The following is a 57,671-nucleotide window of genomic DNA, read 5'->3' as shown; positions in this document are numbered from 1 at the left end:
TCCACGACGCGCGGGTTGAGGCACAAAAAGCACAGGCTGAAGGCGACATACAGAAGTGCATCAGCCTCACCAATAAAGCGCTGCAGGATGTTGTGAATTCACAAAAAGGTCAGTAACTGAGGTGATCGGACGGCCATGCTGCCAAGGTCGCTGGCCGTTCACGCTTTTCGGGTGAAAACCGGAAAATCAAGCGCCTGAGTCTGCGCTGTATCGCTGTTTCAGCTCGTCTGAAATCACTTTAAGCCGAGCGACGTCTTCGTAAAGCTTCGTGATCAGCTTGAGGACCTCTATCAGTTCTGCGCCTTGATATTCCTTCACTTGGCCAAGGGCATCATCAGCGGCCTGCTCAAGTTTGGCGCCTATTATTTCGAGCTTGCGACTAAGCTCCTGATTGTGCTCGATGCGTCTCATGAGCTCTCCTGAGAATCTGTCTTACGGCAGGTCATTCTGCCGGGTTATGACCGACTCCACCGAAGTTAGTCTCTCAGTGTACAGAAGGGTTCTCGGTTCGAAGACACAACTCCGCCTCCAGAACCTGCACGCGAGTCAGGATGTGTCTCTCCTTTAACGCTGAGTGTTCTTGCATTTCCTCAGGCGTGGCGTTTCTCACTGGATCGCTCAGGGCCAGGTAGCGCTCTGACTCTTCATGGGTGAGTCCCACCAAGACCTCCCTGTCGCTCAGGTCGGTGGAGAGTGAGTATATTTTTTTCAAAAACGTTCGATTGCTATCGGTAAGGTCAAGCACGCAGATGTTCACACACAGTATTGATTGAAGTCTGACCGGGCCCTTGTTTAAAAAGTTCAGAGCCCTGGCGCCAGCACGCCCTTGGGTGATTCGCGGCGCCCGGGCAGCTCAACAGGGCGGTATCCGAAGGTATCTACCGGGTTGCTTCAGGCCCTGTCGAGGCTCTGGCGAGCTCGAAAGCCGCAGTAATGGCAGCCCGGGCCTGAGGGCTGTTTTTCCAGCAAGTCGATCCTGTTGCTGCAGATGCCTGGGCCAGAATGTCACACACACTCGCCTTGCTGAGTTCAGTCAGGGACCCGATGCCCATTTGTTCAAGTCGCGTGATGACGGTGGGTCCAACGCCCTTGAGCGCTAACAAGGCGGTTCTTTCTTCCAGTGAAAATGACATCCGTAAAGTCCTTTTTGGTCAGTTCTATCCATTGCCATGGACGGTTTTGTAACAGCTGAAAAGCTCAGCGCCCGGCTCACTTCAGGGCGTAATCTCGAATTGTGAAACTCAGGCAGGGCTGCATCAAGCACTCATTGCGCTAACGCCGGATCTAAGTAGCAGAAGTTCCCCGTACAAGCTGGGGAGCCGGTCAACTCATGGGCGCCATGCTCAAGCTTCATGGCGCCCGCACGTCTGATCAGAAGCTGACTTCCCCGGTCAGGCGCAGTGTGCGTCCTTCTCCCCAGCTGACTCGCCGGGTGTTGCCACCCGACGCCACGAAGTAGCTGCGATCGGTCAGGTTGCCGGCATTGAGTTGCAGCGAGGTTTCCTTGCCCAGCAGATGGCTGGATTTCCAGGACACGAAAGCGTCTACCGTGGTGTAGTCAGGCAGCTCGAAAGAGTTGCTGATATCGCCCGCGCGCTTGCCCACATAGCGAGCACCGGAGCCCAGACGCAAACGTCCCGAGAAAATATCGGCCGGGACTTCGTAGGTGAGGTAGGCACCGCCTACATGACGTGCCACGTTGAACAGGCGATTGCCTTCGGTTTGCTCGGTGTCCTTCTTGATCCGGGCATCGGTGTAGGCGTAGTTGGCTATCACGCTCCACTGCGCGCTCAGGCGTCCGGTCATGCTCCATTCCAGGCCACGGGACTGCACTTCACCCGCCAGGCGCTGCACCATGTTGCCGAATTCGTCCAGCTCGCCGGTGTTCTGCTGCACGTTCTTTTTCAGGATGTCGTACAGCGCCAGCTGGCTGGTCCAGTCACAGTTGTCATACTTGAGCCCCACCTCGTACTGGCGCCCGGTCTCCGCCTTGTAAGTGCCTTCGAAGGTGGTGCCTGATTCCATCTCATTGGGTGCGAACGACTGGCTGTAGTTGGCATAGACAGAGAGGTCATCGCGCATCTGATACACCAGCCCCAGAAAGGGCAGGAGCCTGGACTCGCCCTCGTCGGTGGTTTGCTTGAAGTCCAGGCCCGCGCCCGAGTCTATCGAGTAGTGCTGATAGCGCAGGCCCGGCGCCAGAATCCATTTTTCCCCCAGGTGAACCGTGTCTTTGACGTACAGCGACTGGCCCTTGATATGGTTTTTGCCGTTGGTGTTCGACGGGTTGACGGTGCCTGTCGGGGGCAGCAAGCCATACTGCGGGTCGGCCGGGTAGAAGCCGCCGACGTTTCGACTCTGCAGGAAATCCCCGTTGGCTTCGCGACGTGTTTCATAGTCGACACCCGTGACCAGGTCATGGTCGATACCGTACCAGGTCCTGCTGCCGATCCAGTCCAGGGACAGGTAAGCGTTCTCCCGGTTGGCGCCCACATTGCGCCGAAAACGCCGGGTCAGTTCGCCAGTGGCGGGGCGATATTCGCTGGGGTCGGCCTGGTAATCGTTGTAGTGGTCATACACCCAGCCCGTTGTCAGGCGTACCCGTGAAGCGGGATCCAGACGGTACTCGGTGGTGGTGTTGAACGACTGGCGCTGGCCTTGGGCACGGGTCCATTTTTCATCCAGACGCTTGTCGCGGCTGCCCACGTGATGGCCGTTGTAAAACACGGCGCCCCGGTCCAGGGTGTTGCTGTAGTCGTTGTATTCATAGGCGGCGAGAAATGACAGATCGTCAGACTCGTAGGCGAGTGAGGGCGCGACCAGCCTGGACGTGTTCTGGCCAAAGTTGCGCCAGTAATTTTCGTCCCGGTTTTGCCCGATCAGTCGAAATGCAAACCCGGTATCACCCAGCGGCCCGGTCACATCGAACCAGCCATCGCCACCGCCCTGATCGCTCAGGGTGCCGCCCAGTGTGCTGTTCCACTGGTATTGCGGCTTTTTGGTGATCACGTTGATCACGCCGCCCGGTTCCTGCATGCCGTAGAGCAATGACGCCGGGCCCTTGAGCATCTCGACGCGCTCGGTGGTGACGCGCTGGAAATTGCGCCCAATGGGCATGCGCACCCCGTCGCGCAGCACGCCGCCATCGTCGGAGTTGCCGAAACCGCGCTTGATGAAACTGTCCTGCGTGCCACCGAAATTATTACTGACCACGACCCCCGGCATAAACTTGATCACGTCTTCGAGGGTTTGAGGCGCTTGATCCTTGAGCTGTTGCGGGGTCACCGTGTCCACGGTCTGTGATTGCTGCAGGAAGGCCGTTTCAGTCTTGTCTGCCGTCGAGCTGTAGCCTGCACGGTAGTCCGTGTCGTCTGCGCTGGATTGCACACCGTCGACCTGAGTACTGGGCAGTTGCAGGGGGGCGACTTCGCTCGCCAGCACTGTGCAACTGATCACCAGGCTGGTACACACACCCAGCGGCACAATGCCTGCCCGTTTGAATCCATGCTTCCTTTGCAACATCCGTAACACTCCACACCATTGACGGCAGATAACTGAATTCGCTGTCGAGCACCGGACACACGCTGGACAAGGTTCCAGGTACTCCGGGTGAAACGTCTATTACGGGCGTTTCAGACTCGTCAGTAGGGCTGAATCGTATCAGCTGGCGGGAATGTTTATCATTAACTTTTGGGTGCGGCGCACAAAAGTCGTGGGGCAGGGCAACGTGCCCGCGCATCACTCCTTGAGCGCTTGTTGCCCAAACGGCAGTAACTCGCTCATCAAGTTGAACACGGTGCTTTTGACGGCGCTGTTCAGATCCGTCCATGCCAGCCCTGTGGTTGCACGGTAGCTTCCCAGCTCCAGGGGCCTGGAAATGACGTTGGCGGGTAATGCGCGTCCGGCATTGGCGGGCAGCAAGCCAACGCCCAGCCCGGCCGACACCAGCGCGAGCATGGTGGTGAACTCGCCCAGCTCCGCCGCAATTTGCAACTGCCCGCCCTGGCGTGTGACCGCTTGCATCAGCTCATCGTAAAAGCCGGGGGCGTAACGTCTGGCCAGGATAAACACGGGCAGTTGGTCGAGGTCCGTCGGGTGCAGGGTGTCGCAGGCAACCAGCGGGTGATCGCCGGGCAGGGCAACAATAAAGGTTTCCTGCAGCACTTCGCGGGTCTGGATACCGGGGATGGCGGCTGGCAAGCGCATCAGGCCGAAATCGAGCTGGCCGTTCTTGAGTGCCACCGCCTGATCCGGGCCGGGCATGTCCTTGAGTTCCAGTTCAATACGCGGGAATCGTGCATGCAACGAGCGGATCAGTGAGGGCAGCAGCTCAGGCAGGACCGATGACACAAACCCCAAGCGTACGCGCCCGATTTCTCCGCGCCCGCAAGCCCTGGCCACATCCGCCGCATGGGCAGACTGATACAGCGTGGCCCGGGCTTCGGGCAGGAAGAGGGTGCCCACTTCTGTCAGCGTAACCGAGTGCCGGTTACGCTCGAACAGGCGTACCCCCAGCTCTTCTTCGAGCATCTTTATCTGCATGCTCAGGGCCGGTTGCACGATGGATAACCGTTGTGCAGCGCGGCCGAAGTGCAGCTCCTCCGCCAGGGTCACAAATGATCGCAGGTGTTTGATTTCCACTGAGCACTCCAGGCTACGTAACGACGTCTTGGCGAGGCTCATGGTAATGGATCACAGGATAATGGGTGACGCCTGATCGCAGGTTTAATCAGAAGGTTTTGCTGGCGCTGGCCACCAGCGTTGCACCGCACACATCGTCATAGTCGGTGAAGCTGGTGCACTCGGCCTTCGACAGGTCGGTATCGATATAGCTCAGCGCCCAGTCAATACCGATCAGCTGGCGGCTGAGCTTGACCTCCCAGTCGTAGTAATCACCCCGTCCTTTGCCGCTGTTGCTGAAAAATACGTCGTCCTTGTAGTCGACGTATTCATAGCGCAGGGCCAAGCCGATCTCGGCGGGCAGCACGGTGTGATAGCCGATAAAGACCGTGGATAAATCCTCGTCTTTTTTGCCCTCGTGGAACTCGCCGTTGTCATCCTCGTAGTCCGGGCCTTTCATGTTGTTGACGTACTTGCCCCCGAGCAACACGCCGTACAGGTCGAGGGTGGTCTGAATATCGCTCTGATTGTACCCGCTTTCACGGGGGAACTCGTAGCGGGTGTAGAAAGTGTCCAGGCTGATGTTGTCGTTGATTTGCCAGAAGTAACCGGCGAAGTATTCGATCTCCTGTCGGGCTTTGGAGTCATGGCCAAAGTCGACATTGGAGGTCCACAGGCCAGCATACAGACCGCTGACATGGTTGAGGGTGATCGCCAGCTGGGCGGCGGGGTCGCCCAGGGTTTGCGACAGGCCGTTGGCCCGGTAGTCGCTGATCAGTGTGGGGGTGATCGCCAATTGGAAATCATCGTTGAGCTCCAGCGCCCGGGCGCTGAGCAAGGGGGCCAGGGCCAGGCCCGTGAGCATGCAGACAGACAATGCATTCATATCGATTCTCTTGTTTTTATAAGGCGCCATGGGCCATGCGGGTCAATCAGGCGTCAGGTGCGTACACCTGCTTACCGGCGAAGAAGGTCTTCAGGACTTTGGTGTCCGAAAGGGCCTCGTCATCGACGCTGAACACATCACGGTCGAGGATGATCAGGTCAGCCTGCTTGCCGGGTACCAGAGAGCCGATTTGGGCATCCAGGCCCAGGGTTTTGGCGGCATTGCTGGTGTAGGCATAAAACATGCTCTGGCGATCAAGGCTTTCCTTGGCATTGAGCACACCCAGAGGGCCTTTGCGGGTGGCTGCCTGGGCGATGGCGTTCCACGGGTTCGGGCTGGAAACCGGCCAGTCGCTGGCGCCGGCGATCATGGCCCCGGCATCTTTCAGGGATTTGGCCGGGTACTGATAGCCATAGGCAAATGCACTGATGTAAGGCTTCACCAGGTCGACGGTGTAGCTTTCTTCCGTCGCCCACAGCAGTTGCATGGATGCCACTACCCCCAGTTGCGCAAACCGCGGGAACTCCTTGGGGTTGACCAGTTGCAAGTGGCTGATGCTGTGGGTCACCGATGCGGGGCTCTGCGTGCGCGCATATTCAAAACCGTTCAGGGACTCACGCACCGCACGGTCGCCGACCGCATGCATGTGTACGATCCAGCCGCGCTTTTCGGCGGCCACCACCAGCTCGCCAAAGTGCGCAGGGTCAATCAGCAGTTCGCCGTTTTTATTATTGTTCTTGTACGGCACGATGACTGCCGCCGTTTGCCCCGGGTATTCCAGAACACCGTCGGCAAACACCTTGATGCCGGGGAAGGTCAGGTTGGGTACGCCTTCGAACTGTTTCATCACCGTGGCCAGCACTTCAAGGTCGGCGGGTTTGCTTTTGGAATTGGTCAGCATCAGAGCCGCGACGTGGGCAGAAAGCTCTCCGTTCTCTGCCAATTGACGATACAGCGGTAATACGCCCACGCTCTGTTCAGTGGCGGTGAAATCAAACAGCGAGTCGGAATGCCCTGCGTTCGAGGCCGCGTCCATCCAGCCCGTAACCCCATACTGGTTATTTATTCTTACGGCTTCACGGGCAGCCTTGAGCATCACCTGCGCGCTTGGCGGCGGGACCTGGCCGCGTACCTGATCCCACATGGACTCGGCAACAAAACCGGTCGGGGTGAAGTCTGCCCCGTGACCGATATAACCGCGCTCTTTGCTCGGCAGGTTCTTTATAAAGGCGGCATCAATGTTGGCGTGCTTGAGCATGGCGTTGTTGGCCCAGCCGGTATGCCCGTCGATGCCGTTCAATACCAGCGGTTTGTCAGCCCAGCGGCCCTGATTGAAACGCTTGCCCAACTCGCTGCTTTGTTCCCAATAGGCCGAACTGACGCCCGCAATATTGACGATGGCGCCGTCCCCGGTATTGCCTGCCTGCTCCTGCTCGATGATCCATTGTTCGAGTTCGGGCAGGGGTTTTTCTTCATCCAGCAGGTTCGCCCCCAGGCTGGCCAAACCGGCGAGTACCGGATGGCTATGGGTGTCGATCATGCCGGGCATCAGTACCTTGCCTGCCAGGTCAATGCGCCGGGTTTTGGCATCGACCAAGGCGTTGACCTCGTCATCGCTGCCCACTTTCATGATCTTGCCGTTTTCGACGGCCACGGCGTTTACCAGCGCCTGGCCGGGCACGCCGGTAAACACTTTGCCGTTGGTGAAGACCAGGTCGGCAGCGGCCATGGCCTGCAGCGAGGGCAGGGTAAACAATGCTGCAAGCACACACGGGGTAAAACGCTTCATGTGAACGTCCTTTTTATTGTTGTTGGCTTGTTTCAAAGTGTTGGAAATAACGGATAAACCGCGGCGCCTGCCTCGCGAGCAAGCCCGCTCCCACAGCCCCAATTCCTGTGGGAGCGGGCTTGCTCGCGATACTCGCGGCGCGGTGTATCTGCATGACCACAGTGCTGCATCTCGTATTAGCGGGCAGCGATTTCCTTGAGTCGGTACCAGAGCATGCCCAGCGCCAACAGTGGCGAGCGCAGGTGCTTGCCCCCGGGGAATGTCAGGTGCGGTACGCGGGAGAACAGGTCAAAACCCTGGCTGTGTTCAAGGCTGATGGCCTGTGCAACCAGCCGCGCTGCCATATGGGTGGTGTTGATGCCATGCCCGGCATAGGCCTGGGCATAAAACACGTTGGGATGGGCCTGCAGGCGGCCAATCTGTGGCAGCCGGTTGGCGCCAATGCCGATCATGCCGCTCCACTGAAAGTCGATGGTTTTGCCTGCCAGCTGCGGAAACACTTCAAGCATTTTGGGGCGCATATACCCCGCAATATCCTTGAGCGTTCGCCCGGAGTAGTGACACGCGCCGCCAAACAGCAAGCGCCGGTCGGCCGACAGACGATAGTAATCAAGCCCCACACGTTGATCGCACAGGGCCCGGTTTTCAGGGATCAGGGTGTGCGCCAGATCCTCGCTCAAGGGCTCAGTGGCAATCACGTAGCTGCCAGCGGCCAACACTTTGCCGCTGAGCGCAGGCTCCAGATCACCCAGATGGGCATTGCCCGCGAGCACCAGGGTTTTGGCATGAACCACGCCGTTGGCCGTGTGCACGCGAACTTGACTGCCGTATCCGATACGGGTCGCGGCGCTGTTTTCGTAAATCCTGACCCCCAGTTGTTGCGCGACGGCGGCTTCGCCCAAGGCCAGGTTGAGCGGGTGCAAATGCCCCGAGCCTTCATCGATCAACCCGCCGAGGTAGCGGTCCGACGCGACCACGCGGTGCATGTCTGCGCGCGCTACCAGCTCGACCTTGTGCCGATAGCCCAGCCGTTGCAGGGATGCCTGCTCGGCGACAAGGTTTTCAACATGGCGCGGGGTGTTGGCCAACTCGCAAAAGCCCCAGCGCAAATCACAGTCGATGCCGTGTTTTTCTACGCGCTGACGCACCAGATCCACCGCGTCCAGGCCCAGTCGTTCGAGTACCGTGACGCCTTCACGGCCGATGGTTTTTTCGTGGGCGTCCAGGTCGTGACCCACCCCGCGAATCAGTTGGCCGCCGTTGCGCCCGGTGGCCCCCCAGGCGATGTGCTGCGCCTCAAGCACAATCACCGAGTGACCACGTTCCGCCAGCTCAATGGCGGTGTTCAAGCCGGTAAAGCCTGCGCCAATAATGCAGACGTCCGCCTGCACATGACCCTCAAGGGGCGGGCAGTTGAGCGTCTGGTTGCGCGTGGCGCTGTAATAGGTGTGCGGTAAAGACATCATGGACGTCATAAAAAACTGCCTACTGAGTTGCCGGGCATCCATTGATGCCCGGCACAGGATTAACGACCGGACTTGAACTTGTTCCACGAACGGGTCATCCAGCGCATCAGGTCTGGCGGCAGCTCCGATGACACATAGAGCTTGGCCTGCACTGACTCGGGCGGATAAATCGACGGGTTGTGGGTGATTTCGTCTTCCATCAAGGCCGTGGCCGCGGTGTTGGCGTTGGCGTAACCCACGTACTCGCTGATACCGGCAATCACTTCAGGTTTGAGCATGTAGTTGATAAAGGCATGGGCCTGCTCGGGGTTCTTGGCGTCTGCCGGGATGGTCAGCATGTCGAACCACAGGTTGCCGCCTTCCTTGGGCACCACGTAGGCAACATTCACCCCGTTCCCGGCCTCTTGCGCGCGATGGATCGCCTGATACACATCACCCGAATAACCGAAGGCAATACAGATGTCGCCGTTGGCCAGGTCCGTCACGTACTTGGAGGAATGGAAGTAGCTGATATAGGGGCGCAGGGGCTCCAGTTTTTTCTCGGCTGCCTTGTAGTCCTTGAGTTCCAGGCTGCGGGGGTTGAGCCCCATATAGTTGAGCATCGAGGGCATTATTTCGTCCGCAGAGTCCATAAAGGCAACGCCGCAGCTTTTCAGCTTTTTGAGGTTTTCCGGTTCGAACAGCACGCTCCAGGAATCGATGGTGTCGATGCCCAGCACCTGCTTGACCTTGTCGACGTTGTAGCCAATGCCGTTGGTGCCCCACAGGTAGGGCACGGCGTACTCATTGCCCGGGTCGTTGGCCTGCAGTCTGGCCAATAAGGTGGGGTCCAGATTCTTCCAGTTGGGGATCTGCGACTTGTCGAGCTTCTGGAATACCCCGGCCTTGATCTGTCGCCCCAAAAAGTGGTTGCTGGGCACAACCACGTCATAGCCGGTCCGTCCGGCAAGCAACTTGCCCTCAAGGGTTTCGTTGGAATCAAACACGTCATAAATCGGCTTGATGCCGGTGTCGCGCTGGAAGTTGGCCAGGGTGTCTTCGGCGATGTAGTCCGTCCAGTTATAGATATTGACCGTGTCTTGCGCCGAGGCCTGGCCGGCGAGGGCGAACAGGCTCATGAACATCAGTTTTCTGGCTATAGGTTTCATCCACATGTCCTTTCTGTGAGTCCATTTTGGAAGGCGTTGAGTGCTACACGCTAAACAGCAGGAACTCCCGCTCCCACGAGCTGATGACCTGCTTGTAGTTCTCGTGCTCGACCCGTTTGACGGCCACAAAGCCTTTGGTGAAGCGCTCGCCAAGGTACTTCTTGGCCATATCCGACTGTTCCATGCACTCCAGCGCGGCCTCCAGGGTCAGGGGCAGGCGCAGGTTGCGACGTTCATAGCCACGGCCAACGACCGCCGCGCTCGGTTCAATGCCTTCGACCATCCCGGCGTAACCGCAGAGCAGGCTGGCGGCCAGGGCCAGGTAAGGGTTGGCATCGGCACCGGCCAGTCGGTTTTCAACACGACGGTTTTGCGGATCCGAGTCCGGTACGCGCAGGCCCACGGTGCGGTTTTCTTCGCCCCACTCGACGTTGACCGGGGCCGAGGTGTCGGGAAGGAAACGGCGGAACGAATTCACGTTAGGGGCGAACAGCGGCAGGGTTTCGGGGATGTACTTTTGCAGGCCGCCGATGTGGTGCATAAACAGCTCGCTCATGCTGCCATCGGGGTTGGAGAACACCGACTCGCCTGTCTCCAGGTCCACCACGCTCTGGTGCACGTGCATCGCGCTGCCTGGCTCGCCGGTCATGGGCTTGGCCATGAAGGTTGCGCTCACGTCATGCTTGAGCGCCGCTTCGCGCATGGTGCGCTTGAAAATAATGATCTGGTCAGCCAGGGACAGCGCCGCGCCGTGACGGAAGTTGATCTCCATCTGCGCCGTGCCTTCTTCGTGGATCAGGGTGTCCAGATCCAGCCCCTGGGCTTCGCTCCAGTCGTACATGTCTTCAAACAACGGGTCGAATTCGTTGGTGGCTTCAATCGAATACGACTGGCGCCCGGTTTCCTGGCGGCCGGAGCGCCCCACCGGTGGTTTCAGCGGATAGTCAGGGTCGGGGCTGCGCTGAGTCAGGTAGAACTCCATTTCGGGGGCGACAATCGGTTTCCAGCCGCGCGCCGTGTACAGGCTCAAGACCTTTTTCAGCAGGTTGCGCGGCGACAGTTCAATCGCATTGCCCTGTTTGTCATAGGTGTCGTGAATGACCTGTGCCGTGGGTTCGGTTGCCCAGGGCACGATGAACACTGCGTCCTGATCCGGGCGGCAGTGCATGTCGATATCCGCCGCGTCCAGCAGTTCGTAGTAGATATCGTCTTCTACGTAATCGCCGGTCACTGTCTGCAACAAGACACTCTCTGGCAGGCGCATGCCTTGCTCGTTGAGAAACTTGTTGGTGGGAGAGATTTTGCCCCGGGCGATGCCGCTCAGATCAGAGATCAGGCACTCGACTTCAGTGATTTTGTTTTCTTTGAGCCAATGGCTCAGTCGATCCAGATTGCCTTTCATAACGCCTCTTGCAGGGAAATGCCTGAGCGCCCCCTGGCTGCTCAGTTCCGTGTTGCGAGGTGATAGTGCAATCGTGGGACGGCAGGCTTCTATCCGATTTGCGTTTTAATTCATGCCCTGTTTTGGTGCGCTAGCGGAGGCGCAACAGGGTGCTGCTGGGCAGTTCGCCGAACAGTGTGCGGTAGGTTTCCGAGAACCGGCCCAGGTGCCAGAACGACCAGCGCATGGCGATTTCTGCCACGGTGGTTTGGGCGGGGCAAAGGCGCAGCAAGTCGCGGCGGGCAAAATTCAGTCGGCGCAAACGTTGCCACTGGCTGGGCGAGACGCCGGTAAAGGACGTGAAACTGTGTTGCAACTGGCGCACGGACACCCCGGCGGCATTGGCCAGTTGCAGCACGTTGAAGTGTTCTTGCGGGGCGGTCATGACCAGGTCGAATACGCGCTGGATCAGGCGGCGGTCATGGGCCAGGTGTTTTTGCTGGCTGTGATCGAGGGTCTGGCGCGGGCAGTCGAGGATATACAGGCAGTCGTCGACCAGTTGCTGGGCCAGGCTTTCGTCGGGCAGCGGCGAATCATCGACGGCCAGTTGCTGCAAGGTGCTGCTTAACCAGCGGCCAAAAATGCGGCTTTGCTGGGACACCAGCGGCGTGAGGAACAGGCCGTCGAGGTTGCTCAGGTTTTCCAGTTGCCTGAGGTAGCGGGGGCCGATGACGACCGAGACTTCCTTGTAGTTTTCCGGGGTGATCCAGGTGTTCTGGGTTTCTTCGTTGAGCAGATAGAGCGAGCCGTTTTGCGTGTCAAAACTGAACACCAGCGAGGCGGCGGGTGCATGGAAATGCTGCTCGATGCGAGTGTTCATCTGCTCCTCAAACACCTCGATGCCGTTGAGTTGCAGGTGCACCACCTTGCCCTGGAAATACCCGGCCGACATTTGTTGGTAGTGTTCCTGCCAGCCTGCAATCACCAGTTGCTGATCCACGTCCGCCGTGTTGTGGGATTGAATCTGCATGGCTTGCTTCCTCGTGTTCCTGCTTGGGCAGGTATTGTCAGCAGACCCTATCAGCGGAAAAAAGGCCGCGCAAGACACGGATGGAGCAGGTCTCAGTGCTTAGGCATGTTGTCGTATAACTGCTTGAGCTATGATGGCGGTTCATTCGCCAGCAGAAGTAAAGGCACTTGATGGACAACCCGAACGTCCAACCCCGAGCTCGCCAAAAGCATCGCAGCCTGGCCGAGGATCTGGTTACTGAGCTTTCCCGGCGGATTCGAGAGGGTGAGTTGGCACGTGCTGCAAAACTGCCGACCGAGTCGCAGGTCATGCAGGAACACGGTGTCAGCCGTACAGTGGTGCGCGAGGCTATTTCCCGATTGCAGGCCAGCGGGCTGGTAGAAACCCGGCATGGCATTGGCACCTTTGTGCGGGACATCCCGAGCGCCAGCGGTTTTTATATCGACCCCGACAGCATTGTGACGCTGCACGACGTGCTGGCTGTGCTTGAGTTGCGCATCAGCCTGGAAGTGGAGGCTGCAGGCCTGGCGTGCTCGCGGCGAACGGATCAACAGCTGCAACTGATGCGCGATTCGCTGGATGCCCTGAATTCACCGGCAGTCAGTGTCGATTACGCCGTGTCTGCGGACTTCCAGTTTCACCAGCAGATCGCGTTGGCCACGGGTAATCGTTACTTCACCGACATCATGTTGCACCTGGGGCTCAGCATCATCCCGCGCACCCGGCTGCACTCAACGCGCCATACCAGTGATGCGGGCCCGTATCTGGAGCGGTTGAGCCGCGAGCATGAGGATATTTACAAGGCCATTGTCCGCCGCGACTCCGATGCGGCCCGTGCGGCGATGCGTCTGCACCTCTCCAACAGCCGTGAGCGTATGCGCAAGGCGTATGAGTCAAGCCTGAAGGGATGAGTGCTGGCGCTTCACTCGCCGAAAGGCCCGGCGACCGCAAAGGCCCCGCCCTGATACAGCCGGTTTGGGTCATCAGCCGCCAGTTCGGGCTGTTGTTCGAACTGTGGGCGAAACGGTTCTGAAGTGTCCTGCGGCGCAAAGCCCAGGTGCGAGGCATGGCGGTTGCTCCACCACACATCCCTGTTGTCGGAAACACCGTAGACCACACTGTGGCCGACGTCGTGTGCCAGCAAGGCGCGCTCTACCAGGTGTTCAAGGTCGGAGTAGCTGAGCCAGGTCGACAGCATTCGGGTATTGCGGGGCGCGGTAAACGAAGAACCAATACGCAGGCTCACCGTCTCGATGCCATACCGGTGCAAGTAGAAGGTTGCCATGTCTTCGCCGTAAGACTTGGACAGCGCGTAATAGCCGTCGGGACGGCGTTGGGAGTGGGCATCCAGCGGCGTGTCCTGGGGATAGAAACCCGTCACGTGGTTGGAGCTGGCAAAGACGATCCGCTTGATCCCGTGGATGCGTGCGGCCTCGTAAATGTGAAAGGTGCCGCGAATATTGGCCTCGAGAATTTCTTCAAAGGGGCGTTCGACTGAAATCCCGCCCAAATGAACAATCGTGTCGACATCCTTGGCAAGCGCCGTAATGGCGGCCTTGTCGGCCAGGTTGCAGGTGATGACTTCCTCATGTTCACCACGGCTAGGCGCCATTGGGCTGATGTCCGAGAGGCGAACGGTGGTGGCGTGGGCCTGCAAGGTGTCCCTGAGTATCTGGCCCAGGCCACCCGCGGCACCGGTCAGCAAAATACGGTTGAAGGGTTTATTCGAAGCAAGCGGTGTTGTCATGGTCAGGTCATCCATCGATGGGTATTCAGGTCTGGGTAACAGGGGCTTGCCTGGCGCACGATGCGCGAACGCCAGGCCTGCCTGGCATTACATGAAGTTGTATTGGACCCCAAGACGCCAGCGCGCCTGACGGTCGTCGGAAGTTGAGCTGACCTTGACGTCACCCACCTCCATGAACGGCGCCCACTGCTTGTTGATCTTGTATTTGACGATCAGGTTCTGCTCGTAATCGCTCTTCTCGTTGTCGTAGCGGATGTAGTTGGTCTTGAAGTAGATGGCCTGGTACTCAAGCGCCCACTTGCTGGCCGGGGTGTAGCCCAGCCAGCCTTCGATACGGTGGGTGTCCTGGTTGTCCTTGAGGTTGTCGGGCATGTCGCTGTTGACCTGATCACGGTCCAGTTTCTTCATGTCGATGCGATAGCGCGTCGCGACGTAGAAGGTGTCGTTGATTTTGTAGTTGTACTTGAGGCCGAACTTGTAAGAGGTCGAGTCCTTCGAACTGTCCATCTGGAAAGCCGGTGTCAGCGTCGATTGCGGGCTCAACTTGTAGTTGTAGCTGACGGTGAACTCATGGCCGTTGTTGACCATGTTGTCGTAGGCGACGTCTTTGCGATCGCCAGCCGTGCGGTATTTCATTTCTGCTTCAAAGCCCAGACCACTGTCCATGCGGTAGCCCAGCTTGATTCTGTCGGCGTGGGCGCTGTCTTCCTCAGTCATCTGGTGCCGGTAATTGATGCTGGCGGAATCGGCACTGACGTAGAAGGGCAGGCACAGGGTCGCGACGGTAACGAGCGTACGTAGAGGGTTGTTCATACGGCCTTCTTTTATTGTTTTTTTTGGGGTTCGTTTGAAACGGCTACTACCAATCAGTTGCTACGGCTGGATCAAATTTTGCGCGCCGACATACGTTATCGTACGACATGTAACGAGTCTATGGCTTATAGGTGCTTTGGTAACATCTTGTTACATATGTCGGCGTTTTACGCAGCCTTCATGCTGGATGAGTTATCTCGATGTTGTCCTTTAAGCCCCAGCAAATTGGGGCTTTCGTGCGATTTTCAGGGGCGGCGTGCATTTTTAAAGGATGTTTATCAGTGTCTTTTCAATCGTTATACGATGACTTATGATCATTTCGACAGGCGATTGCTCTGATACACACCAAATAAAAAGGCGAACCACGTCCATGAGAATTACCGCAGTCAACATCCAGGTTTTTTCCTATCCCACTCGCCGCGCTGTGGACAGCGCCGGCCATGCCCATCCCGGTGATGTCGCCCAGGCCCAAATGGCGCTGCTGCGGATCCAGACCGAAGACGGCAACGAGGGGTATGCCTTCGGTGCTCCCGAATTGATCAGGCCGTATGTGCTCGATGGCTTTGTGCGCAAAGTGCTGGTGGGGCAAAACGCATTTGATCGCGAAAAGATCTGGCATGAGCTGGCGCACTGGCAACGTGGCAGCGCCAGCCAGTTGACCGACCGCGCACTGGCACTGGTCGAGCAGGCGTTGTGGGATTGGGCAGGCCGCAAGCTGGGCGTGCCGGTGCACAAACTCATTGGTGGTTTCCGCGACAAGGTGCCTGCGTATGGCTCAACCATGTGCGGTGATGAATTACCGGGTGGTCTGGCGACGCCAGAAGATTACGGCCGGTTTGCCCAGACGCTGGTCGAGCGTGGCTACAAGGCGATCAAGCTGCACACCTGGATGCCGCCGGTGTCCTTCGCCCCGAGCCCGAGTATGGATGTCAAAGCCTGCGCCGCCGTGCGTGAGGCAGTGGGGCCGGACATCGCCCTGATGCTCGATGGTTATCACTGGTACAGCCGCACTGACGCGCTGTACATCGGCCGCGAACTGGAAAAACTGAATTTCGCCTGGTTTGAAGAACCCATGATGGAAGACTCGGCAGAGTCCTACGCCTGGTTGGCGGGGCAATTGGATATTCCGGTGCTGGGCCCGGAAAGCCTGGGCGGCAAGCACCTGAGTCGTGCCAGTTGGGTCAAGAACGACGTGTGCGATATTTTGCGCGCAGGCGTGGCCGGGGTCGGTGGTATTGCGCCGTGCCTGAAGGTTGCGCACATGGCGGAGTCGTTCGGCATGGATTGCGAGATCCACGGCAACGGTGCCGCCAACCTGGCGGTGGTCGGGGCCATCAAGAACTGCACCTGGTATGAGCGCGGGTTGCTGCACCCGTACCTGGATTACGACGAAGTGCCCGCGTATCTCAAGCGCCTGGTGGATCCGATGGACAGCGATGGCTTTGTTCATCTCTCCGATTTGCCAGGGCTGGGCGAAGAAATCGATTTCGATTTCATCGAGACCCACACGCTCAAAAGCTTCTGATGTGTACCCGGCTAACCCGGTGAAAACCGGGTTGTCCGAGCGCCCTATAACTATAAGAAAGGCACTCTCACCATGAGCATTTCCCCTTTGCTTTGGGCGCGGGTATTGGCGATGGCCCTGGCGGTCACTGCAGTACCTGTGACTTATGCCAAGACCCCGGCCGACCAGCTGATTGTCGGCATGAGCATGATCAACCTGTTGTCCCTGGATCCGGCGGCAGCCACTGGCCTGGATGTGTCGGAGATCAATGCCAATCTCTACGACATGCTGCTGGTGCAGGACGTGGCACAGCCCGATCGCCTGTTGCCCGCGCTGGCGGAACGCTGGCAGGTCAGCGATGACCGCAAGACCCTGACCTTTAACCTGCGCCCCGATGTGAAGTTCCAGTCGGGCAATCCTTTAAGCAGCGAGGATGTTGTGTGGTCGCTGCAGCGGGTACTCAAACTCAATCTGGCCCTGGCCTCGACCTGGAAGGCATACGGTTTCAGTGCCGACAACGTTGACCGCCTGATCCGCGCCACTGACCCCAACACCGTTGTGATTGAACTGGCGCGGCCTACCGACCCGATGCTGGTGCTCAACACGCTGGCGACGTCTCCCAGCGCCTTTATCCTGGACCGTAAAAAAGTCCTGGAGCACGAAAAGAACAATGATATGGGCGCCGCCTGGCTGGTGACCCACGCAGCTGGCAGCGGAGCCTTCGTGCTCAACGACTGGCGCGCCAATGACGTGATTCTGATGACCCGTTTCGATGGCTATTGGGGTGGCCCGGCCAAGCTCAAGCGTATCGTCATGCGCAACATGACCGAGTCGCAGTCCTTGCGGCTGATGATCGAGCGCGGTGATCTGGATATCGCCAAAGGCATGTCTGCCCCGGATATCCAGGCCCTGCAAAAAAACCCCAATATTCGTACCCAGAGCCTGCAGCGCGGCACGCTTTACTACGTGGCCTTGAGCGTGAAGCAGCCGATGTTTGCCGATGCCCGGGTTCGCCAGGCCGTGCGTTCGCTGATCGATTATCAGGGCATCAACCAGACCGTGATGCCGCACTACGGCGTGATCAATCAGCGGCCTTTGCCCTTGGGGCTTCCCGCACGGCTGCCCGATCCGGGCTACCGGTTGAACGTCGAGCAAGCCAGGAAACTCTTGGCCGAAGCGGGCTATCCCAACGGCTTCAAGACCTCTATCCGGGTACTGACCGAGCCGCCGTTTATCAACATCGCCTCCAGCCTTCAATCGACACTGGCCCAGGCCGGGATCGAGGCCAGCATCATCACCGGCACCGGCAACCAGGTTTATGGCGCCATGCGCGACAGGTCCTTTGACATCATCGTCGGCCGTGGCGGCGGCGGTGCTGAACGCCATCCCCATTCCAGCCTGCGCACGCTGGTCTACAACCCCGACAACCGCGATGAAGCCAAGCTCAGCAACTTCCAGGGCTGGCGTACATCGTTCTACAGCCCTGAACTGAACACCCTGATCGAAAGCGCCGAAGTGGAGCCCGATGCCGCCAGGCAACTGGCTCAGTACCGCGAGATTCAGGAGCAGCTCGACCAGCAGGTCGGCGCCATCCTGCCTGTCTCGCAGATGACTGACACGGTGCTGGTGTACGGCGATGTGGTTGATTTCCAGGGCCATACGGCGGCGACCACGCGCTACAAAGACGTCTACAAAAATCGCTGAAAGTGGCGCGGGTAAACGCCCGCGTCCTTGGTGCACCGGTGCCCGATAGATCAGGAGTTCACTATGTTTGTTTCGACAGCCTCTGTGTTGGGAGCACGTACTTCCAACGCCGCCCGGCGGGTCAGCACGGTCCTGGTGACCTTGCTCGGCCTGCTGGCTCTGACGTTCGTCATTGGCCGGGTCATGCCGCTGGACCCGGTCCTGGCGGTGGTCGGGCCGGACGCGGACAGTTCCACCTATGACCAGGTCTACCGGGCAATGGGCCTGGACAAGCCGATCTGGACCCAGTTCGGCCTGTACCTCAATGACCTGCTGCACGGCAATTTCGGTAACGCGCTGTTAACCGGTCATCCGGTGCTTGAAGACATCCTGCGGGTCTTCCCGGCAACCATCGAACTGGCAACGCTGGCGATCCTGTTCGGGGTCCTGATCGGGTTGCCGCTGGGGGTCTGCGCTGCCAGTAACCAGGGGCGCATGGGGGACCATATTGCCCGGGTCATCACACTGTTCGGTTACTCCACGCCGATCTTCTGGCTGGGCATGATGGGCCTCCTGGTGTTCTACGCCTGGCTTGGATGGGCGGGTGGGGCAGGGCGCATCGACCTGGCCTACGACGGCATGGTGCCTGAAGTGACCGGGCTGTTGCTGATCGACACCAGCCTGGCCCGGGACTGGGATGCGTTTGCCAGCGCCATGCGCCACATCCTGTTGCCTGCACTGATCCTGGGCCTCAACTCGGTGGCCTACATCAGCCGCATGACACGCAGCTTCATGCTCGAACAGCTCTCCCAGGAATACATCATTACGGCGCGGGTCAAGGGTCTGTCCCGGCGCCAGGTGGTCTGGGGGCATGCCTTTCGCAACATCCTGGTGCAACTGCTGACGGTCGTGGCCCTGGCTTACGGCTCGCTGCTTGAAGGCGCGGTATTGATCGAGATGGTGTTTGCCTGGCCCGGTTTCGGCCAGTACCTGACCAGCAGCCTGATGCTCGGCGACATGAATGCCGTGATGGGATGTGTACTGGTGATCGGCTTGATCTTCGTCGCGCTCAACCTGATCAGTGATGCCTTGTACAAGGTGTTTGATCCGCGCACCCGCTAATCCGACGTCAGCCCCTTAATAACTATAAGAAGAAGGAATTTTGAATGAAGACTGCATTTTCGACAGTGCATATGAGTCTGCTGGCGGCTGTTCTGGCGTTGGGCGCGACGGGCGCGGTCAATGCCAAAACCCCGGCCGACCAGCTGATTGTGGGCATGAGCATGGTCAATCTGTTCTCCATCGATCCGGCCAATGCGCCCGGCCTTGACGCCTCGGGCGTCAATGCCAACCTCTACGACACCCTGATCAAGCGTGACCAGGGCAACCCCGAGCGTCACGTGCCGCAATTGGCCGAGCGCTGGGAGGTCAGTGAAGATGGCAAGCAGGTGACCTTTCATTTGCGTCAGGACGTGAAGTTCCACTCCGGCAATCCCCTGACCGCCGAAGATGTGGCCTGGTCGCTGTACCGGGTGATGAAACTCAACTTTGGCCTGGCCACGACCTGGAAGGCTTACGGCTACAACGTCGACAACATCCAGTCGCTGATCCGTGCCACGGATGCCCACACCCTGGTCATTGATCTGCCGCAGGTCATGGACCCGCAACTGCTGGTGGACTCCCTGGCGATCTCGCCCAGTGCCGTGGTGGTGGACCGCGTGACTGCCCTGGCCCATGAAAAGAACGGTGATCTGGGCGCAGGCTGGCTGGTGACCAACGAAGCGGGCAGCGGGCCTTTCGTGCTGACCAAGTGGAGCGCCAATGACTCCCTGTTGTTGACCCGCTTCGATGGTTACTGGGGTGGCGCGGCCAAGCTCAAGCGTGTGGTGGTGCGGCACATGACCGAGTCCCAGTCCTTGCGCCTGATGCTTGAGCGTGGGGATCTGGACCTGGCCTACGGCATGGCGGCGCCGGACATTCGCGCCATCGACGGTTCACCGAAGCTTCAGGTGCAATCGTTACCCCGGGGCACCATGTACTACGTGGCCATGAGCATGAAGCAGCCCGAGTTTGCCAAACCCAAGGTCCGCGAAGCGGTGCGCAACCTCATCGACTACAAGGGCCTGGATGAGCAGGTGATGCCTTACTACGGCAAGCTCAACCAGCAACCGATGCAACTGAGCCTGGAAGCACGCTTGCCGGATCCGGGGTATCACATGGACGTGGCGGCGGCGAAAAAACTGCTGGCCGAAGCCGGGTATCCCCAGGGTTTCACCACCACGATCCGCACCTTGTCCGAGCCACCCTTTATTGACATCGCTGCGCGCCTGCAATCAACCCTGGCCGAAGGCGGGATCAACGCCAGCATCGTCACCGGTACGGGCAACCAGGTGTATGGCGCGATGCGTGCGCGCAACTTCGACATCATCGTCGCCCGTGGCGCCGAGCGTTACCCGCATCCGTACTTCAGCTTGCGCACCTTCGTCTACAACCCCGACAACAGCGATGACGCAGGCTTGCCGAATTTCCAGGGCTGGCGTGCTTCGTTTTTCAGCCCGCAGATCAATGGCCTGATCGACAAGGCCGGGGTGGAGCGTGACGCCAGCCAGCGGGTGAGCCTGTACCACCAGGCGCAGAACCTCTACGACCAGGAAGTGGGCCCGATCATGATGATTTCGCAGATGACCGACACCGTCGTGAGCGCTTCCGATATCAAGGGGTTTACGGGTGATGACGCTGAGGCCACCCGTTATCTGGGGGTCTACAAGGAACGCTGAGTGTTCACCCGCGAAGTGCTGCCGGACGCGCCTGCGGGCGTATCCGGTGAACCTGATTTCAATCCGAGAACATGCCGATGATTCCCACCATGTCTTCTACCGATTCCAGCCTCAAACAGCCGTTGCACCATGCTCCGGCATCCAGCTTCGATGCCCTGTGCAAGAACGGTCTGCGGGTGCTGCGGCATCTGCTGCGCAACCCCATGACACTGGCCGGGCTGCTGGTCGCACTCTTGCTGATTGTGGTGGCGACGTTCGCACCCTGGATTGCCACCCATGACCCCGTCGCGCAGAACCTGGCCGACGCCCTGCAGCCGCCGGGTGCCGCCCACTGGTTCGGCACCGATGAATACGGCCGCGATGTGTTCAGCCGGCTGGTCTACGGTTCGCGCATCACCCTGTACATCATCACCCTGGTGACGGTGATCGTCGGGCCCATCGGCCTGTTTATCGGCACCGTCTCCGGTTATTTCGGCGGCATCGTCGACACGGTGTTCATGCGCCTGACCGATATATTCATCTCCTTTCCAAGCCTGGTACTGGCACTGGCCTTTATCGCGGCACTGGGCCCTGGCCTGGAGCATGCGGTGGTCGCTATTGCACTGACATCCTGGCCGCCTATCGCACGACTGGCGCGGGCCGAAACCCTGTCCCTGCGCAAGGCCGACTTTGTGGTCGCTGTCGAGCTGCAAGGCGCTTCGCCTGCGCGGATCATCCTGCGTCACATCGTGCCGATGTGCCTGTCGTCGGTGATCATCCGCCTGACCATGAACATGGCCGGGATCATCCTCACGGCCGCCGCCCTGGGCTTCCTTGGGCTTGGGGCCCAGGCGCCGTCGCCGGAGTGGGGCGCGATGATCTCCACGGGTCGGCGCTACATGCTCGAGTGCTGGTGGCTGGTCGCTGTTCCAGGGGCCGCGATCATGCTGGTCAGCCTGGCATTCAACCTGTTGGGCGATGGCCTGCGGGACATTCTCGATCCGCGTAGCGAGTAACTGGAGGCCCTATGTCTGCGAATACCGTGTCCACCCATAAACTGGTCGTCGAAGGGCTCAATGTGCGCTTCGTCAACGGCCAGAAAGAAACCCATGCCGTGCGCGATGTGTCCTTCACCCTGGGTCGGGAAAAGCTGGCCATTGTCGGCGAGTCCGGTTCGGGCAAGTCGACGGTCGGGCGCAGCCTGCTCAAGTTGCACCCGAGCAGCACCCGGATCACCGCCAACACCCTGCAATTCTGCGAAGTCGATCTGCTCAGTGCCAGTGAAAAGGCCATGCAGAAGATTCGCGGGCAGCGCATTTCCATGGTCATGCAAGACCCCAAGTACTCGTTGAACCCGGTGGTCAAAGTCGGCGACCAGATCGCTGAAGCCTACCTGGCCCATCACAAGGCCAGCCGCAGCGAGGCCCGGGAACGGGTCATGGAAATGCTCGAAAAAGTGCATATCCGTGATCCAAAAAGGGTCTACGGCCTGTACCCCCACGAAGTGTCCGGGGGCATGGGGCAACGCATCATGATCGCGATGATGGTCATCACGCGACCGGAAGTGATCATCGCCGACGAGCCGACTTCCGCCCTTGATGTTTCCGTTCGCCAGCAGGTACTCAGCGTGCTCGAGGAGTTGGTCGAGGAGCAGGAGATGGGACTGATCTTTGTCAGCCACGACCTGAATCTGGTGCGCAACTACTGCGACCGTGTGCTGGTGATGTATGCCGGGCGGGTGGTGGAGTCTCTTGCTGCCTGCGACCTGCAAAATGCCCAGCACCCCTATACCCGTGGCCTGCTGGCTGCGCTGCCCAGTATGGATAATCGCCGTGTGCGCCTGCCGGTGCTGCAGCGTGACCCGCTTTGGCTGACCCACTGAGGAAACCCGTCATGTCCATGATTCAAGCCCGTTCGCTGAACCTGAGCTTTGGTGCAGGCGCGGCTCATAACCACGTGTTGCAGGATGTCAATCTGAGTGTCGCCGATGGCGAATCCTTTGGTCTGGTGGGGGAGTCCGGCTCGGGCAAGACCACGGTCCTGCGCTGCCTGGCCGGCCAGTACCGGCACTGGAGTGGCGAGCTGAGCATTGCTGGCGTGCCGTTGCAGCACAAACTGTCCAAGGAGCATTTTCGCAAGGTGCAGATGGTCTTCCAGGACCCCTACGGCTCCCTGCATCCGCGCCACACCATTGACACCGCCCTGCGCGAGCCGCTGATCATTCACGGGGTAGGGGACAAGGATGACCGGATCAATGAAATCCTGCTCAAGGTCGGTCTGAATGACAGTTTCCGTTATCGCTATCCCCATCAACTGTCCGGTGGTCAGCGTCAGCGGGTGGCCATTGCCCGGGCCCTGATTCTGGAGCCACGGGTGCTGCTGCTGGATGAGCCGACCTCGGCCCTGGATGTTTCGGTGCAAGCCGAAATCCTCAACCTGCTCACGGACCTGCGTGAGCGGGAAAAGCTCACGTACTTGATGGTGACTCACGACCTGGGGGTGGTGACGCACCTGTGTGATCGTGTGGCCGTGATGCAGCAGGGCAAAATCGTTGAACTGCTGGACAGCAAGGCCCTGAGTCAGGACTCGGCGGTCCACGCCTATACCCAAATGCTGGTGCAGGCCAGTCGCGATTTCAGCCAGGCATCGGCTTAAACGGCTCTGGCGTGACGATTCACAACAATAAGGAAGACAATATGTTGGATCAAAACACGACGACTGCTTTACCCAGGCGGGTGCTGACCCGGTCGGCGGTGGCCACCCTGGCGCTGGGGTTCAGCCTGCCGCTGTGGGCCGCGTTGCAGGCGCCACTGAAGGTGCAAGTGCCGACCCTGGCCTTTGATGATCAGGAGATCATTCTGGTCTGGGAAAAACCGGCAGACCATGCTGCGGTCAAGGATTACCGGGTTTACGCCAACGGCGTGCTGCTGGGCAGCAGTAACGCCAACAATGACCGGGTGTCGCCCGCCAAGCCTTACATCAACCGCTTCTACGAGCAGGACAAGGCCAACTTTCACCACCGCATCGGCATCCACAGCTACACCGCACAGGGCCTCAAGCCGGACACCCCGTACCGTTTTACCGTGCGTTCGGTAGGGGCTGATGGCCAGGAATCGGTCGACAGCCCGGCCGTGGAGCAACGCACCACCCCTGTGCCTGCGGTCTTTGACGTCATGCAGTACGGCGCCAGGGGTGACGGCAGCAGCCTCGATACACAAGCCATCCAGAGCGCCATCGACGCCTGTACCGTCGGCTGCAAAGTGCTGCTGCCCAAGGGCATCTACAAAAGCGGGGCGCTTTACCTCAAGAGCAACATGACCCTGCAAATGGCTGAAGGCGCCACGTTGCTGGGCTCCGAGCGGGCCGAAGACTATCCGCTGGCGGGTTATATCCAGTATCCGTATTCCACCACTGTGCGGCCGGCGTCCTTGATCAACGCGTTGCCCAGAGATCCGAAGCAGCACCAGCGCTTCGAAAATATTCGCATCGTCGGCCCGGGCACCATTGACGGCAATGGCTGGAAGCGCCAGGCCGATGTGCAGGACGAGACGGGTCAGGCGCTGCCGTTCTACCTGCCCAGCGATAACACCCGCTACATGCTGGACGGCGTTTTGGCCAAGGCCCAGGTGGAGCAAGCCGTTGCCCGCGGCATGAACGTCAAGGATGCGTATGGGCAGATGCGCTCCTCATTGATCACCTTGCGTGACGTGAAGAATGTGTTTTATGGCGGCTTCACCGTGCTCAATCCGGCCTACCACGGGATCATGAACCTGGAGACCGAAAACGTGGTGCTGGCCAACACCACGCACAAGACCTACGACGCCAACAATGGCGATGGCATCGAGTTTGCGAACAGCAAGGGCGCCATGGTGTTCAACAACTTTTTCGACACCGGTGATGACTGCGTCAACTTCGCCGCGGGCACCGGGGCCGATGCGGTGCATCAGAAGCCCCAGGAAGATGCCTGGATCTTCAACAACTTCTTCCGCAAGGGCCACGGCATGGTCGTTGCGGGCAGCCATACCGGCGCCTGGATTCAAAACATCCTTGCAGAAGACAACGTCTCGGACGGCACCGATGCGGGGCTGCGCATGAAGAGCACCAACTTCATGGATGGCGGTGCGCGCAACGTCACCTTCCGCGATTCTGCGATTCGCAACACCGTCAAGCAGGCGTTTATTTTCACCCTCGACTACAACGACCCGAATGCCAAGCTCGACTACCGGCGCTCGACGGTGCCGGGGCAGTTCCGGGATATTCGCGTCACCGACGTGAGTGTCGAGAACGCCCGGGGAGCGGCTATCGAGGTCAAGGGCGACAGTAAAAACAACGCTTACCACCAAGGGTTGGTCTTCGAGCGAGTGCGTTTCAGCGGCCCGGCCAAAGCGCGGATTGACGGCTTGAAAGACTCGCAGTTTGCAGAGGTGGTGTTTACCGATACGGGCGGGACCAATCCCTGGCAAGTGAGCGACAGCCAGGGGTTGAGCTTCAAGGGTGTGGAGCCCGGGCCGTTGTAGCGTCGGGGGAGTGTGATCCTGGCAAGGGTTGTCGGCGGTGCTGGCACACGCGACAATCCTTGTTTGACTCAAACAAGAGACTCCCATGAGTAATCACGACCTGACGTTTGTTCCCGATCCTGATGCTGACTCCATCTCATCGGATGTTGCCGGTTTCGGCGGCATCCTGATGTCCACCCAGATCCCGACCCGTGCTGACGGCAGCCTTGAGCTGGGCGGGATTGTCGAGCAGAGCGAATGCACGCTGCAGGCGCTCAAGGTAGCGCTGGAGAAGGCGGGCAGTTCGATGGACCGGGTGTTGCACCTGACTATCTACCTGACCGACATGGCTGATCGTGCAGCGTTTAACGAAGTGTACAAACGGTTTTTTGCCAAGCCGTGGCCGGTGCGTGCGGCGGTGGGAGTGGCCTCGTTGGCGGTTGAAGGGATGCGGGTAGAAGTGACGGCGATGGCTGCGAAGCAGTCGTAAGATCAGCGTTCACGGTTAACCAGGCATACTGCGTGTACCGGATTTGCGACCGCTTCGCGATCGATCGCAGCCTCGTTCTACTCGTCAGCGACTACAAGAGGTAGGTGGCGAACTGTAGTCGCTGACGAGCCGTGCGAGGCTGCGATCGGCTGCGAAGCAGTCGTAAGATCAGCTTCCACGGTTAATCAGGCTTACCGCGTTTACCGGTTTTGCGACCGCTTCGCGATCGATCGCAGCCTCGTTCTACTCGTCAGCGACTACAAGGGTAGATGGCGAACTGTAGTCGCTGACGAGCCGTGCGAGGCTGCGATCGGCTGTGCAGCAGTCGTAAGATCAGCGTTCACGGTTAATCAGGCATGCCGCGTTTACCGGATTTGCGACCGCTTCGCGATCGATCGCAGCCTCGTTCTACTCGTCAGCGACTACAAGGGTAGATGGCGAACTGTAGTCGCTGACGAGCCGTGCGAGGCTGCGATCGGCTGCGAAGCAGTCGTAAGATCAGCATCCACGGTTAATCAGGCATACCGCGTATTCCGGATTTACGACCGCTGACGAGATCCTCCAGTTAACGACCCGACAACGGCGGTGTACGCGGCGGGATCACTCGCTTGGAGCCCGTAGCCTCAAACGCCGAAGCAAAACGCAGTAACGCCGAATCGTCATACGCACGGCCCGCAAAGGTCAGCCCCACCGGCATGCCGATATCCGCCATTACGCCCATTGGCACCGTGACCGTAGGCACGCCCAAATGCCGAATCGCCAGGTTGCCGTTGGCCACCCACACGCCATTGCTCCAGGCGATGTCCGCCGAGGCCGGATTGACATCCGCATCCGCCGGACCCACGTCGGCCACGGTCGGGAACAGCACGGCATCGAGCCCCAACCGGTCCATCCAGTCTTCCAGGTCGATTCGACGTGTCTGCTCAAGACCGCGCAGGCCGTCCGGAACGGTGCTGATCTGGTCCCACGGGGTAATCCCGCGCTCGGCCATGCGCACGTATTCGTCCATGCCCGCCGCCAGTTCGTCTTCGCGATTGGGCAGGGTGCCCGGGTCGTGAGGGAAAATCTGCGGGCCATCGACATCGGCCAACCGGTTCAGTTTTGGATCGCTGTTGGCCCGCAGGAAGTCGTCAAACGCCCAGGCCGACAACTCCCACAACTCATCATGCAAAAACGCTTTGGACACCAGCCCACGGGTAAACACTGTCGGGGCACCAGGGCGGTCGCCCTCGCAGTTGGATACCAGCGGGAAGTCGACTTCGATCACTTCTCCGCCCTGGGCTTCGATGGCCTTGCGCGCGGCTTGCCACAGATCAATGACCGAGGCGCGGGTGATGATGCGCTGCCCCGTAGGGCCGCCGATACCCGGTGACTCGCTGGTGCCGGCCTCAGGGTCGGCATTGATGTACATGCGCGGCACACCAAAGCGCTTGCCCGCCAGTGCGGCGCCATTGGCATTGAGCTCGGCATATGAAGCCGGGCGCACCGAAGCGACACTCGGGATGGGCACCCAGGGTTGCAGGCGCCACAAATCGCCGCGGGTGTCCGGGTCTTCAGCCACCACCACATCGAGCACTTCCAGAAGATCACCCATGGTTCGGGCAAACGGCACCACCACGTCCATGGTCGGTGTCAGTGGCCAGTTGCCGCGCACCGAGATCACACCCCGTGACGGGGTGTAGGCACACAAACCATTGTTGGAAGCCGGGCCGCGTCCGCTCGACCAGGTTTCTTCTGCCAGGCCGAATGCCGAGAAGCTGGCCGCCGTGGCAGTGCCTGCGCCGTTGGACGAGCCGGAAGCGAAGGGGGCCGTGAGGTAGTCAGCGTTGTACGGGCTTTCGGCGCGGCCATAAACACCGCGTTGCATCCCGCCGTTGGCCATGGGCGGCATGTTGGTCTTGCCCAGGCAGATGGCACCGGCGCCGCGCAGGCGTTCAATGGTGAACGCATCGCGGTACGCCACCAGGTCCTTGAAGGCCGGGCTGCCCGACGCCGCCGTCAGGCCCTTGACCAGGTAACTGTCCTTGGCGGTGTAAGGGATGCCATCCAGCGGGCCAAGGGTCTGGCCTTTGGCCCGGCGGGCATCGGATGCCCGGGCCTCGGTCAGCACCTGCGGGTTGCGCACTACCACCGCATTGAGCGCGGTGGGAGTGTTCGGGGTGTCGTAGGTGTCGATCCGTGCGAGATAGGCCTGCACCAGTTCGACCGCCGTGGTTTGGCCGGATTCGAGCGCGGCGCGCAGTTGGGCTATGGAAACCTCGGTGACTTCAATCATGCGCTTACCGCTGGTTGCTGATGGGGGTGGCAGAGCTTATCTAAAGTCCTGCCTGCTCAGCCAGCCCATGTCGCATTTGTTGTCGTAAATCGTCACCACAGCTTCCAGGTGTAATCGATATTGACCCGCAACTCGTTGTCATCCCTGTGGCTGGCCTGTGCCGTGAAATCGTTGCGGTACCAGGCGTTGCGCAACCGCAGGGAGAGGTCCTTTAGCGGTCCGCTCTGCAGCACGTAAGAGACCTCGATGTCCTTTTCGCTCTCGCTCAGGTTCGAACCGCCGAACCGGGCCAGCTCGATATTGTCGCCACTCACGTAGCGCAGCATGCCGTTGAGGCCCGGCGCGCCCATCCCGGCAAAGTTGTAGTCATAGCGCACCTGCCAGCTGCGTTCCTTGGGGTTGAGGAACTCCGAACTCAGGGTGCCTTCGGTGATCACCAGCGGTTCGGTGCCAAACAGATACGGCATGCCGGTCTTGCCGGTCAGTTGCATGTAACCGGCGCCAAATTTATGGGCGCCCAGGCTGTAGGTCAGCATCAGTGCCGCATTGCGGTTGTCCACCGTCCCGGCTTTGGCTGCGCCGTCTTCGCCAGTGATAAACAAACGAAAATCACTTTTCAGGCTGCCGGGGCCCATCGGGCGATTGTCGACAAAGCCGTAAAAATCCTTGCGGTACAACTGCGCCAGTTCAGCGTGGTAGTACTTGAGGGTCAGGTGCGGTGACCAGGCGTAGTCACCGCCGATAAACATGAAACGGTTCGACTCGGCAGCACCATTGAAGCGGCCATTGGGGGAACCGACCGACATTTTCTGGTAGTCGGTTGAGTCGCGCAGGTTGATGCGGTCCAGCCAGCCGACGTGCAGCGTCAGTTGATCAATTTCCTGGGACTTCAGATACGCGCCGCGAAACGTTTGCGGCAGCAGGCGGGTAGGGCTGGCGAATGCGATCGGCAAAAAGGTGCTGATGGTGCCCAGTTGCAGCTCGCTTTTCGAGACGCGGGCCTTGGCTGTCAGCCCCAGTTCCGAGTATTCATCGGCAGGTTCGCGGGTGGTGGCGTTGTAGGGCAGCAGGCCGGTGCCGGTGCGTGCGCGTGAGGAGTCCAGGCGCACACCGAGCAAGCCCTGGGCGTCCAGGCCAAACCCGACCGGACCTTCGGTGTAGCCCGAGCGCAGGTTGAGGATAAACCCCTGTGCCCATTCCCGGGCAGCGGCCTGGGGCGTTGCATTGACGTAGTTGCGATCGAAGTAATAGTTGCGCATCACCAGGTCAGCGTGGCTGTCATCGACAAAGCCGCTGGCCAACGCAGGTCCCATGGATAAAACGCAGGTGCAGGCGCTGAGCGCCCGAAGAACAGTCTTGAGCATGGCAGGTTCACTTTTATTGTTATGGGGGGTGGAGCACTGCGCGCCTTTCGGCGCGCAGGTTGTCAGTCTGGTGCTGCTGCGTTGCGCCGCACCGACAGGTAAAACATGGCCACGGCCGCAATCACGATGCCTGGCGCCGATGCCAGCATCACCCCGGCGGTGCCGGTGCCCAGCGCGAGCATCTTGCCGGCCACCAAGGGGCCGCTCATGGCTCCGAGGCGACCGATGGCCACCGCGCTGCCCACGCCTGTGGCGCGTATCGAGGGGCGATAGAAATGCGGTGCCAGGGCGTAGAGCACGCATTGGCCTCCAGTGGCAAAAAAACCGGCAATAAAGCCCGCCGCCAGCATGGCCGGCAGATGGCTCGCCAACCCAAGGGCGGTCAGTGACACCAGGATGCCCACATAGATCAGTGCCGACAGGGCCCAGGCGGGCAGGCGGTCCATGACCCAGCCCAGAAACAGGGTGCCGGCCGCTGCGCCAATTTGCAGGGCAAGCATCACCCAGCTGGCCTGGCGCCCGGTGAAACCCTGGCCGATCACCAGGCTGGGCAGCCAGTTGATCAGGATGTAGACCACCATCAGAGTAAAGAAATAGCTGATCCAGATCAGCGCAGTCGGCAGTGCCGCGCCCTCGCGAAACAAACCCTGAACCACACCGATGGGCGCCTCGCCCTGAACGTTGCGAAACTGCTGTGATTCGGGAAGGTAGAGCCCCAGCAGCGGCACGATCAACAGCGGCACCACGCCACCGACGTAGAACACCACTTGCCAGCCACCGGCCAGGTCGGCGATGCCGATCAGGGCGGCCAGCGCGGCGCCCAAAGGCACGCCGCAATACATCAGGCTTACCGCCGTACCGCGCAAGCGCGGGCCAGCCACTTCGCTGGTGAGGGCGATCAGGTTGGGCAGGGCGGCGCCAAGGCCTACGCCGGTGAGGCAACGTGCGATCAGCAGGCTGTTAAAGTCCCAGGCCAATGCGGTGGCAAGGGAGAACACCCCGAACAGCCCTACCGAGGCCATCAGCACGCGTTTGCGGCCAATGCGGTCAGCCAGCCATCCACCCGCGAACGCACCGGGCAACAGGCCGAAAATTCCGGCGCTGAACACCCAGCTCATGTGTAATTTATCCAGTTCGAACGCGGCAGCCATGCCTTGAGCAGCGATCCCTGCGGCCTGTAGATCGAGGCCTTCCATGAGGGCAACGAGAAAACACAGGCCGATGGTGCGGGCCATTTGCAGATTGAGTGAAGTCATGGGCTGTACCCGTTTTATTGTTGTTATGGATGAAGCAGCGATAACCCCTGTTTCTGTGGGAGCGGGCTTGCTCGCGATCGGATCAATGCGGTTCGTCAGGTAAACCGCGTTGCCTGCATCGCGAGCAAGCCCGTCCCCACAAGGGGGTAAGGAAGGCCTTAGCGTTTGAGCAGGTCCAGCGCCACGTCGACGATCATGTCTTCCTGACCGCCCACCATCCGCCGCTTGCCCAGTTCAACCAGGATGTCCAGGGTCTTGAGGCCGTACTTGGCCGCAGCGATTTCGGCGTGGCGCAAGAAGCTCGAATACACCCCGGCATAACCCAGCGCCAAGGTCTCGCGGTCAACCCGCACCGGGCGATCCTGCAACGGTCGGACGATGTCGTCCGCGGCATCCATCAGCGTGTAAAGGTCGGTGCCGTGGTTCCAGCCCAGGCGTTCGGCGGCGGCGATAAACACTTCCAGCGGGGCATTGCCGGCGCCGGCCCCCATGCCTGCGAGGCTGGCATCGATCCGGTCGCAGCCTTCTTCCACCGCCGTAATCGAGTTGGCCACGCCCAGCGACAGGTTGTGGTGGGCATGCATGCCGGTTTCGGTTTCAGGCTTGAGCACGGCCTTGAACGCGCGGAAGCGATCGCGAATGTCCTGCATGTTCATCGCTCCGCCCGAGTCGGCCATGTACACGCAGGTCGCGCCGTAGCTCTCCATCAGTTTGGCCTGGGCCGCCAGCTGCTCGGCCGGGATCATGTGGCTCATCATCAGGAAGCCCACGGTGTCCATGCCCAGTTCACGGGCGTATTCGATGTGCTGCTTCGATACGTCGGCTTCGGTGCAATGGGTGGCAATGCGCACCACCCGGGCCCCGGCGTTGTACGCGGCCTTGAGGTCGTGAACCGTGCCGATGCCGGGTAGCAGCAGGGTGGTGATTTTTGCGTGGCTGATCACGTCCGCCGCCGCTTCGATCCATTCCAGATCGGTATGGGAGGCAAAGCCGTAGTTGAAGCTTGAACCTTGCAGACCGTCGCCGTGGGCCACTTCGATGGCGTCGACGCGGGCCTTGTCCAGGGCGCGGGCGATGTCTTGCACGTTTTGCAACGAGTACTGATGGCGTACCGCATGGCTGCCGTCGCGCAGGGTGACGTCGCTGATGTAGATCTTTTTACCGTTCATGGTTTTCCCCTCAGGCGTTGAGCATCGACAGCGCCATGCGCTCGGCGGTGGCCAAGGCTGCGGAGGTCATGATGTCGAGATTTCCGGCGTAGGCCGGCAGGTAGTGGGCGGCGCCTTCGACTTCAAGAAACACCGACGTCTTGAGGCCGGAAAACCTGCCCAGTCCGGGAATGGTCAGCGGCCTGTCTTCAGGGATTACGTCAAACTGCACGCGTTGCTTGAGGCGATAGCCCGGCACATAGGCTTGCACGGCTGCCGCCATTTCGACGACAGACGCCTCGACCAGTGCCTGGTCTGCGGCTTCGCTGAGCACAAACACGGTGTCGCGCATCATCAGCGGCGGCTCGGCCGGGTTCATCACGATGATCGCCTTGCCCTTGGTTGCTCCGCCAATCACTTCGATGGCCCTGGAGGTGGTTTCGGTGAACTCGTCAATATTGGCGCGGGTGCCCGGCCCGGCAGATTTGCTGGCAATCGACGCGACGATTTCGGCGTAATGCACCTTGGCAACACGGGACACGGCGGCGACCATCGGAATGGTCGCCTGCCCGCCGCAGGTCACCATGTTGACGTTGAGCTGGTCGAGGTTCTGTTCCAGGTTGACCACCGGTACGCAGTACGGACCGATGGCGGCCGGGGTGAGGTCAATCAGGCGGATGCCGGGTTTGATGGCCCGCAGAAAGGCGTCGTTCTTGACATGGGCACCGGCGGAGGTGGCATCGAACACGAAGTCGATGTCCTTGAACACGTCCATGCGCGTCAGGCCTTCTACCCCTTCGTGGGTGATTGCAACACCCATGCGGGCAGCACGGGCCAGACCGTCGGAGGCCGGGTCGATGCCGACCATTGCGCCCATTTCCAGGTGCCGGGCATTGCGCAGGATTTTGATCATCAGGTCGGTGCCGATATTGCCGGAGCCGATGATGGCGACCTTGAGTTTCTTGTTCATTATTGTTGCCTCAGTTGCACGCAAGTCGCCGATTACTCGGCGCTGCTGTGTTGCGAGAAGTCCACACCGACACTGCCGATGCCTTCGATATGGGCGTCGAAACGATCACCGGCGGCCACGGCCACCATCGGCCCCAGTGCGCCGGTCAGGATGATGTCGCCCGCTTGCAGCGGATTGCCCAGGCGCGCCATGGTGCAAGCCAGCCACACGGCCGCATTGAGCGGGTGGCCCAGGCATTGCGCGCCGCTGCCACTGGAAACTTCTTCACCATTGCGGGTCATGCGCATGCCCGCATTGCGCAAGTCCAGCCCCTCTAGGCTGCGGGCCGGGCCGCCGAGTACGTAGCAGCCGCTGGAGGCGTTATCGGCCACCGTGTCGACAAAGCGGATGTTCCACTGCTGCACGCGGCTGCCGACGATTTCCAGGGCCGGGACCACCCAGCCGGTGGCGGCCATGACTTCGTCGAAGGTGGTGTCGGAGTGGGGCAGGTCATATTTGAGGATCAAGGCGATTTCCGCCTCGATCTTGGGTTGCAACACGCGATCGATGGGTACGGTCTGGTTGTCGCCGTAGCACATGTCGGCGAACAGGGTGCCGAAGTCCGGTTGGTCCACGCCCAGCTGCGCCTGCACCTTGGGGTTGGTCAGGCCGATTTTTCGGCCCACTACCCGGCGTCCGTTGGCGACGCCGTGGGCGACATTGAGTTGCTGGATGGTGTAGGCGGCTGTCGCGTTGTCTTCACCGATCAGCTCGCGCAGGGGAGCGATGGCGCTGCCGTGGGTTTCGGCGTGGCGCAGGTCGGCGGCCAGTCGGGCCAGTGTTTCGGGAGTCGGGTTCATGGCAGTCTCGGTCATCAGTGGGTCAGGAAGTCCAGCACCATGCGGTTGAAGGTGTCGGCGTGTTCCCATTGCGCCCAGTGACCGCAGCGGTTGAACACGTGCAGCTGCGCCTTGGGCAGCCCTGCCAGCAGGCGCAAGCCGGTGTCCATCGGCACAAAGCGGTCTTCGCGCCCCCAGACCAGCAGGGTTTCGGCGCTGATTTCGTGCAGGCGATGGCTGAAGTCGGGGAACTGCTTGGGATTGAGGGTGCTGCTTTTGACGAAGTTTTCCAGGTGGTCGCGGCGCGCCAGGAGGTTATCCAGACGGGTCTGGAACAGTTCTTCGGTCAGGCTGCTGGTGTCGAAAACGAAGACGCTCATCATCTTCTTCAGGTTCTCGATGGTCGGCTCGCGGTACAGCGCACCGATCAGCTTGATGCCTTCGGTGGGCTGGGGCACAAACGCGCTCGGGCCGCCGGTGCCGCCGCCCATGAGGATCAGTTTGCCGATGCGCTCGGGGTTTTCCAGAGCGAAGGCCACGGTGCTGTGGGCACCCATCGAGTTGCCGATGATGTGCACCCGGTCAAGGTCCAGCACATCGAGCAGGCCCTTGAGCGCCGACGCATTGAGGTTGGAGCGTGAGCCTTCGCTCACCACCGGGTCGCTTTTGCTCCAGCCCGGGCAATCGAGCAGGATCACCCGGTAACCGGCAGTCACCAGCGGTTCGATGTTGCGGTTGAAGTTGGCCCAGCCGCTGGCGCCGGGCCCGGAGCCGTGGAGCATGACCACGGTCTCGGCACCCTGGCCGACGTCGTTGTAGTGCAATTGCAGGTCCAGGTCGCCTTCCTTGATGCGGGCAAAGCGGCTGGTCGAGGCTTCAGTGAATACGCTGGCAGTGGCAGTCATGGCAGAGTTCCTTGAATTCAAAGGGGGTGGGTCAGCGGCTGCGCGCCAAGGGCGCCGAAGCCTGCAATCCATTCGGGAATCGGGCGGTAGTAGCGGCCTTCGGTTTGGTAGGGGCCAAAGGCGGACAATGCGGCGAATGCGGCGACCCAGGTTTTCACCTCGTGGGTCGATTTACCGGCGAGCGCCGACAGCGCGTCATTGCCCAGTGCATCGAGGTCGCTCAAGCGGCCCTGCTCCAGCGTGTCGAGAAACTGTTGGTCCCAGACCGGATTGAGGGGATGCAGGGTGTTCTGGTCTTCGACGAAGTGCCGGGCGGCCTGGATGACCCGTTGCTGGCGTGCGGCGCGTTCATCGGCGGGCAACTGGCGGCCGCTGCCCATCAAGCGGTCGGCCATGCGGGCATCGACCTTGGCCAGCTCTGGCACCGGGGGCTGATGGGACAGGCCTCCGGAGGCCAGGAACAGCACGCGCAGGTCCAGTGATCTGGCCCACTGGCCGATGGCCTCGCCCAGCAGTCGTGCCCGCTTGAAGCCGGGCAGGGGCACGGCCACCGAATTGATGAAGACCGGAATCACCGGGCAGGTGCGCAACCCGCCCAGCAACAGTTCCAGCGGTTGGGCAAAGGCATGATCGACTTGCATTCGGTAGGACACGGCGGTGTCGATACCAGCCTCCATGACGGCTTGGGCGCAGGCTTCGGCCAGGGCTTTGGGTACGTCGAGAGGGCCGGCGGCGGTATCGAAATCACCAATGGCATCGGCGGCCATGCCAATGCAAAAGGGCGGCATGACGTCGTAGAAAAAGCCGTTGTAGTGATCGGGCCCCAGGAGCACGATCAGCTGCGGGTCGAAGCGGGCGATGCGCTCGCGGGCATCGCGGATCATGCTGTCCACTTCGGCCAGCACTTCGGGGGCCGGGTCGACGTAGCCCACCAGCGGCGTGTGTGACAAACAGTGCAAATAGGCGCTCATCTCAAGCCACCTTGCTGACGGCTGGCGTCACCTGGATGTGTGGTTGCGCGTTGAGCGCCAGGGCCAGTTCATTGCAGGCCTTGCCGAGGGTTTGCGGTGTGGCCAGCCCGGCGAGGAAGCGATCAGGGCGCAGCAGGGCAATGGACGATGAGCCGCGGGCGAACCACTCGCGCAGGCGGCCAGTGCTGTCGCCGACCCGAATCACGTCGTTGCCGGCGTCGCTCGGAGCCCTGAGCTGGACATCCGGCAGCACTTGAATAAACCGCGTGCCCAGGGTTTTCCATTGCGCAATCTGCGCCGCCGTAAGGCCCCAGGTCGGGTCGCAGCCCCAGGCGATAATGGCGAAATTCTCGCCGATCACTTCATCGAGGAGCACGGTCGCACCGGCGTCGGTCAGCACCTTGGGCTGAATGAACATCTTGCCCACCGGCGAGCCTTTTTCGCTCGGCACGATCAGGGCGCCACGGGTGTATTGCGGCATGGGCTTGAAGCGCATCTCGACGAAGTAGCGTTTGACCGGCGGCACATAGTTGAGCAGCCACGACACGCCATCGCGCAGGGTGCCCTGCCAGCGCTTGGGGGGGGCCAGTACGTGGCCGGCCAGTACCGAGAGGTCGATCATGGCCTTGGCGTGATCCCGGCGCTCCAGCTCATAGCTGTCGAGCAGGCGGTCACTGGCCAGGCCCTTGATCACCAGTGACAGTTTCCAGGCCAGGTTGGAGGCATCGCGCATGCCGCTGTTGTAACCCTGGCCTTGCCAGACCGGCATGATATGCGCGGCATCCCCGGCCAGCAGTACCCGGCCCTGGCGGAAGCGGCCTGCGAGGCGGGCGTTGTGGGTATAGACGCGACTGCGAATCAGCTCGATGCGGTCCGGGTCCGGCAGGACCTTGGCCAGCAGTTTGCGCATGTTTTCGGGCTTGCTCAGCTCGGCTTCGGTCTCGCCGGGCATCACCATAAACTCAAAGCGGCGCACGCCGTGGGGCAGGGCGGCGGACACGTACGGGCGCACCGGGTCGCAGCACAGGTACACATGGGGCGTGCTCAGGGGGTCGTTGGCGATATCCACCACGATCCATTGATTGGGCGCGGTCTTGCCCTCAAAACTGATGTCCAGGCTGCGGCGCACCAGGCTGTTGCCGCCATCGCACCCAATCAGGTACTTGGCCTGCAGGCGTTCGCTGCGACCCTCGGCGTTTTTCAGTGTGAGTTGCACACCGCTGTCGCTTTGTTCGAAGCCTTCGAGTTCGCGGCCGAACAGCACCTTGACGTTGTCAAAGCGTTGCAGGCCTTCGAACAGCACGCGGTCAGCCAGCGGCTGAATAAAGGCGTTACGGCGGGACCAGCCAAACTCATCGGTCTTGGGCTGGATGTCTGCAAAGCAGCGACCTTTGGGTGTCATGAAGCGCATCGCATGCCAGGGCGTGGTGTGCGGCAGCACGTTATCGGCAAGGCCGACGGCCTGGAATGTGCGCAGGCTTTCGTCGTCCAGGCCAATGGCGCGCGGGTAGTCGATCAGGCTGTCGAGCTTTTCCACCAAGGTGACGTTTACACCACATTGGCCCAGGTAATTGGCGATCATCAGCCCGACAGGACCAGCCCCGACAATGGCGATATCGGTGCTCAGGTCCAAGGGGGAAGCAGTGGGTGCAGAACTCATGGGTATCTCCGTACAGCGCTTTTTTTGGATTTCTTGTTGGGCGCAGTATGGAAATCGCGAAGCTGGTGAACAACGACAACCCTTGTTAGGGTGCACTCAGTGCTCATCGTTGATTTACCGATAAAAATAATGGAAAACACATGAGCGAAACCGAATACAAGGCCGTGCGGGGCCTGATGCGCGGGCTATTACTGATCAACGGTCTCAACCGTTTCGACGGGGGCGCCAGTACCGCTCAGTTGGCCGAGCAGAGCGGTTTGCACCGCACGACCGTGCGTCGTTTGCTGGAGACATTGCAGGCTGAAGGCTACGTGCGCCGCAGTGAATCGGATGACAGCTACCGGTTGACCCTGAAGGTGCGTGAGCTGAGCGAAGGCTTTCGCGATGAGCAGTGGATTTCTTCAATTGCAGCGCCCTTGCTTGGCCAGTTGCTCCAGCAAGTGGCCTGGCCCACCGACCTGTGCACCCTGGATGGCGACGCGATGGTGATTCGCGAAACCACTCACCGTTTCAGTCGCCTGTCGTTTCACCGTTCGATGGTGGGGCGCCGCTTGCCCTTGCTGATGACGGCGACCGGGCGGGCGTACTTTGCGTTCTGCCCGCCGGCCGAGCGGGAAGAATTGATCGAGTTGATGATCAGTCGGGACGACTCGCAGTCGGCGCTGGCAACGGATCGCCGATTCGTCGAGCGACTGGTGGAGCACACGCGCAGCAAGGGCTATGGCGAAAACAACGCGCACTGGGGAGAAGAGCGCAAGATCGCGGCGATTGCGATCCCGGTGATGCACGAGGAGCGTGTGATGGGTTGCCTGAACCTGGTGTATATCGCCAAGGCCATGCCGGTCGAGGAAGCTGCACGGCGCTTTTTACCGGCGATGCAGGAGGTGGTGGGAAAAATTCAGGCGGGGCTGGGCGCAGACAAACTGTAGCCGCTGAGGAGCGCAGCCCTCGCATTCTCAGACAGGCCGGGTGTGCAGGGTTTGCGAGCGCGGCGTGCCCCCATGACAGTGCCGGAGTGAGGGCGGAACCCGTAGAAAGTCGTGACATATCGAATGGATATGGACTCGGCATAGGTGCGGGCGCTTCGCAAAACAACTGGCACACGGGGTATATATCCGGCATCCGCGGTTAACTGAAATGATGGTTTCGCTCTTACAGCGAGTCACTTGTGCGCCCAGCATGGGCGCCATCCTAGAGGTGAAAGTCCTCTCTTGAGCTGGCCACAGCGAATGAAGCGAAGCGCAACTGCATGAGGGTGACCAAGTGTGGGAAGGAAGCGTGGAGCATAAACCGCGAGCCGAGGTACACAAACCGCATCTGAGGCATCTCTGGTCAGGGCGAGCAGGCAAGTGACTGCGAAGCTCTTGTGGCCAAAGCACCGGGGATGTAAATGCGGCGGTTGTGCGGTGAAGGATGGCGTTCTTACCTGGGGAGATCTCGCCTCATGCCTGAAAGGGCGACGGCGCAAGCCGGAGCGAGAAGTCAGCAGAGGCCGTAGTAGCTGCGTTGCAGTGAAGGGCCAAACGAGAAGGAGTGAGGTTCACCATGGCGATACAGCAGGCCTTGCATCAGATGCCCGGGAAACCGGGGCGGGACGGAGCTGCGACGGGTGAAACCCGACGCGAAGCGTCCAGCGATGAAGCCGGCGGTCCGCGTCATGACCCGAACCACATGGGGTCAGGACTTCTGCAAGAAGCCCTGACCAGAGAAAACCTGCAATTAGCGCTCAAGCGAGTCCGGTCAAATAAAGGTGCTGCGGGCGTCGACGGTCTTGGGATCGATGAGACGGTCGAGCATCTGTTAACGGCCTGGCCCGTGATACGGGCGCAGTTGCTGGCGGGAACGTACCGGCCAAGTCCGGTGCGTAGAGTTCTGATTTCCAAACCCGACGGAGGCGAGCGCAAGCTGGGCATCCCAACGGTGACGGACAGATTGATTCAACAGGCGCTATTACAAGTTTTGCAGCCTCTGTTGGACCCGGTATTCAGTGATCATAGCTATGGTTTTCGTCCCGGTCGCAGCGCTCATCAAGCGGTATTGGCAGCGCAGCAATATATTGATTCGGGGCGGGACACTGTGGTGGACGTTGATCTGGAGCAGTTCTTTGATCGCGTTGATCATGACCTGTTGATCGCTCGACTGAGCAGAAGGGTAACCGACCGAGGCGTTCTGCGTCTGGTCCGGGCCTACCTGAACAGCGGGACGTTGATCGACGGCATAGTGGTAGCCAGTAAACGAGGGACGCCGCAAGGCGGCCCACTCTCACCATTACTGGCCAATGTATTGCTGGACGAGGTGGACAAGGAGCTGGAGCGACGAGGCCATTGCTTCGTCAGGTACGCGGACGATGCGAACGTTTACGTACGCAGCCTGAAGGCCGGTCAACGGGTAATGGCAGTGCTCCGTCGCCTTTATGATCGACTTAGACTGCAAGTGAACGAGAGCAAGAGTGCGATTGCCAGTGCGTTTGGCCGCAAGTTTCTGTGCTACGGCTTTTGGCTGTCTGCTCAAGGCGAGGTCAAACGCTGGGTGGCAAGCAAAGCGCTACAGGCGTTCAAAGGCCGCATCCGTCAGCTGACTTCTCGTAATGGAGGACGAAGCATGTCGCAGGTGGTGGAAGGTCTGAGACTGTACCTGCTGGGTTGGAAAGCGTACTTCGGTTTATCGCAAACGCCTCGCCTCTGGCACCGGTTCGATGAATGGATCCGCCGACGACTCAGGGCTATCCAGCTCAAACAATGGAGAACCGGAAGGAGGACGTACCGTGAGCTACGCAAACTTGGAGCAGGACCTGACTTGGCAGCGGCGATAGCCAGCAACAGCCACAGGTTCTGGCACAACAGTGTCGGTCTGATCCATGGAGTGCTTACGGTGGCGTGGTCCGACCGGTTGGGTCTACCCCGACTCTGCTGACCTCAACTTCTCGAACCGCCCGGTGCGGACCCGCATGCCGGGTGGTGTGGCAGGGGCGCGGCCAGATGGCCGTCCCCTATGCCGATTGCAAAAGCGGCAAAGTAACCAAAGCGCTTTCGCCCCTGCGTACGCCTGTCGCCGGTGCGCAGCGGTCCCGGGATCTTTACACGTTCTTTGTCTACAACCGTTGCCAAAAGGCATCGGCCTGGGGGTTACGGTTGTCCCGCCAGCGCACCAGAATCACTTCCAGATGGTCAGACTCCATATCCGGATACAAACGCACCAGTTCCCCGCGCTCAATCAGCGGCGCAACCATGCTGTGGGGCATGCAGGCCACGCCCTGGCCGCTGGCAACCATCGGCTTGAGGGCTTCGGACACGGTGGCCTCAAACACTTGCAGCAGGCGATGGGGCTGGGGGTGGCGGTTGATCTGGATACGGGACAATTCATGCAGTTGGGCACTGCGCGAGTAACTGAGCAGCGGGATCGGCTCATCGGTCTGCGCGCAATGCGCCGCCAGTGCCGGGGTGGCCACCCAGTACAGCTCGTCATGGCCCAGGGACTTGACCTCGAATTCGCTCTGGCGCGAGTAGGGCGCCGTCTTGGTATCACGGTAGAACAGGATGAAATCGCAACGCCCGGACATCAACGCCATGTAGTAATCGTCGGTGCTTCGATAGCCAGTGTCGATCCGGGTGAACAGCGGCGATCGCGCGCTGTTCAACTGGCTGATCCAGTCCGGGAAGAAGTTGCACGCCAGGGTGTGCAACGAGGCAAAGGTCAACGGCCGATTAAGCACTTTTACGCTCTGTTCACAGTCGCGGGCCATGCGCACCAATTCCACGGCATTGGGCAGCAAGGCTTCACCGGCGGCCGTCAGGCGTACCGGGTTGCGTTCGCGGTCGATCAGGGTGGCTCCCAGGTGCGCTTCCAGCAATTGAATTCGCCGGCTCAGCGCCGATTGCGAAGAGCCGCGCATGCTGGCCGCCGCCGTGAACTTGCCGGTATCGGCCAGGGCGAGAAAGTCTTCATACCAGTCGATGTTCATAGTGTTATTCCAATATTCGATAGCGCGTCCAGCTTAGTGGATCAATAGTCGCTATCCGGCCCATGCCTCTGTCTTTATTGTGCGTCTCAACCGCCACCTGCCGTTGGATTGTGGTTGTCAGGCATAACAAGAAGAATTTTGAAGGGGCAATGATATGCACAAATTGAATAGGGTGAAGCTTTTACTTGGGGCACCACTGCTGGCGCTGCTGGTGACCGGTGCTCAAGTTGCCCAGGCAGGTGTGCTGGACAAGGTCAAGGCCCATGGCAGCGTGCGCTGCGGTGTGGCCGGCGACAAACCGGGGTTTTCCCTGATCGACGACAAAGGTCGCTGGACCGGCATGGACGTTGATCTGTGCCGTGCCGTTGCCGCCGCCGTACTGGGCGATGCGGACAAGGTCGAATACCTGACCACCACCGCAAAAAACCGCTTTACCGCCCTGGCTTCAGGGGAAATCGACATTCTGTCGCGGGCCGCATCCTGGACCGCCGAGCGGGTGGCCAACCTGGGGGTGGACTTTACCACGGTCTGGTTTTACGACGGCCAGGGTTTCATGACCCACGCCGCGGATGGCATCAAAAAGCTGACGGATCTGGACGGTGCAACTTTCTGCCTGTCGCCGGGCACCACGTCGGAGCAGAACCTCGAAGACTATTTCGGTCGGCGCGGCCTGACGTACAAGACGGTCGTCATCGAGAAAAGCCCCGAGCTGTACGCCGCGTTTCAGCGCGGGCGCTGCAACGCCATCTCCAATGACTCCTCCGGCCTGGCTGCCCGATTGGCGCTGATGAACAACCCTCAGGACTACGTGCTGTTGCCGGAAGTGATTTCCAAGGAACCCCTGGGCGCCTTCGTCGCCCAAGGTGACACCACCTGGCGCAATATCGTGACCTGGACCGCCTATGCCCTGATGACGGGTGAAGAGCTGGGAGTGACGTCTGAAAACGTCGACCAACTGCACAGTGACAAAACGGCGTCGACCGACATCGCCCGTTTGCTGGGCACTGAAGGCACGATCGGCAAGTCCTTTGGCCTGGACAGTGACTGGGCATACCGCGCCCTCAAGCAAGTCGGCAACTACGCGCAGATCTATGACCGCAACCTCGGCCAGCAGACGGCACTGAACATCCCGCGCGGGCTGAACCGCAGCTGGAAAGACAATGGCTTGATGTACGCGCCGCCGATTCGTTAAGGGAATTACTGTCATGTCGACTTTTCGTTCGCACAACCTGCGCCTGTCGAGTGTGTTGCAGCAAGGGCTGGTCCTGGCTCTGGTTGCGGCGGTCTTTTATCTGCTTTCCAGCAACGCTGCGCTGAACCTGAAAAATCTGAATATTGCCTCGGGCTTCGGGTTTTTATCCCAGCGCGCTGGCTACGACATCAGTTTTTCGCTGATCGATTACACCCCGGACGCGAGCTATGCCCGGGCCTATCTGGTGGGGTTGCTCAACACCTTGCTGGTGTCGGTACTGAGCATTGTGCTGGCAACCCTGCTGGGGGGCGCACTGGGCATGGCCCGCGTGTCGGACAACTGGCTGATCAAGCGCCTGAGCGGGACGTGCATCGAGTTCCTGCGCAACGTGCCGCTGGTGGTGCATCTGGTCTGGTGGTACGGCCTGGTACTGGCGTTGCCAGGGGTCAAGCATTCGGCTTCGCTGTTTGGCGTGGTGTTTTTGAACAACAACGGCCTGAACCTGCCGTGGCTTGCCCAAGGCAGTCAGGTCGGTTGGGGCCTGGCCCTGATGCTGCTGGGCACGCTGCTGGCCTATGTGTTTTGTCGCGTCAGGGAAGCCCGAACGCCGTGGCGCGGTTTTGCCTCCAGGCGCTGGCCTCTGCTGTTGGCCGGTGCGGTGTTGCTGCCGTTGCTGGTGTACGTTCTGAGCGATGCCCATTTGCAATGGGAAGTGCCCGTGCAGCGCGGTTTCGGGTTCAAGGGCGGGATTACCCTGGTTCCGGAGATGCTTGCCCTGTGCCTGGCCTTGTCGTTCTACAGCGCAAGCTACATTGCAGAAATCGTCAGGGGCGCCATTGAGTCGGTGCATCGCGGCCAGTACGAAGCGGCCAAAGCGCTCGGCTTCAAATCCGGGTCAACCCTGCGCCAACTGATCGTGCCGCAAGCGATCTACCCGATGATCCCGCAGATCACCAACACGTACCTGAACATCGTCAAGAACTCCTCGCTGGGTGTGGTCATCGGCTTCATGGAGCTGGTGTCGTCTACCGGCGGCACCACCCTGAACCAGACGGGCCAGGCCATTGAGTGCATCGCGCTGGTCATGGGGACTTACTGTGCGATCAGTCTGGTGATCTCCCTGGGAATGAACATCTACAACCACCGCATTGGCCAGAGGGGGCACTGAACATGACCGCCATGAATCAATCACTGTCTATCCCGCTGGCACCTCCAAGATTGCCCTGGGCACAGCGGGCGCTGGCCTGGAGCCGTAGTCAGCTGTTCCCCAGTGTGGGCCACAGCCTGCTGACGCTCAGCGTGATTGCACTGTTGTGCTGGTGCATTCCTGCGGCACTCAACTGGCTGGTGTTCGACGCGACGTTCGTGGGCGACAGCGCCAAGGACTGCAACCCCGGCGGGGCGTGCTGGCTGCCGATCACCCAGCGCTGGAACCTGTTTGTGTATGGCTTCTACCCGCAAGCCGAGCAGTGGCGGGTGACCCTGTCGCTGATACTGGCGGGCGCTGCGTTTGTCCTGCTGTTTTTCAAGCGTCTGGACCGGCGCCTGCTGCTGGCGTACCTGGCCTTGCTGCCGATCGTGATGTGGTGGCTGCTCAAGGGTGGGGCCGGTTTGCCCGAGGTGTCTTCGACCAAGTTTGCCGGGATGCTGGTGACGGTCTTTCTGGGTACGGCAGGGATGATTTTCGCCTTGCCTCTGGGGATCCTGCTGGCCTTGGGCCGACGTTCAAAGCTGCCGGTTGTCCGTATGCTGTGCGTGCTCTACATCGAGCTGGTGCGCTCGGTGCCGGTGATCTCGCTGCTGTTTATGGCGTCGCTGATGATCCAGCTGTTTCTGCCGCCGGATTCGGCATTCGACATCCTGTTGCGGGTGCAACTGGTGCTGATCCTGTTTACCGCCGCCTATATGGCCGAGACCCTGCGCGGCGGTCTGCAGAACCTGCCCAAGGGGCAGTACGAAGCGGCAATGGCCCTGGGTTTTGGCTACTGGAAAACCATGGGCCAGATCATCCTGCCGCAAGTGCTCAAGCAGTCCATTGCGCCGTTGCTCACGCAATTTATCGGCCTGTTCAAGGAAACCACGCTGGTGATGATCGTCGGCGTGCTGGACATCGTCGGCATCGCCATGAGCACCGCCGTCGCACCTGAATGGGTTGAGTACGGCCATGAAATTTACGTCTTCCTGGCGATCTATTTCTTTGTCATCTGTTTTGCACTGTCGCGCTATGCCCGACATCTTGAACTTCGTATGGAGCAAAGCCGCTCATGATCATGAAACCCAAGGCAGATGCCGCCGCGATGGTGCGTATCGAACAATTGAACAAGTGGTTCGGCAATGCCCACGTGCTGAAAAACATCTCGCTGAATGTGCACGCCGGAGAAAAGGTGGTGATCTGCGGGCCGTCGGGCTCCGGCAAATCGACCCTGATCCGCTGCATCAATCAACTTGAGCAACACCAGCAGGGCCTGGTCGAAGTGCTGGGCGAGGAGCTCAATGGCAGCGTCAAGGGCCTGGAGCGTATTCGCCGGCAGGTGGGCATGTGTTTCCAGCACTTCAACCTGTTCCCGCACCTCACGGTACTGAAAAACTGCACCTTGCCCCAGACGTCTAATCTGGGCGTACCCGAGGCTGAAGCCATCGAGCGTGCGCTGGGCTTGCTGGACAAGGTCAAGATGCGCGACCACGCCAACAAGTTTCCCTCGCAGTTGTCCGGTGGCCAGCAACAACGTATCGCCATTGCCCGGGCATTGTGCATGCAACCCAAGGTTATGCTGTTCGACGAACCGACTTCGGCCCTGGACCCGGAAATGATAGCCGAAGTACTGGACGTGATGACCAGCCTCGCCCAGGAAGGCATGACCATGATTTGCGTGACCCATGAAATGGGTTTTGCCCGTAAGGTCGCAGACCGGATCGTATTCATGGACCAGGGCGAAATCGTCGAAGAAGCCCCCCCCGAGCGGTTTTTCTCGGCCCCGGAATCACCGCGTACCCAACGCTTTTTGAGCCAGATAATTAATCACGGAGTGCATGCGCAATGACTCAATCCATAGCGATGGCCCTGCATGGCGGCGCCGGTGTCCTGATGCCCGGTGTATTGACCCAGGATGACGAACAGGCAATCCACGCCGCGCTGCTGCAGGCCCTCAGGGCCGGCGTTGATGTGCTGGAGCAGGGCGGCAGCAGCCTGGACGCCGTGCAGGCAAGCGTAGTCGAACTGGAAGAGTGTCCGTGGTTCAACGCGGGTAAAGGTGCGGTATTTACCCATGCCGGAGACCACGAACTGGACGCGGCGATCATGAACGGCGCTAACCTCGAAGCCGGTGCGGTGGCTGGGGTGCACCACGTGCGCAACCCCATTTGCGGCGCCCGGGCAGTCCTGGAACACAGCGAACATGTGCTGCTGGCAGGCGCGGGGGCGGATCTGTTCCTGTCCGAGCAACCTGACCTGGAGCACGTCAGCAACGACTGGTACGACACCCCCTTGCGTCGTCGTCAGTGGGCTGCCCAGCAGCAACAACCGGAGACGGTGCTGCTGGAACCGGGAGGCGTGAAGAAAAAGTTTGGCACCGTGGGGGCCGTGGCACTGGACCGACAGGGGCATGTTGCGGCGGCCACCTCTACCGGCGGCATTACCAACAAACGCTACGGACGCGTGGGTGACTCGCCGCTGATCGGCTCCGGCACCTGGGCGGATGACCGCAGTGCCGCGATCTCGGCGACCGGCCACGGCGAATTCTTCATGCGTACCGTGGTGGCGCACAATATTGCGTCGCGTATCCGGCTGGTGGGATCAACCCTTGCGGATGCCTGTGAGCAGGTTGTGCAGGGCGAGCTCAAGACCTTGGGAGGCAACGGCGGCGTGGTGGCGGTGTCACCGTCCGGAGAGACCGTGTTGAGCTTCAATACGCCCGGCATGTACCGCGCCTGGCGCGATGCCGAGGGTGGTTTGCACACGGCGATCTATGCCGAGGATGATCGTCTGCATCCTCTTTGAGTCTGTTGACCCGTGGGGCGGCTGGAGACTAGTCTCGATCTCCTTTCGCCTCATGGAGTGAACACATGATCACGTGCTATCTGCGTTATGTCATTGACCCTTACAAGCTGGCCGAATTTGAAGCGTACGGGCGAATCTGGATACCCCTGGTCGAGAAATTCGGCGGTCAGCACCACGGCTACTTCCTGCCCTCGGAAGGCGCCAACAACATTGCCCTGGCCATGTTTACCTTCCCGAGCCTTGCGGCCTATGAAGACTACCGCGAGCGCTCAAAAACCGATGCCGAATGCATTGCCGCCTTCAAGCTGGCTGAAGACAATCGCTGCATCCTGAGTTACGAGCGAAGCTTCTTTAAACCGGTATTTGAGTGACCCGAGCGGGTCTCACAGGGGCCGTTGCTGTTGGCACACGTCGTTTCGGTTTGGTTCAACCCGCAAACCAAGTGCCGACGACAAATCACTGACTGATGGAGAATCCCCACATGGCAACCGCATCCGCAACTATCGATATTCCCGCTCCAGCCGATCAGGTCTGGCAATTGATCGGCGGCTTTGGCTCGCTGCCGGACTGGTTGTCGTTTGTTGTAAAAAGCGAACTGAGTGAAGGCGGGCGCTTGCGTACTCTGCGTACCGAGGACGGTACGGTGATTGTCGAACGGCTTGAAAGCTTCGACAACGGGAGCAAGGCCTACAGCTACTCCATTACTCAGGCGCCGTTCCCGGTGACGGATTACCTGGCCACTCTGCGTGTGGAAGCCCACGGCGCAGGTGCCCGGGTGACCTGGTCGGGGCGGTTTACCCCGAGCGGGGTAAGCGATGACGAGGCCCAAGAGCTGTTTTCAGGCATCTATCAGGGCGGGCTGACGGCGCTGCGAAGCAATTTTCCAGGTTGAGCACAGGGCTGCGAGATATGGGTAAAAAATACCCATAAATAGCGCGGTGATAGCAATTTGGAATAAGACTGGATCCAAAAAACAAATAAAAAACGTGGCTATTTAATGACTTAGGTCAGTATTGGTTTGAAATAAATTGTGCAGAATCACTTGTTACTGATTGTTACAATAGGGTAAGATCGCCCTGCGTTCACCTACCACGGTTTATGCATTTTTAAGCCCCAAGTTTCCATCAGCTACTTGGGCTTTTTTTTGTCTGAAATTTGATATTGGATCCAATTTGCAGGCATAAAAAAGGCGCCATATGCTGGCGCCTCCAGGCCAATACCGAGCCCTATTTGATCGCCAGGGAACTCCACTCGCCGTTCACCAGACGCTTCAAACCCAACGGGTTGCTGTTTTGCAACGCTTCGGGCAGTTGGGCGTCGGGATAGTTCTGGTAGCAGACCGGACGCAGGAAACGGTCAATCGCCAATGAGCCAACCGACGTACCGCGTGAGTCGGAAGTCGCCGGGTATGGGCCGCCGTGAACCATCGCGTCGCACACTTCGACGCCGGTAGGGTAGCCATTGACCAGAATCCGCCCGACCTTTTGCTCAAGGATCGGCACCAGCCACTGATACTGCGCAAGGTCATCCGGTTCGCCGATCAGGGTGGCGGTCAATTGGCCGCGCAAGGCCAGCAGGGCCGCTTTTAACTGCGCATCGCTGTCGACTTCGATAAGGATGGTCGTGGGACCAAACACCTCCTCCTGCAACAGCGGATCCTTGTCCAGCAGCAGGCTGACATCGGCCTTGAACAATTGTGGTTGCGCTTGCGATCCCGACTGGGTGTGGCCGGCCAGGTGGGTGATGCCCGGATGGCTGAGCAGATGCTCCACGCCCTTGGCGTAGTTGCGCAGCCCGCCTGCGTTGAGCAGGGTGTGCGGCGCCTGTTCGGCCATGTGCCGGGTCAGTTGCTCGACAAAGGCAGAGAACTGGGCGCTACGCAGGCCGATCACCAGGCCGGGATTGGTGCAGAACTGTCCGCCGCCCTGAGTGACCGATGCCGACAGGTCTTTGGCGACAGCCTCGCTGCGTGAGGCCAGGGCCTGAGGCAGCAGGATCACCGGGTTGATGCTCGACATCTCGGCGAATACCGGGATGGGTTGCTCGCGTTCGGCGGCCATTTTGCTCAGTGCGTTGCCGCCGTGCAGCGACCCGGTAAAGCCCACGGCCTGAATGGCCGGGTGCTTGACCAGCTGTTCGCCGACTCCGGCGCCGAAGATCATGTTGAACACACCCTTGGGCATGCCGGTCTTTTCAGCCGCACGAATAATTGCGCAGCCCACCTGGTCGGCGGTTGCCATGTGCCCGCTGTGTGCCTTGAAAACCACCGGGCAGCCCGCTGCAAAGGCGGCCGCGGTGTCGCCACCGGCAGTGGAAAAGGCCAGTGGAAAGTTGCTGGCACCGAAGACGGCCACAGGCCCGACGCCGATCCGGTACTGACGCAGATCCACCCGTGGCAGCGGTTTGCGATCCGGCAGGGCCAGATCGATTCGTGCGCCTAAAAAGTCGCCACGGCGCAGCACGGTTGCGAACAGGCGCATTTGCCCGCTGGTACGGCCGCGTTCACCTTGAATGCGTCCTGCGGGCAGGGCGGTTTCCCTGCACACCAAGGCGACAAAGTCGTCGCCCAACTGATCTATTTCGTCAGCAATGGCGTCCAGGAATTCGGCGCGGCGTTCAGGAGACAGTTGGCGAAACGGTACAAAGGCCTCGGCGGCGGCGTTGGCGGCACGGTCCACTTCTTCTGGCGTGGCCTGATAAAAGAGCACAGGCAGTGCCTCTCCGGTGCTGGCATCCAGGCTTTGTACCGTGACGGTTCCGGCAGCGCTGCGGCTGCCGCCGATAAAGTTGTGGCCAGTTACGGTCGACATCGTTTCGATCCTCGCTAGAGTGCTAAATGCGCTGTGGGGTGCTCAGCGCACAAGACAGGGTTTTTTGTTGTCGTATTTCCAGCCCGGAACAATGTACTGCATGGCGACGCTATCGTCCCGTGCGCCAAGGCCCATGCCTTTGTACAGTTCGTGGGCCTTGGCCACGGCGTCCATGTCGATGTCCACGCCCAGGCCGGGTCTGGCCGGAACCTTGATGTGACCGTCGACAATTTTCAGCGGCTCGCGGGTCAGGCGCTGACCATCCTGCCAGATCCAGTGAGTATCAATGGCGGTGATTTCTCCCGGTGCGGCGGCTGCGACCTGGGTGAACATGGCCAGGGAAATATCAAAGTGGTTGTTGGAGTGCGAGCCCCAGGTCAGGCCCCACTCGTGGCACATTTGCGCGACGCGTACCGAACCTTGCATGGTCCAGAAGTGCGGGTCGGCCAGGGGAATATCCACGGCCTGGGATTGAATGGCGTGACCCATCTCGCGCCAGTCCGTGGCAATCATGTTGGTGGCGGTGGGCAACCCGGTAGCGCGACGGAACTCGGCCATCACCTCGCGTCCCGAGTAACCGTTTTCGGCACCGCAGGGGTCTTCGGCATAGGCCAGTACGCGGTGTTGATCGCGGCACAGGGCCACGGCCTCCTTGAGTGACCAGGCGCCATTGGGGTCCAGGGTGATGCGGGCAGTGGGGAAGCGTTCGGCCAGTGCGGTGACCGCTTCGATCTCTTCGGCACCGCGCAGCACGCCGCCTTTAAGCTTGAAGTCGTTAAAGCCATATTTGGCCTGAGCCGCTTCTGCCAGGCGGACGATGGCTTGCGGGGTCAGGGCTTTTTCATGGCGCAGACGGAACCAGTCATCAGCCTCGGCTTCATCGCGGTAGGCCAGATCGGTCTGCTGGCGATCGCCAATGTAAAACAGGTAGCCGAGCATCTTTACCGCATCCCGTTGCTGGCCTTCGCCGAGCAGGGCTGCCACTGGCACTTCCAGGAACTGACCGAGCAAGTCGAGCAGGGCTGCCTCCATTGCCGTGACGGCGTGGATGGTGATGCGCAGGTCAAAAGTCTGCAGGCCACGACCCGCCGAGTCACGGGCGGCGAAGGTGGTACGCATGGCGTTGAGAATGCTCTGGTAGTTGCCGATGGGCTGGCCCACGACCAGATTGCGTGCGTCTTCCAGGGTCTCGCGGATGCGTTCACCGCCAGGCACTTCGCCAACGCCGACATTGCCGCTGCTGTCCTTGAGGATAACGATATTGCGAGTAAAGAAAGGGCCGTGGGCGCCGCTGAGGTTGAGCAGCATGCTGTCATGACCGGCCACCGGGATAACCTGCAGGCTGGTGACGATCGGGGCTTTTGTGGCGTGGTGTTGATGTTCGGCGTTCATTGTCTGTTCCTTGTCAGGCAGGTTGCAGGGCGGCGGGGGTCGCAGCAGCGGGGGTGGGTTTGGTCTTGGCAAAGAACACGATGATTGCCGCAATGATCGATGTACCGGCCAGGCCATAGAGCCCGCCCTGGATCGAACCGGTGGTTTGCTCCAGGAAACCGAAAGTGGTGGGCGCAACGAATCCGCCGAGGTTGCCGATGGAGTTGATCAGTGCGATCACGGCTGCCGCGATGCGTGCATCCAGATAACCCTGGGGGATGGGCCAGAACAGCGCCGATGCCGATTTGAAACCGATGGCGGCGAAGCAGATGGCAATAAACGCAAATATCGGGCCGCCGGTGGTCGACAGGAACATGCCCAGGGCAGCAATCAGCAGGGCCGTCGCAATCCAGGCCTGCTGGTATTTGAAGCGGCTGGCCAGTGACGCAAACGCATACATGGCAATAATGGAAATCAGCCACGGGATCGAGTTGAAAAAGCCCACCTGCATGTCGCTCAAGTCACCCATTTTCTTGATGATGCTGGGCAGCCAGAAGGTCGCGGCGTAAATGGTCAGCTGGATGCAGAAATAGATCGCGCAGAACAGCATGATCTGGCGGTCCTTGAGCAGCTTGAGCATGCTCGGTTTGACGATGTTGACGGCATCCCGCTCGCGCTGCTCGCGGTCAATCTCGTTCACCAGGGCATCTTGTTCCTCACGGCTGAGCCATTTGGCGTCATGGGGCTTTGAGTCCAGCCAGTACCAGACAAAGCCGCACAAAAACACCGAGGCCATGCCTTCGATGATGTACATCCACTGCCAGCCATGCAGGCCCATGCCGGTGATTTGCAATAGCAGGCCGGACAACGGGCCCGAGATCAGGGACGCCAGTGCCGAACCGCTGAGGAAGATGGCAATCGCCTTGCCACGCTCGGCGCCAGGCAGCCAGCGGGTGAAGTAGTAAATCACTCCTGGAAAGAATCCCGCTTCGGCCACGCCGAGCAGAAAGCGCAGGATATAAAAGTGGGTTTCGTTCTGGATAAAGGCCATCAGGGTTGCGGTGATGCCCCAGGTGAACATGATCCGGGTCAGCCAGATACGGGCGCCGACTTTTTGCAGCAGCATGTTGGACGGCACTTCAAACAGTGCGTAGCCGATGAAGAACAGACCGGCACCGAAGCCATAGGCGGCTGCGCCAATACCCAGGTCATGCTCCATGTGGGTGCGCACAAAGCCGATGTTTACGCGGTCAATGTAGTTAACGATAAACATGATGACGAAGAGCGGCAGCACATGCCTCTTCACCTTTTGGATCGCGCGCGCCAGTACGGGGTCGTTGGCGTGCGCAGCAGACGGATTGCTGGAAGTGTTCACAAGTCGAAGCCCCACTGATTATTGTTATGCGGGTGATATGTGCCGGAGGATGCGCCTTCGGTTGACGGACATCATACGAGTTGACTTTTGTCATCGCAATGCCTCGTAACAAACCGATAAGTTATAAAAAACGGGTTTTAAATGCATTTAACAGGTTTTTTCCCTGTTTAGAGCGCTTTGCGAGCCGTTTGTTGGAGGTTTTTTGAGGCGAACCGAAGCAAACTCTAAGTTTTGTGGGGCGGTATTTACCGATCAAAAGATAGGTTGTCATACATGTTGGGGTGTGTGAGATGCTAATATCAGGCTGCCATCTCTGAAGGGGGTTTCCCATGCAAGACCCGCAAGGCGCATCGACCCGCAAGCGTTCCCCTGGCCTGGCCCACGACATCGTGGCCGAGCTCACTCAGCGAATCCTGCTGGGCCAACTGGCTCCCGGAGAGAAGCTGCCTTCCGAATCCATCATCGTGCGTGAGCATGGTGTCAGCCGCACCGTCGTGCGCGAGGCGATCTCGAAATTGCAGGCTTCGGGACTGGTTGAAACCCGGCACGGGATCGGCACCTTCGTGCTGGAGCGCGATCAGCGCCAGGGCATTCACCTCAAGCGCGATACTGCGCACAGCGTGCGCGGCATCATCGAGTTGCGCATGGGGCTGGAGACACAAGCCGCAGCGTTGGCGGCCGTGCGCCGAACAGAGGGCCAACTGCTGCAAATGCGTCAGGCGCTGGATGACTACCAGAGTTCACTGGCCAATAACGACAGCAGCGTCGAACCCGATCAGCGATTTCACAACCTGATCGCCCAGGCCACGGGCAATACCTATTTCACCGACATCATTTCCCAGCTCGGGCGTTCCGTGATCCCCCGCACACGGATTGACGCCGAGGAGCGTGGCGACACCGATTTGATGAAATTGGGTCAAATGGCGGTGCTGGAGCATGAGGCGATCTTGCGTGCCATTCGCCGACAGGACCCCGACGCCGCCCGCGCCGCCATGCTGCTGCACTTGAGCAACAGCCTGGAGCGGATGGCGGGGAGGTGAATCATGCATACATGCTGTAGCCGTCCAGAGCCGCGATGGGCCATGGATGGCCCGTCGCGGCGTGCCCCCCCCCATGACAGTGCCGGAGTTAGGGCGGAACCCGTAGAAAGTCGTGACATATCGAATGGATATGGACTCGGCATAGCTGCGGGCGCATCGCAAAACAACTGGCACACGGGGTACATATCCGGCATTCGCGGTTAACTGAAATGATGGTTTCGCTCTTACAGCGAGTCCCTTGTGCGCCCAGCATGGGCGCCATCCTAGAGGTGAAAGTCCTCTCTTGAGCTGGCCACAGCGAATGAAGCGAAGCGCAACTGCATGAGGGTGACCAAGTGTGGGAAGGAAGCGTGGAGCATAAACCGCGAGCTGAGGTACACAAACCGCATCTGAGGCATCTCTGGTCAGGGCGAGCAGGCAAGTGACTGCGAAGCTCTTGTGGCCAAAGCACCGGGGATGTAAATGCGGCGGTTGTGCGGTGAAGGATGGCGTTCTTACCTGGGGAGATCTCGCCTCATGCCTGAAAGGGCGACGGCGCAAGCCGGAGCGAGAAGTCAGCAGAGGCCGTAGTAGCTGCGTTGCAGTGAAGGGCCAAACGAGAAGGAGTGAGGTTCACCATGGCGATACAGCAGGCCTTGCATCAGATGCCCGGGAAACCGGGGCGGGACGGAGCTGCGACGGGTGAAACCCGACGCGAAGCGTCCAGCGATGAAGCCGGCGGTCCGCGTCATGACCCGAACCACATGGGGTCAGGACTTCTGCAAGAAGCCCTGACCAGAGAAAACCTGCAATTAGCGCTCAAGCGAGTCCGGTCAAATAAAGGTGCTGCGGGCGTCGACGGTCTTGGGATCGATGAGACGGTCGAGCATCTGTTAACGGCCTGGCCCGTGATACGGGCGCAGTTGCTGGCGGGAACGTACCGGCCAAGTCCGGTGCGTAGAGTTCTGATTTCCAAACCCGACGGAGGCGAGCGCAAGCTGGGCATCCCAACGGTGACGGACAGATTGATTCAACAGGCGCTATTACAAGTTTTGCAGCCTCTGTTGGACCCGGTATTCAGTGATCATAGCTATGGTTTTCGTCCCGGTCGCAGCGCTCATCAAGCGGTATTGGCAGCGCAGCAATATATTGATTCGGGGCGGGACACTGTGGTGGACGTTGATCTGGAGCAGTTCTTTGATCGCGTTGATCATGACCTGTTGATCGCTCGACTGAGCAGAAGGGTAACCGACCGAGGCGTTCTGCGTCTGGTCCGGGCCTACCTGAACAGCGGGACGTTGATCGACGGCATAGTGGTAGCCAGTAAACGAGGGACGCCGCAAGGCGGCCCACTCTCACCATTACTGGCCAATGTATTGCTGGACGAGGTGGACAAGGAGCTGGAGCGACGAGGCCATTGCTTCGTCAGGTACGCGGACGATGCGAACGTTTACGTACGCAGCCTGAAGGCCGGTCAACGGGTAATGGCAGTGCTCCGTCGCCTTTATGATCGACTTAGACTGCAAGTGAACGAGAGCAAGAGTGCGATTGCCAGTGCGTTTGGCCGCAAGTTTCTGTGCTACGGCTTTTGGCTGTCTGCTCAAGGCGAGGTCAAACGCTGGGTGGCAAGCAAAGCGCTACAGGCGTTCAAAGGCCGCATCCGTCAGCTGACTTCTCGTAATGGAGGACGAAGCATGTCGCAGGTGGTGGAAGGTCTGAGACTGTACCTGCTGGGTTGGAAAGCGTACTTCGGTTTATCGCAAACGCCTCGCCTCTGGCACCGGTTCGATGAATGGATCCGCCGACGACTCAGGGCTATCCAGCTCAAACAATGGAGAACCGGAAGGAGGACGTACCGTGAGCTACGCAAACTTGGAGCAGGACCTGACTTGGCAGCGGCGATAGCCAGCAACAGCCACAGGTTCTGGCACAACAGTGTCGGTCTGATCCATGGAGTGCTTACGGTGGCGTGGTCCGACCGGTTGGGTCTACCTCGACTCTGCTGACCTCAACTTCTCGAACCGCCCGGTGCGGACCCGCATGCCGGGTGGTGTGGCAGGGGCGCGGCCAGATGGCCGTCCCCTATGCCGATTGCAAAAGCGGCAAAGTAACCAAAGCGCTTTCGCCCCAGCGTACGGCCCTCGCTGCGCTCAGGTGTCCCTCACTCCGGTCCCGCTCCGTGGGCCCGCCGTGACGGGCCATCCCTGGCCCAACACGGCTCTCCCGGCATCCATGCCGGTCGACCCACTGCGCAGAACCTCCTCTCGGCCTCCCGAAGGGGCGGGCAGATCAAAAGCACTGCCCGCCGAGGCGGCAGACCGGCCGGCCTGGTTGGTGGGTTGCATTCACGATCCGTAGCAGCTGACGAGCCGTGCGAGGCTGCGTTGGGCTTGGTGCGCCACTGCGACGTAGCACTCGTGGAATCGGCTTGCACGGTTAATCAGGCACTGCGCGTGTACCTGTTTTGCGACCGCTGCGCGATCGAACGTAGCCTCGCACTACTCGTCAACTGCTACACGCGGGATGGGTGACGATATCCGTAGCAGCTGACGAGCCGTGCGAGGCTGCGTTGGGCTTGGTGCGCCACTGGGACGTAGCAGTCGTGGAATCGGCTTGCACGGTTAATCAGGCACTGCGTATGTACCTGTTTTGCGACCGCTACGCGATCGAACGTAGCCTCGTGCTACTCGTCAACTGCTACGTAGAGGGATAGACGACGAATCCTGTAGACGCAGCCGTCGTAAAACCCTGCACTGGGGTGTTTTTCTATGCAGGCTGCAATCGCCAACCCAACACATTCAACATGTCACAACCATCTTGTATGTTGGCGCTAAAACTGGACCTGTCTCCTTGCAGCGGACGCCAAGAAGGGCAGGCAGATCAAAAGATCAGTGCAAAAACTAGATCAACTGCCCGCCGAGGCGGCCTGCAGGCCGACCTCTTTAGCGAAGCACATTTCTCTGAGCAGGTCGGTTGGCAACAGAGTATCTACAGGATGGGCGCGCTGTAGCCGCTGAGGAGCGCAGCCAAGTTTAACGTCTGAGTTTACGACGACTCATTTCAACACCACGTCCTCAGGGTTGATCTTTTTCCATGCCTGCAGCACCGCCTGTGCCTTGGGCTCCTGGCCGCTGTCGAGGTAAAACTGATCAACGCCAGCCGCGCATCGCGAAATGCCGGTTGGCGTTTGAGCAGTTCTTCCATGTGCTCACACGCCGGCCCGACCTGACCGTTCTGGTGCAACGCCACTGCCAGCACATAACGGTATTGGGCGTTGTCAGGTTCCAGTGTCACGGCCTGCTGCAAGGCTGACATGGCTTGCTTGGGCTGGCCCGCCCGAATCAACGCCAGCCCCTGGCTGTGTTGCAGCAGTGCTGTTTGCGGGTGCGCTTTGATCGTGTCGCTGAGCAAGGCCATCGCCTCGGCACTGCGGCCACTGGCTTCCAGCCACTGGGCCAGCGTGACCACCGCAGGGAAGAAGTCCGGGTCACACAGCAGGGCGGCGCGCAGTTTGGGTTCAACCTCGGCATTGCGACCACTGGCCTGATACAGCATGGCCAGGTTGAGGTTGGACTCGGCCCGTTCGGCCAGGCTCAATTGCACCGTTTCGTATTCAGCAATGGCGCTGTCCCAGGCCCCTTGATATGCCCCCAGGCCGTTACGCGCCGCCCCTTGCACGTTACGGGCGGCGATGATGCGCACCGCTCGCACGCTGTCACTCAATAGCGGGCCGAGCAAGTTCAGGTCGGTGGGCGTGTTTTGCCAGTCGCGGGCATTGTCGGCCCAGCTTGCCAGCGGCATCAGGGCCTGCGTGAGTGCCGTGACACTGGCTTTGCGGGCGGTGCTTGATCCCATCGTATTGCTCCTTCAATAGCCCATGGCGCTCTATCGTCCAATGCGCGGCGAATTTATTTTTATTGACGCTAGCACTAACCCCGGGATTCGCTGTCGTGGTGGCTTAAAACTGCCGATTCTGTGGTCTTGGTCACTGTTAAATGACCAACGGTTATCTGCCCCGCAGACTTTGCTGGCTCTGGCCTGGGGGGGGGGGTACTGGTTATTTAGCCACCTTTTCAAGCTGGCTGCGTGATATCGTATTGGCCTTTATCAAGGGGATTTCCAATGCGAATGCTGATTGGCGTTTTGAGCCTGGCCTTGCTGGCCGGTTGTGTGTCTCCTGCGATGGACACTGCCCGCAGCAAAGCCCCGGTCCGGGTGCTGGCTTCGGATAAAGCCACGGCGCTGGTCGCCGAATGCATCAAGTTTTCCTGGGAGGACGAAAGCGTCTTCGGGGTGGATGCCAGTGCCTATGTCAACAACGACAAGACCGGCCCACTGACGGTGTATACCCGTGGCGCAGAGTCCTTTGCCGATCTGGTGCCCCAGGGTACGGGCACTTCGGTGAGCTATTACGCCAAGCAACCGGGCGACGCTAGCGCCATGCGCCGTTTGGCGATGCTGGCGACATGCTTGTAAGTTCGTGAGGCTGCGACGGTGGAATTGAGGCAGGGGTTTGTCCTGACCCGGCACTGGCGCGATACGTCGTCGGGTATCGAAGTCGACTTCTGGTTGGCGACCGATGACGGGCCGCAGCACGTGCGCCTGCCTTGTCAGACCTCGACCGCGTTCATCCCGACGGTGCAGCTCGCTCAGGCGCAGACGCTGTTGCAGGATGAACGGGGTGTGGCGTTTCGCGAGCTGCAGCTCTGCGATTTTCAATCGCGACCGGTCACGGGCCTTTACTGCCGCCAGCATGCCCAGTTGATGGAC

Annotated in this window: 49 protein-coding genes and 1 pseudogene (2 of these 50 only partly in view); 24 read left to right on the top strand and 26 right to left on the bottom strand. The window is 60.1% G+C overall.

All coding sequences use genetic code 11. The features are described 5' to 3' along the window. Positions 1-116, top strand: the end of a protein-coding gene (locus V6P94_RS18195) for a hypothetical protein (protein WP_326397726.1). It extends 145 nt beyond the left edge of the window; the window shows 116 of its 261 coding nt (coding positions 146-261); its start codon lies beyond the left edge, outside the window; it ends in the stop codon at positions 114-116. A gap of 70 nt (positions 117-186) precedes the next feature. Here the strand turns inward: V6P94_RS18195 and V6P94_RS18190 are convergent, their stop codons facing one another. The 10 genes from V6P94_RS18190 to V6P94_RS18145 form a co-directional block, all read right to left on the bottom strand. Next, entirely contained in the window at positions 187-411 is a 225-nt protein-coding gene (locus V6P94_RS18190; protein ID WP_133077557.1) for a hypothetical protein, read from the bottom strand. A 467-nt stretch (positions 412-878) separates the two neighbouring features. After that, complete coding sequence (locus V6P94_RS18185; RefSeq protein ID WP_257622772.1) at positions 879-1,133, bottom strand: helix-hairpin-helix domain-containing protein; 255 nt, start codon at positions 1,131-1,133, stop codon at positions 879-881. Positions 1,134-1,371: 238 nt separating this feature from the next. Beyond that, positions 1,372-3,522 (bottom strand): TonB-dependent receptor, encoded by a 2,151-nt coding sequence (locus V6P94_RS18180; protein ID WP_326397727.1) that lies wholly within the window; start codon positions 3,520-3,522, stop codon positions 1,372-1,374. A gap of 216 nt (positions 3,523-3,738) precedes the next feature. Then, positions 3,739-4,641 carry a LysR family transcriptional regulator gene (locus V6P94_RS18175; RefSeq protein ID WP_133077560.1) on the bottom strand — a complete coding sequence of 301 codons (903 nt, stop codon included), beginning with the start codon at positions 4,639-4,641 and terminating at the stop codon, positions 3,739-3,741. Positions 4,642-4,729: 88 nt separating this feature from the next. Beyond that, positions 4,730-5,506 (bottom strand): TorF family putative porin, encoded by a 777-nt coding sequence (locus V6P94_RS18170; RefSeq protein ID WP_219261188.1) that lies wholly within the window; start codon positions 5,504-5,506, stop codon positions 4,730-4,732. Between the two features lie 46 nt (positions 5,507-5,552). Then, on the bottom strand, positions 5,553-7,295 hold the full coding sequence (locus V6P94_RS18165) for an amidohydrolase (protein WP_326397728.1): 1,743 nt from the start codon (positions 7,293-7,295) through the stop codon (positions 5,553-5,555). A 176-nt stretch (positions 7,296-7,471) separates the two neighbouring features. Further along, a complete protein-coding gene (locus V6P94_RS18160) occupies positions 7,472-8,770 on the bottom strand; it encodes an FAD-binding oxidoreductase (protein WP_326397729.1) in 1,299 nt (432 codons plus the stop codon). 50 nt (positions 8,771-8,820) lie between these two features. Further along, positions 8,821-9,909, bottom strand: a complete 1,089-nt coding sequence (locus V6P94_RS18155; protein ID WP_219261191.1) for a polyamine ABC transporter substrate-binding protein — start codon at positions 9,907-9,909, stop codon at positions 8,821-8,823. 43 nt (positions 9,910-9,952) lie between these two features. Beyond that, entirely contained in the window at positions 9,953-11,311 is a 1,359-nt protein-coding gene (locus tag V6P94_RS18150; RefSeq protein WP_048360915.1) for a glutamine synthetase family protein, read from the bottom strand. A 130-nt stretch (positions 11,312-11,441) separates the two neighbouring features. Beyond that, positions 11,442-12,320 carry a helix-turn-helix domain-containing protein gene (locus tag V6P94_RS18145; RefSeq protein ID WP_219261192.1) on the bottom strand — a complete coding sequence of 293 codons (879 nt, stop codon included), beginning with the start codon at positions 12,318-12,320 and terminating at the stop codon, positions 11,442-11,444. A 170-nt stretch (positions 12,321-12,490) separates the two neighbouring features. On the opposite strand from V6P94_RS18145, the gene V6P94_RS18140 reads away from it, so the two are divergent. Continuing rightward, on the top strand, positions 12,491-13,231 hold the full coding sequence (locus tag V6P94_RS18140; RefSeq protein ID WP_133077565.1) for a FadR/GntR family transcriptional regulator: 741 nt from the start codon (positions 12,491-12,493) through the stop codon (positions 13,229-13,231). A gap of 11 nt (positions 13,232-13,242) precedes the next feature. Here the strand turns inward: V6P94_RS18140 and V6P94_RS18135 are convergent, their stop codons facing one another. Both V6P94_RS18135 and V6P94_RS18130 read right to left on the bottom strand, forming a co-directional pair. Next, a complete protein-coding gene (locus V6P94_RS18135; RefSeq protein WP_326397730.1) occupies positions 13,243-14,067 on the bottom strand; it encodes an NAD(P)-dependent oxidoreductase in 825 nt (274 codons plus the stop codon). 87 nt (positions 14,068-14,154) lie between these two features. Next, positions 14,155-14,880, bottom strand: a complete 726-nt coding sequence (locus V6P94_RS18130; RefSeq protein ID WP_133077567.1) for an oligogalacturonate-specific porin KdgM family protein — start codon at positions 14,878-14,880, stop codon at positions 14,155-14,157. A gap of 370 nt (positions 14,881-15,250) precedes the next feature. On the opposite strand from V6P94_RS18130, the gene V6P94_RS18125 reads away from it, so the two are divergent. The 9 genes from V6P94_RS18125 to V6P94_RS18085 all read left to right on the top strand — a co-directional run bounded on the left by V6P94_RS18125 (position 15,251) and on the right by V6P94_RS18085 (position 25,809). Then, positions 15,251-16,405: a mandelate racemase family protein gene (locus tag V6P94_RS18125; RefSeq protein WP_338648008.1), complete on the top strand. Its 1,155-nt coding sequence runs from the start codon at positions 15,251-15,253 to the stop codon at positions 16,403-16,405. Between the two features lie 72 nt (positions 16,406-16,477). Next, positions 16,478-18,088 (top strand): ABC transporter substrate-binding protein, encoded by a 1,611-nt coding sequence (locus V6P94_RS18120; RefSeq protein WP_326397732.1) that lies wholly within the window; start codon positions 16,478-16,480, stop codon positions 18,086-18,088. Positions 18,089-18,151: 63 nt separating this feature from the next. Further along, positions 18,152-19,189: an ABC transporter permease gene (locus V6P94_RS18115; protein ID WP_019829288.1), complete on the top strand. Its 1,038-nt coding sequence runs from the start codon at positions 18,152-18,154 to the stop codon at positions 19,187-19,189. Positions 19,190-19,233: 44 nt separating this feature from the next. Next, positions 19,234-20,844: an ABC transporter substrate-binding protein gene (locus tag V6P94_RS18110; RefSeq protein ID WP_326397733.1), complete on the top strand. Its 1,611-nt coding sequence runs from the start codon at positions 19,234-19,236 to the stop codon at positions 20,842-20,844. A gap of 77 nt (positions 20,845-20,921) precedes the next feature. Further along, positions 20,922-21,839, top strand: a complete 918-nt coding sequence (locus V6P94_RS18105) for an ABC transporter permease (protein ID WP_019829296.1) — start codon at positions 20,922-20,924, stop codon at positions 21,837-21,839. A gap of 26 nt (positions 21,840-21,865) precedes the next feature. After that, positions 21,866-22,705, top strand: coding sequence for an ABC transporter ATP-binding protein (locus tag V6P94_RS18100; RefSeq protein ID WP_046808990.1), 840 nt, complete (start codon positions 21,866-21,868; stop codon positions 22,703-22,705). 11 nt (positions 22,706-22,716) lie between these two features. Further along, positions 22,717-23,478 (top strand): ABC transporter ATP-binding protein, encoded by a 762-nt coding sequence (locus V6P94_RS18095; protein ID WP_019829298.1) that lies wholly within the window; start codon positions 22,717-22,719, stop codon positions 23,476-23,478. A gap of 41 nt (positions 23,479-23,519) precedes the next feature. Next, the gene (locus tag V6P94_RS18090; RefSeq protein WP_219261196.1) at positions 23,520-25,340 is read left to right on the top strand and encodes a glycoside hydrolase family 28 protein; all 1,821 of its coding nucleotides are present in this window, start codon (positions 23,520-23,522) and stop codon (positions 25,338-25,340) included. A gap of 85 nt (positions 25,341-25,425) precedes the next feature. Then, positions 25,426-25,809 carry a RidA family protein gene (locus V6P94_RS18085; protein WP_048351613.1) on the top strand — a complete coding sequence of 128 codons (384 nt, stop codon included), beginning with the start codon at positions 25,426-25,428 and terminating at the stop codon, positions 25,807-25,809. 565 nt (positions 25,810-26,374) lie between these two features. Here the strand turns inward: V6P94_RS18085 and V6P94_RS18080 are convergent. The 9 genes from V6P94_RS18080 to V6P94_RS18040 all read right to left on the bottom strand — a co-directional run bounded on the left by V6P94_RS18080 (position 26,375) and on the right by V6P94_RS18040 (position 37,176). Beyond that, the gene (locus V6P94_RS18080) at positions 26,375-28,084 is read right to left on the bottom strand and encodes an amidase (protein ID WP_326397734.1); all 1,710 of its coding nucleotides are present in this window, start codon (positions 28,082-28,084) and stop codon (positions 26,375-26,377) included. A 92-nt stretch (positions 28,085-28,176) separates the two neighbouring features. Continuing rightward, the gene (locus tag V6P94_RS18075; RefSeq protein ID WP_133077574.1) at positions 28,177-29,448 is read right to left on the bottom strand and encodes an OprD family porin; all 1,272 of its coding nucleotides are present in this window, start codon (positions 29,446-29,448) and stop codon (positions 28,177-28,179) included. A gap of 62 nt (positions 29,449-29,510) precedes the next feature. Continuing rightward, positions 29,511-30,704 (bottom strand): 3-(3-hydroxy-phenyl)propionate transporter MhpT, encoded by a 1,194-nt coding sequence (gene mhpT / locus V6P94_RS18070; protein WP_326397735.1) that lies wholly within the window; start codon positions 30,702-30,704, stop codon positions 29,511-29,513. A 158-nt stretch (positions 30,705-30,862) separates the two neighbouring features. Further along, the gene (dmpG, locus tag V6P94_RS18065) at positions 30,863-31,873 is read right to left on the bottom strand and encodes a 4-hydroxy-2-oxovalerate aldolase (protein ID WP_046808984.1); all 1,011 of its coding nucleotides are present in this window, start codon (positions 31,871-31,873) and stop codon (positions 30,863-30,865) included. Positions 31,874-31,883: 10 nt separating this feature from the next. Continuing rightward, on the bottom strand, positions 31,884-32,822 hold the full coding sequence (locus V6P94_RS18060) for an acetaldehyde dehydrogenase (acetylating) (protein WP_219261199.1): 939 nt from the start codon (positions 32,820-32,822) through the stop codon (positions 31,884-31,886). A gap of 32 nt (positions 32,823-32,854) precedes the next feature. Then, positions 32,855-33,661: a 2-keto-4-pentenoate hydratase gene (mhpD, locus tag V6P94_RS18055; RefSeq protein WP_326399041.1), complete on the bottom strand. Its 807-nt coding sequence runs from the start codon at positions 33,659-33,661 to the stop codon at positions 32,855-32,857. 14 nt (positions 33,662-33,675) lie between these two features. Further along, complete coding sequence (locus tag V6P94_RS18050; protein WP_219261200.1) at positions 33,676-34,545, bottom strand: alpha/beta fold hydrolase; 870 nt, start codon at positions 34,543-34,545, stop codon at positions 33,676-33,678. A 17-nt stretch (positions 34,546-34,562) separates the two neighbouring features. Next, positions 34,563-35,516, bottom strand: a complete 954-nt coding sequence (gene mhpB, locus V6P94_RS18045; RefSeq protein ID WP_133077577.1) for a 3-carboxyethylcatechol 2,3-dioxygenase — start codon at positions 35,514-35,516, stop codon at positions 34,563-34,565. Position 35,517: 1 nt separating this feature from the next. After that, entirely contained in the window at positions 35,518-37,176 is a 1,659-nt protein-coding gene (locus tag V6P94_RS18040) for a bifunctional 3-(3-hydroxy-phenyl)propionate/3-hydroxycinnamic acid hydroxylase (protein WP_133077578.1), read from the bottom strand. Positions 37,177-37,316: 140 nt separating this feature from the next. Here V6P94_RS18040 and V6P94_RS18035 point away from each other — a divergent pair, with 140 nt between their 5' ends. Together V6P94_RS18035 and ltrA (V6P94_RS18030) are read left to right on the top strand one after the other, a co-directional pair. Continuing rightward, positions 37,317-38,105, top strand: a complete 789-nt coding sequence (locus V6P94_RS18035) for a DNA-binding transcriptional regulator (RefSeq protein WP_219261201.1) — start codon at positions 37,317-37,319, stop codon at positions 38,103-38,105. 616 nt (positions 38,106-38,721) lie between these two features. Further along, entirely contained in the window at positions 38,722-40,089 is a 1,368-nt protein-coding gene (gene ltrA, locus V6P94_RS18030; protein ID WP_338647986.1) for a group II intron reverse transcriptase/maturase, read from the top strand. Between the two features lie 178 nt (positions 40,090-40,267). Here the strand turns inward: ltrA (V6P94_RS18030) and V6P94_RS18025 are convergent, their stop codons facing one another. After that, the gene (locus V6P94_RS18025) at positions 40,268-41,137 is read right to left on the bottom strand and encodes a LysR family transcriptional regulator (RefSeq protein ID WP_219261203.1); all 870 of its coding nucleotides are present in this window, start codon (positions 41,135-41,137) and stop codon (positions 40,268-40,270) included. A gap of 154 nt (positions 41,138-41,291) precedes the next feature. On the opposite strand from V6P94_RS18025, the gene V6P94_RS18020 reads away from it, so the two are divergent. From V6P94_RS18020 to V6P94_RS17990, 7 genes are all read left to right on the top strand, one after another. After that, on the top strand, positions 41,292-42,329 hold the full coding sequence (locus tag V6P94_RS18020; RefSeq protein ID WP_133077581.1) for an amino acid ABC transporter substrate-binding protein: 1,038 nt from the start codon (positions 41,292-41,294) through the stop codon (positions 42,327-42,329). Positions 42,330-42,342: 13 nt separating this feature from the next. Next, positions 42,343-43,497, top strand: coding sequence for an ABC transporter permease subunit (locus V6P94_RS18015; protein ID WP_326397736.1), 1,155 nt, complete (start codon positions 42,343-42,345; stop codon positions 43,495-43,497). Positions 43,498-43,499: 2 nt separating this feature from the next. After that, entirely contained in the window at positions 43,500-44,597 is a 1,098-nt protein-coding gene (locus V6P94_RS18010) for an amino acid ABC transporter permease (RefSeq protein WP_133077583.1), read from the top strand. Then, the gene (locus V6P94_RS18005) at positions 44,594-45,370 is read left to right on the top strand and encodes an amino acid ABC transporter ATP-binding protein (protein ID WP_133077584.1); all 777 of its coding nucleotides are present in this window, start codon (positions 44,594-44,596) and stop codon (positions 45,368-45,370) included. Before V6P94_RS18010 ends, V6P94_RS18005 begins: the two co-directional genes overlap by 4 nt. Next, entirely contained in the window at positions 45,367-46,326 is a 960-nt protein-coding gene (locus tag V6P94_RS18000) for an isoaspartyl peptidase/L-asparaginase (RefSeq protein WP_338647992.1), read from the top strand. Before V6P94_RS18005 ends, V6P94_RS18000 begins: the two co-directional genes overlap by 4 nt. Positions 46,327-46,391: 65 nt before the next feature. Next, on the top strand, positions 46,392-46,697 hold the full coding sequence (locus V6P94_RS17995; protein ID WP_048351632.1) for an NIPSNAP family protein: 306 nt from the start codon (positions 46,392-46,394) through the stop codon (positions 46,695-46,697). Positions 46,698-46,807: 110 nt separating this feature from the next. Beyond that, the gene (locus V6P94_RS17990; RefSeq protein WP_326397737.1) at positions 46,808-47,218 is read left to right on the top strand and encodes an SRPBCC family protein; all 411 of its coding nucleotides are present in this window, start codon (positions 46,808-46,810) and stop codon (positions 47,216-47,218) included. A 334-nt stretch (positions 47,219-47,552) separates the two neighbouring features. Here the strand turns inward: V6P94_RS17990 and V6P94_RS17985 are convergent, their stop codons facing one another. From V6P94_RS17985 to V6P94_RS17975, 3 genes are read right to left on the bottom strand one after another with little or no spacing between them, the layout of a single operon-like run. Further along, positions 47,553-49,136 (bottom strand): aldehyde dehydrogenase (NADP(+)), encoded by a 1,584-nt coding sequence (locus V6P94_RS17985; protein WP_326397738.1) that lies wholly within the window; start codon positions 49,134-49,136, stop codon positions 47,553-47,555. A gap of 42 nt (positions 49,137-49,178) precedes the next feature. After that, entirely contained in the window at positions 49,179-50,528 is a 1,350-nt protein-coding gene (gudD, locus tag V6P94_RS17980) for a glucarate dehydratase (RefSeq protein ID WP_133077588.1), read from the bottom strand. Positions 50,529-50,541: 13 nt separating this feature from the next. Then, entirely contained in the window at positions 50,542-51,882 is a 1,341-nt protein-coding gene (locus tag V6P94_RS17975) for an MFS transporter (RefSeq protein ID WP_133077589.1), read from the bottom strand. A 329-nt stretch (positions 51,883-52,211) separates the two neighbouring features. Here V6P94_RS17975 and V6P94_RS17970 point away from each other — a divergent pair, with 329 nt between their 5' ends. Then, positions 52,212-52,922 (top strand): FadR/GntR family transcriptional regulator, encoded by a 711-nt coding sequence (locus tag V6P94_RS17970; protein WP_219261210.1) that lies wholly within the window; start codon positions 52,212-52,214, stop codon positions 52,920-52,922. A gap of 617 nt (positions 52,923-53,539) precedes the next feature. Further along, positions 53,540-54,907: a group II intron reverse transcriptase/maturase gene (gene ltrA / locus V6P94_RS17965; RefSeq protein ID WP_338647986.1), complete on the top strand. Its 1,368-nt coding sequence runs from the start codon at positions 53,540-53,542 to the stop codon at positions 54,905-54,907. A 1,049-nt stretch (positions 54,908-55,956) separates the two neighbouring features. Here ltrA (V6P94_RS17965) and V6P94_RS17960 read toward each other — a convergent pair. Next, a pseudogene (locus tag V6P94_RS17960) lies at positions 55,957-56,654 on the bottom strand (tetratricopeptide repeat protein); the annotation flags it as partial. Between the two features lie 369 nt (positions 56,655-57,023). Between V6P94_RS17960 and V6P94_RS17955 the strand changes: the two are divergent. Together V6P94_RS17955 and V6P94_RS17950 are read left to right on the top strand one after the other, a co-directional pair. After that, a complete protein-coding gene (locus V6P94_RS17955) occupies positions 57,024-57,377 on the top strand; it encodes a hypothetical protein (RefSeq protein WP_219261223.1) in 354 nt (117 codons plus the stop codon). An 18-nt stretch (positions 57,378-57,395) separates the two neighbouring features. Next, positions 57,396-57,671, top strand: partial view of a DNA polymerase II gene (locus V6P94_RS17950; protein WP_338647984.1) — the beginning only. It continues 2,088 nt past the right edge of the window; the window shows 276 of its 2,364 coding nt (coding positions 1-276); the start codon lies at positions 57,396-57,398; its stop codon lies beyond the right edge, outside the window.

Source organism: Pseudomonas sp. ML2-2023-3, assembly GCF_037055275.1.
Classification (GTDB): domain Bacteria; phylum Pseudomonadota; class Gammaproteobacteria; order Pseudomonadales; family Pseudomonadaceae; genus Aquipseudomonas.
The sequence above is the reverse complement of the archived record's forward strand: the minus strand, read 5'-3'. Positions and strand labels throughout refer to the sequence as shown.

Coding starts and splice junctions, on each gene's coding strand:
- V6P94_RS18050 (WP_219261200.1), bottom strand. CDS start 34,545: ATGACTGCCACTGCCAGCGTATTCACTGAAGCCTCGACCAGCCGCTTT.
- V6P94_RS18095 (WP_019829298.1), top strand. CDS start 22,717: ATGTCCATGATTCAAGCCCGTTCGCTGAACCTGAGCTTTGGTGCAGGC.
- V6P94_RS18180 (WP_326397727.1), bottom strand. CDS start 3,522: ATGTTGCAAAGGAAGCATGGATTCAAACGGGCAGGCATTGTGCCGCTG.
- V6P94_RS18155 (WP_219261191.1), bottom strand. CDS start 9,909: ATGAAACCTATAGCCAGAAAACTGATGTTCATGAGCCTGTTCGCCCTC.
- V6P94_RS18150 (WP_048360915.1), bottom strand. CDS start 11,311: ATGAAAGGCAATCTGGATCGACTGAGCCATTGGCTCAAAGAAAACAAA.
- V6P94_RS18020 (WP_133077581.1), top strand. CDS start 41,292: ATGCACAAATTGAATAGGGTGAAGCTTTTACTTGGGGCACCACTGCTG.
- V6P94_RS18080 (WP_326397734.1), bottom strand. CDS start 28,084: ATGATTGAAGTCACCGAGGTTTCCATAGCCCAACTGCGCGCCGCGCTC.
- V6P94_RS18060 (WP_219261199.1), bottom strand. CDS start 32,822: ATGAACAAGAAACTCAAGGTCGCCATCATCGGCTCCGGCAATATCGGC.
- V6P94_RS18085 (WP_048351613.1), top strand. CDS start 25,426: ATGAGTAATCACGACCTGACGTTTGTTCCCGATCCTGATGCTGACTCC.
- V6P94_RS18105 (WP_019829296.1), top strand. CDS start 20,922: ATGATTCCCACCATGTCTTCTACCGATTCCAGCCTCAAACAGCCGTTG.
- mhpD (WP_326399041.1), bottom strand. CDS start 33,661: ATGAACCCGACTCCCGAAACACTGGCCCGACTGGCCGCCGACCTGCGC.
- mhpB (WP_133077577.1), bottom strand. CDS start 35,516: ATGAGCGCCTATTTGCACTGTTTGTCACACACGCCGCTGGTGGGCTAC.
- V6P94_RS17955 (WP_219261223.1), top strand. CDS start 57,024: ATGCGAATGCTGATTGGCGTTTTGAGCCTGGCCTTGCTGGCCGGTTGT.
- dmpG (WP_046808984.1), bottom strand. CDS start 31,873: ATGAACGGTAAAAAGATCTACATCAGCGACGTCACCCTGCGCGACGGC.
- V6P94_RS18135 (WP_326397730.1), bottom strand. CDS start 14,067: ATGACAACACCGCTTGCTTCGAATAAACCCTTCAACCGTATTTTGCTG.
- V6P94_RS18185 (WP_257622772.1), bottom strand. CDS start 1,133: ATGTCATTTTCACTGGAAGAAAGAACCGCCTTGTTAGCGCTCAAGGGC.
- V6P94_RS18005 (WP_133077584.1), top strand. CDS start 44,594: ATGATCATGAAACCCAAGGCAGATGCCGCCGCGATGGTGCGTATCGAA.
- V6P94_RS18015 (WP_326397736.1), top strand. CDS start 42,343: ATGTCGACTTTTCGTTCGCACAACCTGCGCCTGTCGAGTGTGTTGCAG.
- V6P94_RS18165 (WP_326397728.1), bottom strand. CDS start 7,295: ATGAAGCGTTTTACCCCGTGTGTGCTTGCAGCATTGTTTACCCTGCCC.
- V6P94_RS18120 (WP_326397732.1), top strand. CDS start 16,478: ATGAGCATTTCCCCTTTGCTTTGGGCGCGGGTATTGGCGATGGCCCTG.
- V6P94_RS18115 (WP_019829288.1), top strand. CDS start 18,152: ATGTTTGTTTCGACAGCCTCTGTGTTGGGAGCACGTACTTCCAACGCC.
- V6P94_RS18000 (WP_338647992.1), top strand. CDS start 45,367: ATGACTCAATCCATAGCGATGGCCCTGCATGGCGGCGCCGGTGTCCTG.
- V6P94_RS18125 (WP_338648008.1), top strand. CDS start 15,251: ATGAGAATTACCGCAGTCAACATCCAGGTTTTTTCCTATCCCACTCGC.
- V6P94_RS18110 (WP_326397733.1), top strand. CDS start 19,234: ATGAAGACTGCATTTTCGACAGTGCATATGAGTCTGCTGGCGGCTGTT.
- ltrA (WP_338647986.1), top strand. CDS start 38,722: ATGGCGATACAGCAGGCCTTGCATCAGATGCCCGGGAAACCGGGGCGG.
- V6P94_RS18010 (WP_133077583.1), top strand. CDS start 43,500: ATGACCGCCATGAATCAATCACTGTCTATCCCGCTGGCACCTCCAAGA.
- V6P94_RS18025 (WP_219261203.1), bottom strand. CDS start 41,137: ATGAACATCGACTGGTATGAAGACTTTCTCGCCCTGGCCGATACCGGC.
- V6P94_RS18130 (WP_133077567.1), bottom strand. CDS start 14,880: ATGAACAACCCTCTACGTACGCTCGTTACCGTCGCGACCCTGTGCCTG.
- V6P94_RS18040 (WP_133077578.1), bottom strand. CDS start 37,176: ATGAGTTCTGCACCCACTGCTTCCCCCTTGGACCTGAGCACCGATATC.
- gudD (WP_133077588.1), bottom strand. CDS start 50,528: ATGAACGCCGAACATCAACACCACGCCACAAAAGCCCCGATCGTCACC.
- V6P94_RS17970 (WP_219261210.1), top strand. CDS start 52,212: ATGCAAGACCCGCAAGGCGCATCGACCCGCAAGCGTTCCCCTGGCCTG.
- mhpT (WP_326397735.1), bottom strand. CDS start 30,704: ATGACTTCACTCAATCTGCAAATGGCCCGCACCATCGGCCTGTGTTTT.
- V6P94_RS17985 (WP_326397738.1), bottom strand. CDS start 49,136: ATGTCGACCGTAACTGGCCACAACTTTATCGGCGGCAGCCGCAGCGCT.
- ltrA (WP_338647986.1), top strand. CDS start 53,540: ATGGCGATACAGCAGGCCTTGCATCAGATGCCCGGGAAACCGGGGCGG.
- V6P94_RS18145 (WP_219261192.1), bottom strand. CDS start 12,320: ATGCAGATTCAATCCCACAACACGGCGGACGTGGATCAGCAACTGGTG.
- V6P94_RS18170 (WP_219261188.1), bottom strand. CDS start 5,506: ATGAATGCATTGTCTGTCTGCATGCTCACGGGCCTGGCCCTGGCCCCC.
- V6P94_RS18190 (WP_133077557.1), bottom strand. CDS start 411: ATGAGACGCATCGAGCACAATCAGGAGCTTAGTCGCAAGCTCGAAATA.
- V6P94_RS18090 (WP_219261196.1), top strand. CDS start 23,520: ATGTTGGATCAAAACACGACGACTGCTTTACCCAGGCGGGTGCTGACC.
- V6P94_RS18075 (WP_133077574.1), bottom strand. CDS start 29,448: ATGCTCAAGACTGTTCTTCGGGCGCTCAGCGCCTGCACCTGCGTTTTA.
- V6P94_RS18035 (WP_219261201.1), top strand. CDS start 37,317: ATGAGCGAAACCGAATACAAGGCCGTGCGGGGCCTGATGCGCGGGCTA.
- V6P94_RS18140 (WP_133077565.1), top strand. CDS start 12,491: ATGGACAACCCGAACGTCCAACCCCGAGCTCGCCAAAAGCATCGCAGC.
- V6P94_RS17995 (WP_048351632.1), top strand. CDS start 46,392: ATGATCACGTGCTATCTGCGTTATGTCATTGACCCTTACAAGCTGGCC.
- V6P94_RS18160 (WP_326397729.1), bottom strand. CDS start 8,770: ATGACGTCCATGATGTCTTTACCGCACACCTATTACAGCGCCACGCGC.
- V6P94_RS17990 (WP_326397737.1), top strand. CDS start 46,808: ATGGCAACCGCATCCGCAACTATCGATATTCCCGCTCCAGCCGATCAG.